Raw genomic sequence first — 40541 nt, forward strand, 5'->3', positions numbered from 1 at the left:
GCGCACATCGCCCCCCGTGCGGGAGGCAGCCTGAGCGAGCTGACCGGGCCGTCGGCGGCCACTGCGTCCCAGCGCCTGCAGCAGCGACGGCTGCTGCCACGGTATCGGTGCCAGTTCGACGACACGGCCTGGCCCCTACCGCCGAACGCGGCGGCCTGCGCGCGTTCGCCAAGTGGGCACCGTTCTGGCAGCCGATCGTGGCTGCCGCAGTACAACGAGGAAGCAACATGAAATTGATGGTCATCGGCGCCAGCAAGGGCCTGGGACGCGCGTTCGTGGAAGGCCTCTGTGCCAAGGGTGACACTGTGATTGGTGTCTCGCGCAACCGCCCGTGCGGCATCGCCTGCGCTGACGGCGTCACCCTGCAATGGATCGAAGCAGACCTGTCCCGGCCGACCGTGGCTGCCGACCACATCGCAGCGCAGGCACCGGCCGATATCGATGTACTGATCCACAACCTGGGTATCTGGGAAGACAAGGCCTTCAGCGGCGAGTACGCCTTCCTCGATGAAAGCGACGCTGCACTCACGAAGCTGGTCGACGTCAACATCACCGCGACCCTTGTACTGCTGCAACGCCTGCTGCCCCGCGTACTGAGCGCAGCGCGCCCGCAGCTGGTGCTGACCGGTTCGACCTCGGCCCTGCCTCGCAGTGGCCGCCCGGAAGTGGCGTTCGGCGCCTCGAAGTTCGCCCTCAACGGCATCGCCGATGCGCTGCGCGAGGGCTTCCGCGATCGCCGGCTGGCGGTGACCAGCCTGCAGTTGGGCTACCTCAACACCGACGACGCCTTGTCGGTGCCGATGGCCGAGGCCGCAGCGCGCGGCGACGGTGAGCAGGTGCCGGTCCACGATGTCGTGGCCATGGTAAGCGCCCTGTTGCAGCTGTCATCCTCCGGCTTCGTGCGCGAACTGGTGCTGCCCGCCATCGCCGACCCGCGCTACTGACCTTGCCGGCCGCCGCAGAGCACCCTCAGTGGCCGCGCGCGCGGTCGTGGTTTACCCTGCTCGTCACTGGCCGTCGGTCACAGGCGGGAACCTGCTATGGATGCGCTTTCACGGGTCTCGGCCCAGGTCCTGGACAGCGCCCTGCCCAGCCTGCCGCTGTATCTGCTGCAGGCCACGGCAGTGATCGGCATGATCGGCGTGCTGCTGATCGCCACCCGTCGCGCCGGGCACGCCATAGAAGGCCGTCGCCTGTATGTCGGCGTAGCGCTGGGCCTGATCTACCTGTTCAATTCCTGGTTCGTGGCCCGTTATTCCCAGGGTGTCGTCAAACTGCACCTGGGCTTCGACATCCTGCTGGTCAGTGGCCTGCTGGGCGGCTGGCGCGGCGGCTTGGCCTGCCTGGCTGCCGCCCTGCTGGCCCGCTACCAGTTCGTCGGTATCCCGTTCTTCCTGCCTGCCAGCCTTGAGGCCGTGTTGCAGATGGTGGCGGGCGTCTGGCTGCGCAGGCACCTGTACCCGCGCATGCTCAACGAACTCTCGCCGCGCATGATCCTGCAGGCATGGTCCGTGCGTATCGGGGTAACCGCTCTGGGTCTGGCGCTGGGTGTGGCGATCATTGGCGCCGATCAACTGCCGGTGGCCGAGCTGGCGATCCAGCGCGTGCTGGCACTGCCGGTCTCGCTGCTCGTGCTCGGCGCCGTGTTCGCGCTGGTCTACAACGATGCCCAGATCGATGCGCAACGCCAGCGCGAACAGGCCTGGCTACGCATCGATCCGATCAGCGGGCTGCCCAACATGCGTGCGCTCGGTGAACGCCTGCAGCAGTACTGGCGGGATAACGACGGCACCGGCAAGGCCTGCCTGATCGTGGCCGAGATGGGCAACCTGCGCGATCTGCGCCTGCGCTACGGGCCGTTGCAGGACAACGGCCTGTGGCAGCGCGACAGCACCGAAGAGGTGCATCGGTTGTTGCCCTCGCTGCCGGCTGCGCAGCTGGAGATCCACCAGTTCGGTGATGCCGCGCTGGCGATCCTGGTGCGCGGCCTGACCTTGTCCACACTGCGCACGCAACCGCAGATCACCGAGCTGGCCAGCAACCTGGCCGATCGGGTCGGCCGCGATTGGCCGGGCTTCCGGCCGCTGTTCCGCTGTGCAGTGGTTGAATTGAAGCCCCCTGCTGATGCCGACGAAGGACATCTTCCGTTCCGCGCCATCACCGTGGCACTGAGCGCAATCGAGTCGGGCGTGGTGTTCTTCGATGACCCGATCCAGCGCGACAGCGAGATCGACGCCCTGATCGAGGTTGCCCTTGAGCACTGGCTGCAGCAGGGCAATGCGCCGCTGTGCTACCAGCCCAAGCATCGCCTGCAGGATCGCCAACTGGTCGGCGCCGAAGCACTGCTGCGCATGCGCGACGGCGAAGGCCGGCCGATTGCCCCGATGCGGGTGATCTCGCTGCTGCGCCGCCAGGGGCGGCTGGCAGACCTGGAATGGGCCACGCTGCGGTCGGCGGTGCACTTCCTGCAGCACTGCCGGCGGGACGGCGCGGCGCTGACCATTGCAGTCAATGTTTCAGCCGAATCGCTGCGCCTGCCCGACTTCGGCCTGCGCCTGCAGGAGCTGCTTCAGCTGCATGACATCCCCGGTGCGATGCTGCGCCTGGAGATCGTCGAATGGACCGAAATCGTCGAGCGCGACGTGGTCGATGCCAACATCGCACAGCTGCTGGCAGCCGGGGTCACCCTGTCGCTGGATGATTTCGGCGCCGGCTATTCAACCCTGATCCTGCTCTCGCAGCTGGCCATCGCCGAGGTCAAGATCGAGCAGGCGCTGATCGCCACGCTGTCCGACGCCAAGTCGCAGTCGATCGTGCGCTTCATCGTCGAGGTCGCGCACCGCTGCGGCGCGATCGTGGTGGCCGAGGGTACCGAGACCCTGGCCCAGGAACAGAAGCTGCGCGCACTCGGGGTGGATGTCGGCCAGGGCTACCTGTACTCGGCGGCGCTGCCGGCCGACGAATTCCGTCGCTTCGCAGCCGGCTAGACCGCGTAGAACCCCAGGAACATCGCCACCGCCGATTCGGCCACGCGCGCACGTTCCTGCGCGGTCAACGGTGGCTGCCCCATCGTGACCTGCGGCCAGAACGCGAAGCTCTTCACCAGCCCATGCAACTGGTGGCCGGCAAAGTCCGGATCCACCTCGCGCAGGCGGCCATCGGCAATTGCTGCGCGGATCCAGGCACTCTCGCCACTTTCCTTCTCGCCCATGCGGCAGACGATGGCCTGCGCGCGCTCCGGTGAATGGATGATCTCGGCCATCGCGACCCGCGCCAGATCGATGAAATTCCCATCGCTGAGCAGGTCCAGCTTCTGGCCCAGCAACTGCAGCAGCTGCGTCTGCAGCGGCTGGTCGGCGCGGTATGGCAGTGCGTCGCTGGCCACGCTGCGCTCCCACAGCTCCTCCAGGATCATCGAGAACAGTGCTTCCTTGCTCGGGAAATGGTTGTAGACGGTGCGCTTGGAGACCCCCGCCGCCTCGGCGATGCGGTCCATGCTGGTCGCCTCGTAGCCCGATGCACGGAACTCCTCCACCGCCGCGCGCACGATGGCGTCACGTTTGCGGTCGGTCAGGCGTTGCAGGGCACGGGACATGGCGGAAACCGGATAACTGAACGGATGCCTCCATTTTACACTCGACAGTGTACTTTTGAAAAACACGAAACTACACTGTGCAGTGTACTCAGCGGACGTCACCCATGAAGCGCCTGCTCCTTGTCCTCCTGCTCGGAATCCTCGCCGTGACCGCCTACACCTTCTGCAAGTCCTGGTCCCTTCCCGACTTCCCCGATTCGCCGCAGTACCGTGATGGCAGGTTCCGCAATGCCCTGCCCCGTCCGGCGATGGGCCTGCGCGACGGCGCGGAGATCTGGTGGACGTTCCTGTTCAACAAGCCCAAGGGCACCGTGCCCGCGCACCCGATTCCGGTGAAGCCGCTGGACCGCGCCACGCTGGACGCCGCACCGGATCGCAGCCTGTTCCGGCTGGGGCACTCCACGATCCTGCTGAAGCTGCGTGGCCAGTACTGGCTGACCGATCCGGTGTTCTCCGAGCGGGCCTCGCCGGTGCAGTGGATGGGGCCCGCACGCTTCCATGCACCGCCGATCAGCATCGACGCGCTGCCGCCGATCGCCGGTGTGATCCTCTCGCACAACCACTATGACCACCTGGACCATGCCGCGGTCATGCAGCTGGCCGGCAAGACCGCGCGCTTCATTGCACCGCTCGGCGTCGGCGACCAGCTGGTCGCGTGGGGGGTGGATGCGCGCAAGGTCGAGCAGCTGGACTGGTGGCAATCCACCGAAGCCAACGGCCTGCGCCTGACCGCGACCCCGGGCCAGCACTTCTCCGGCCGCGGGCTGGGTGACAGCGACCGCAGCCTGTGGGCTTCATGGGTGATCCAGGACGGTGACTTCCGCATTTTCTTCAGCGGCGACACCGGCTACTTCGACGGCTTCAAGGCCATCGGCGAGAAATACGGTCCGTTCGACCTGACCATGATCGAGACCGGCGCCTATGATCCGCGCTGGGCATTCGTGCACATGCAACCGGAACAGACGCTGCAGGCGCACCTGGACCTGCGCGGCAAGTGGCTGCTGCCGATCCACAACGGCACCTTCGATCTGGCACTGCATGCATGGCAGCAGCCGTTCGAGCGCATCACGGCGCTGGCCGCTGCAAACAATGTTCCAGTGGCTACGCCGATGATGGGCGAAGCACTGGACATGCAGGCGCCGCAGGCGGGTACGCGCTGGTGGGAGACGGTGGAGCTGTAATGCGGTCGGCTCCGATTCTGGCCGCCGCTACGTCTTCGGATGAAGCCTGCGCCCTTCCCGGGCCAGATTGATCTGTAGCGCAGCGGCGGCGAGCTCGGTCATTTCCGTCGTGACTTTCCCGCTGCCGCGCGCTCGCAGCCAACCGAGAATGTCGACGAGATGCCAGATCGAGGTCGAGCCGTCATGCACGGGGGACGGAAACGACTGCGGGTTGGCCAGCATGAGCTTCCGCATGTTCTGGCGCGACATTCCGAGCAGGTCTGCGACGTCAGTGAGCCCAACCAGATCGGGGCTCACTTCAACCAGTTCGGCACCGGGCACGGCCCGCTGCACATCGTCCAGCGCCGAACGCAGGGCAGCCCCTGCGCTATCTGCTTCGCGGCAGAACGCCAAGGCCAGCCGTCCCGGCAGCCCAAGGCCCACAAGCGCGTCGTCACAGCCGCCTTCGGCCAGGCGCTGCTCGAGGACGCCGATTTCAATACCTGTGTCCGGCAAGCGGTACTTCAGGGTGAAGTTGAATTCCATGATTGACCCCCTTCGCTTCTGACGAAGCGTGATCTCATTGCTCACGACTGCAGTTCTCGACCACACGCCGCAAGGCTCTTGCATGATGGCTGCCGCTACGTGGTGTGCTCCAGATGCTCACGATGCAGAACTCCCCGCATCGGCAATCGGTGTCGTTGTAAGGGCAATACATCCGGCCCCACGCATGGCCGCCCGCCATACGGAGCCTCCACCCACGATCCTCCGCGAACTGCAACGCCGCTTCGATGTCCTTGTCTGGATGACGCCCTCGAGACATTCCTTGTTCTCCATAGTCTGCACACGGCTCACATTGGTTGTCAAATGACAACCCACTTAAAAGGACTTTCGACGTGACCCTAACCAATTCGAGCTACACGTCCAGAGCCACATCCGTCAGGCCTCCCGTGGTGGCAGCGGCAGGGTCCAGTGGCGCTGCAGTGCGTCATGTAACCGATTACATCCCTTGCTAGCGTAGCGCTCGCCCGATTCCGGTCGAACCTGCGAGGCTGTCCGTAATGACGTTGCGCCCCGAACGCTCCAAGGTCTCCACACCGTTCTTCCCATTACGCTCTGCCGCGGCCCTGCTGTTGGCCGCCCTGGCCTCCAGCGCACAGGCACAGACCCTTCCCCCGCGCAGCCAATGGCAGGCCAGCAGTTCCTCGCAGCAAGTGCCGGCGATGGCGATCAGCCACCTGATCGACGGCAACCCGAAGACCGTTACCGGCGGTGCATTCAGTCCGGGCCACTGGTTCCAGATCGATCTCGGCGCGCCTGCAATGCTGGCCGGCGCGCGCCTCACCTGGGATGTCTCCAATCCGGAAGGCTATTCGCTGCAGACCTCACTGGACGGCAGGCAGTGGCAGACCGCGTACACGATGGCCGATTCGCTTGGCGACGTGGAAACGCTGTACTTCGCGCCACGGCAGGCGCGCTACCTGCGGCTGGCCAGCCCGCAGCGCACTTCCGATTGGGGCGTGTCGATCTTCGAGATGGAGCCGCTGGACAGCACGCTCAGCGCACGCGTCAGCGGTATCGATGCAGCGCAGGCGGCGGCGCTCTGGCAAGGCGGCGGCACCGTCGCGATGCCGGCCGGGGCAAATGGATCCCATACGTTCGAGATCACGCTGCCGCAGGCCCAATCAACGGCTGGCCTGGTGGTCGACTGGGCCGATGGCGCACGAGGCGCTGCCCGACTACAGGCGCAGGATGCACGGGGCCGTTGGCAGGACCTCGCACACGATGCACAGGCGGCCAGTCACCGGCAAAGCTGGCTGACCGCCACTGCAGCACAACCATTGCGTGCTTTCCGCCTGAGCGTGGACGGCGCTGCGCCGCAGATCGCACGCCTGCGCCTGCTCGGTCCGAAAGCCGTGATGACGCCGATGAAGCAGTATCAGATCGTCGCCAGCGGCGCCCAGCGCGCATTGTTCCCGGCCTCGCTGCAGATGCAGCAGACCTACTGGACGGCCGTGGGTGTGCATGCAGGACGACAGAAGTCGATCTTCGACGAGTACGGCAACCTGGAAGCCTTCAAGGGCGCACCGCTGGTGCAGCCCATCTGGCGCAATGCCGATGGCCAAACCGCGGGCGCCGCCGGGCAGGCCATGCAGCATGCCTTGCGCGACGGCTGGAAGCCGATGCCCTCCGCCACCTGGTCACCGCAACCCGGCCTGCAGTTGCGCAGTGAAGTATTCGCCATCGAGCGCGATGGCCAGCCGGTGACCTTCCTGCGGCATCGCCTGCAGAACACGGGAAGCACGAAGATCGAAGGCACGCTCAGCCTGGTCGTGCGCCCGATGCAGATGAATCCGCCATGGCAGAACGGCGGGCTGTCCCCGATCCGCGAGGTGGCCATCGATAGGCAATCCGTGCGCGTCAATGGCCGCACGCTGCTGCAGTCGCTCACGCCGGTGGCTGCGTCGGGTGCGGCGCCATTCGGCAAGGATGGCGCAACGGAGATCACCGCGACCCTCGCTGCCGGCCAGCTGCCTTCCACGCAACAGGTGCGTGATGATCAGGGGCTTGCCTCGGCTGCATTGAACTACCGCGTCTCGTTGGCGCCGGGAACCAGTGATGCCGTCGTGGTCGCGTTCCCGTTGGGCACCGCCGCCGCCGATGCCAATGGCGTGCTGCCCGAAGCGCCTGCGCTGGATCTGGCCACGCTGCCCCACGATGCCAGTGCGGCGTTTGATTCACTGGCCACGCAGGCGTCTGCGGACTGGCAGGCACGGCTGGGCCAGGTCGGCCTGCGCCTGCCCGATCCGTCGCTGGTGGACATGCTGCGCGCGCAGGCCGCCTACATGCTGATCAACCAGACCGGTCCAGCCATGCAGCCCGGCCCGCGCAACTACAACCGTTCCTTCATCCGCGACGGCATGGCCACCTCGGCGGTGCTGCTGCGGATGGGCGAAGCCCGCGTGGCGCGCGACTACCTGGCCTGGTACAGCGAACACGGCGTGCATGCCAACGGCCTGGTCTCACCGATCCTCAACGACGATGGCAGCGTCAACACCGGCTTTGGATCGGACATCGAGTACGACAGTCAGGGCCAGTACGTCGCGCTGGTGGCCGATGTCGCGCGCCTGGACGGCGGCCCCGAATCTGTGCGTGGCTATCTGCCGAAAGTGAAAGCAGCGCTGCGCTTCCTGCAGGAACTGCGCGAGCGCACGCTGGTGCCCGGTTACAAGGCTGACCAGCCTTCGCCGGAACGGTTCGCGGGCATTCTTGCGCCGTCGATCAGCCATGAGGGCTATCCGTCGCCCACCCACAGCTACTGGGACGACTACTGGGGCCTGAAGGGGTGGCACGACGGCGCCTGGCTGGCCGAATCGCTCGGCGACCACCAGACCGCAGCCTGGGCGCGCGAACAATACAAGCTGCTCTACGACGCACTGCATGCATCGATCCGGGCGACGATGGCGTGGAAGGGCATCGACTTCATTCCCTCCTCGGCCGACCTGGGTGATGGCGATCCCACCGGCGTTTCGATCGCACTGGACCCGACCGGTGCGCAGAGCGTGTTGCCTGCAGATGCGTTGCGGACCACCTTCGCCCGCTATCTGGAGGACGTGCGCGAGCGCAGCCAGCCCGGTGCGCTGTATGCGTACACACCGTACGAGATCCGCAACGTGCTGAGTTACGTACACCTGGGCCAGCCGCACGTCGCCGATGAGCTGCTGCAGGGGCTGCTGCATGACCGGCGCCCGCTTCAGTGGCAGGTGCTGGCCGAGGTCGTGCACTCACGCCTGCGCTTTCCTCGCTACCTGGGCGACATGCCGCATACCTGGATCGGTGCCGAATACGGCCGCACGCTGTTCGGCATGCTGATGCGCGAAGACGATGATGCGCTCTCGCTGCTGCCGGGCACGCCCCCCTCGTGGGTGGCGGGCGATGGATTGGCGGTGGAACGCCTGCCCACCGCGTATGGCACGTTGCAGATGCAGGCACGGCAACGCGACGGCACGCTATCGATCACGCTGGGCAAGGGCCTGCGCAACGGGACGGCGGTGAAGGTCTGGTGGCCGGCGCGGACGATGCCGAAGACCGTGCGTGTGGATGGGCGCGACGTTACCGCGTTCGACGCGGAGGGCGTGCGCCTGGCAAGACCATTCAGAACGCTGGAGGCGCGTTGGTAGAGCAGCCGAGCATGGCTCGGCTCTACAGAAGCAGCGGTAGCGCCGGGCCACGCCCGGTGTCATTGCAGCGTCGGCAACCCCGGCGGATTGGTCTGCGATTGCGGCACCGCCTCCTCGGCCACGTTCCAGCGCTTCAATGCCTGCGCATAGGTGCCGCTGCCGATCTGGGTGTTCAACGCCTGCGTCACCGCATCGGCCAGGCCGCTGCCCTTGCGCGTGGCCACCGAGATCGCCGCAGCGTTCGGCCAGCCACCGGGGAACAGGCCCACGCGCCGCACCTTGCCATCGCGTGCCGAGTAGGCGCCGGTGGCATTGGGCTCGAACGAGACATCGGCGCGGCCAGTGATCACCGCCAAGCGGCCGACCACGGCGTCATCGAAGTACTGGTACTCCACCGGTTTCAGGCCGGCCGCAATGTTCCGCCGGTCCCACTGCCGCAGGATCTGGTCCTGGTTGGTGCTGGCGCCCACCACCACCTTCAGCCCGGCCACATCAGCGGGTTTCTCGATCTTCTGGATGGGCCCATCGCTGCGCGTGTAGATGCCCAGAAGATCGTAGCGGTAGCTGGAGAAGTCGAACTTCTTCTTGCGCTCTTCGGTCACCGTCACGTTCGACAGCACAGCATCGTACTTGCCCGATTCCAGCCCCAGCGGCCAGTCCGCCCACGCGACCGGCACGATCACCAGCTTCAGGCCCAACGCATCGGCAATCAGCCGCGCGATGTCGGGCTCGATGCCGACCACGTCCTTGCTGTCGGCGCCGTAGTCGGCCAGCGGTAGCTGCCCCGGATGGGTGGCTACGGTAAACGCACCAGGGGTGACGAACTGATAGCCGGCGGGGATCAACGCCTGCGCCTTCGGGTCAAACGTGCCCTTCAGCACGGCCGTGTTCGCACCGGCCAGGCTGGTCGCGGCCACAGTGGCAGCCTCCGGGGCCTGGCGCACGCGCGAGTAGACGATGCCGGCGATGCCGATGACCAGCACCGCCACGATCAACAGGGTGCTGCGCGAGGGGCGACGCGGCGCTGCAGGGCTCATGGTGTTCCTTCCGGGGTTACAGGGTCTTGGCCAGGAAATCGGCGGTGCGTTGCTGGCGCGGGCGCTCGAACAGAGCCTCGGGCGTGCCCTGCTCGATCACCCGGCCCTGGTCCATCATCACCACGTGGTCGGCCACGCGGCGGGCGAAGCTCAATTCATGGGTGACAATTACCAGCGTGGTGCCGGAGCGGGCCAGCTCTTCGATCACACTGAGCACTTCGGCCACCAGTTCCGGGTCCAGCGCAGAGGTGGGTTCGTCGAACAGCAGCACCTTCGGTTGCAACGCCAGCGCGCGGGCGATCGCGATGCGCTGCTGCTGGCCACCGGACAGCTGGCGCGGGAAGGCATCGGCCTTGTCGGCCAGGCCGACCCGTTCCAGCAGCGTGCGCGCCTGCTGCTCGGCCTGCGCGCGCGGCACACCGCGTACTGCGATCGGCGCTTCGATGATGTTCTCCAGCGCGGTCAGGTGCGGGAACAGGTTGAAGCCCTGGAACACCATGCCCACTTCGGCGCGCCGGCGGCGGATCTCGCGTTCGGGCAGCTCATACAGGTTGTCGCCATCGCGGCGGTAGCCGATCAGCTGGCCGCCAACGGTCACGTAGCCGCTGTCAGCGCGTTCCAGGTGGTTGATCAGCCGCAGCAGCGTGGACTTGCCGGCGCCGGACGGGCCGATCAGCACCGTCACGCTGCCGGCGCGCAGGTCCAGGTGCACATCCTCCAGCACCGGCTGGTCGCCAAACACCTTGCCTACGCCGTGCAGCGATACCGCCGCGCCCTCGCCCGCTTCGACCTGGGTGGCGATGCGCGGTCGGTGGATCACGCGCGGCGCAGCATCACTCTGCACGCGCAGCAGCGATGACACCCGCGACACCGAGCGCTCGCGCTGCAGCTGGCCGCGCGCGAAGCGCTGCTCCACCCGTCGCTGCAGCAGTGAAAGTACGGTCAGGATCACCAGGTACCAGACCGTGGCCACCATCAGCAGCGGCACCACCTCCAGGTTGCGGCGGTAGATCACCTGCACCGTGTAGAACAGCTCAGGCAGCGCCAGCACGTAGACCACCGAAGTGCTCTTGGCCAGGCCGATCACATCGTTGAACGCGGCCGGCAGGATCGAGCGCATCGCCTGCGGCAGGATGATGCGGCGCACCTGGCGGCCACGTGGCAGGCCCAGCGCGGCCGCGGCCTCGTACTGGCCGTGGTCAACCGACAGAATGCCGCCGCGGATCACTTCGGCCGAGAACGCGGCCTGGTTCAGGGTCAGGCCCAGCACCGCAGCAGTGAACACACCGATCAGCTGCGTGGTCGGGTACGAGAACAGGTTGATGCCGGTGAACGGCACGCCCAGCTCGATGGTGCTGTACAGGTAGCCCAGGTTGTTCAGCAGCAGCAACAGCACCAGCAGCGGGATCGAGCGGAACAGCCACACGTAGCCCCACGACACCGCCGACAGCAGCGGCGAGCCGGAGACGCGGGCCAGCGCAAGCAACGTGCCCAAGGCGAAGCCGAGGCCAGTACCGAGCGCGGTCAGCAGCAGCGTGCGGGCCAGTCCCTCAAGCACTGGGCGCGCGAAGAACCATTCGGCGAAGGTGCCCCAGCCCCAGCGCGGATTGCCCAGCACGGACTGCAGCCCGATCAGGATCAGCGCCAGTGCCAGCACCGTGCCGAAGACCTGCAGCGGATGCCGGGCCGGCACGATCTTCAGCGCCGGCGCTGGCGCCGGCCGGGTTGCAATGCCATCCAGCGCGGTCGAAGGCGTGCTCACGCGTGGGCTCCTTGCAGCTGGGTCTGTGCAGGCACGATGGGGGGCGCCGGTGCCCGCAGGTGCTTTTCGAACGGCAGGTGCGAAATGGTTTCGGGATCCGCGTCCAGATCGAACAGCGCGGTGTAACCATGGCTGAGGTACAGGCCAACAGCTTCAGGCTGGCGGAAGCCCGTCGTCAGGAACACCCGCCGATACCCTTGCCGCGCCGCCTGCTCTTCCAGCTCCTGCAGCACGCGCCGCGCAATGCCCTGGCGACGCAGCCCGGGCAGCGTCCAGACGCGCTTGAATTCGGCGGTATCCGGATCACGGTGCGGCATGAACGCACCGCCGGAAATCGCCATCCCGTCGCGCAGCAGCAGCACGAAGGCGCCCACCGGGGCCGCAAAGGCCTGCGCCGGATAGCGCTGCAGCTCCTCGCGGGCGCTGCCACCGATGCGTCGACGCACGTCGGCGTAGCGGCTGTCGTACTCCTGCTCCAGGCCGTCGAACAGCGGCCGCGCCAGTGGGTCATCCACCGAGGTGTAGAGGAAGCGTTCGTTGCTGCTCATGCCACGTCCTTCACCAGATAGTCTTCGGCCAGCCGTGCCCACAGGCTGGCAGCGGATGCAATGGCGGCGTCGTTGAACACATAGCGTGGGCTGTGCAACGGTGCGCTGTCGCCGTTGCCGACGAACACGAAGCTGCCGGGCCGCGCCTGCAGCAGGAAGGCAAAGTCCTCACTGGCGGTGCGCGGTGCGAAGTCGGGCACCACCTGTCCGGCGCCGAAGCCCTGCACCGCCACCTTGCGGACGTAGGCGGTCTGCTGCGGATGGTTGATCACGCTGGGGAAGCCGCGCGGGAATTCAATCTCGGCGCGCGCGCCGAACGCGGCGGCGGCCTGCTCTGCAAGTTCCGTGACCCGGCGTCGCAGCGTGTCGCGCACCTCGGGCAGGTAGGCGCGCACGGTCAGCTTCAGTTCGACCACGTCCGGAATCACATTGGCAGCCTGGCCGCCGTGGATCGAGCCGACGGTGACCACGCCCATCTGCCGCGGATCGACATTGCGCGACACCACGCTCTGCAGCGCGGTGACGATGTGCGCTGCCGCCAGGATCGGGTCGACGCTGCCCTGCGGTTCGGCACCATGTCCGCCCTTGCCGATCACCTTCAGCCGCGCCCAGTCCACCGATGCCATCGCCGGACCATCGACGAAGCCGAAGTGGCCGACCGGTACGCCGGGCCAGTTGTGCAGCCCATAGATCGCATCCACCGGGAAGCGCTCGAACAGGCCATCGGCCATCATCTTCGATGCACCCGAACCGGTTTCTTCCGCAGGCTGGAACACCAGCTGCAAGGTGCCGTCGATATTGCCGTGATGGGCAAGGTAATGCGCGGCGGACAGCAGGATGGCGGTATGGCCATCGTGACCGCAGGCATGCATCAGCCCGTCGGTCTGGCTGGCGTAAGCCAGCCCGGAGTCTTCGTGGATCGGCAAGGCATCGATGTCCGCACGCAGCCCCAGCCGACGAGTGCCCTGCCCGCGTTGCAGCGTGCCGACCACGCCGGTGCCACCGAGGCCGGTGGTCACCTCATAACCCCATTGCTGCAGAAGTTCGGCCACGCGGGCGCTGGTGCGATGCTCTTCGAAGGCCAGCTCCGGGTGCCGGTGCAGGTCATGGCGGATCGCAATGGCGGCCTCGGCGCGTGCTGCGATTTCGGGCAGTACGCCTGTTGTTGGGGAATTCCGCCGGGCCTGGCCCGGTGCTACTGCGGTTTCTCCGCTCATTGCCCTACCCCACCTTCCGCGCCGGTTCGGCGTCGGTCGCATACCGGCTGGCCTTGTATGGCAGGCCCAGATGCTCGCGCAGCGTCTGCCCTTCCAGCGCGCGCTGGTGGTAGCCCCGCGCCTGCAGGATCGGCAATACCTGGGTCACGAAATCGTCCAGGCCCTCGCGCTGCGCGGCAAAGCCGAGAATGAAGCCATCGCTGGCACCGGCATCGAACCAGCGGATCAGCTCAGCGGCCACCTGCTCGGGTGTACCGATGAAGTTTGGTCGCGGGCTCACTGCCTCCAATGCCACCTGGCGCAGGCTCAGGCCCTTCTCACGCGCATCCTGCTTGATGCGGTCGGTGGTGGAGCGGAACGAGTTGCTGCCGATGTCACCCAGCTCCGGGAACGGTGCATCCGGGTCGTACTGGCTGAAATCGTGGTGATCGAAGAACCGGCCGAGATAGGCCAGCGCATCCTCCAGCGTTGCCAGTGCGGCAATCGCCTGGTACTTGGCTTCAGCCTCCTCGGCAGTACGGCCGACGATGGGGCCGATGCCCGGAAAGATCTTCACGTCATTGCCGCTGCGGCCATGCGCGATCGCCGAATTCTTCACCTTCTGGGTGAACGCGCGGGTTTCCTCCAGCGACGGCGAGTGGGTGAACACCGCGTCGGCGTACTTGCCGGCCAGCGCGATGCCGTCGTCGGACGAACCGGCCTGGAAGATCACCGGCTGGCCCTGCGGCGAACGCTGGATGTTGAGCGGCCCTTCCACCTGGAAGAAGCGGCCCTTGTGGTCGAGGCGGCGGAACTTTTCCGGCGCGAAGAACGTACCGCTGTCACGCTCGCGCACGAAGGCGTCGTCGTCCCAGGAATCCCACAGCCCCTGCACCACCTCCAGATACTCGTCGGCGATCTGGTAGCGCAGCGCATGTTCCGGGTGTGGCCGGCCATAGTTGCGGCCCGAACCCTCCAGTGGCGAGGTCACCACGTTCCAGCCGGCACGACCGCCGCTGAGCAGATCCAGCGAGGCGAACTGGCGGGCCACGGTGAACGGATCGCTGTAGGACGTCGACAGCGTGCCGGCCAGGCCGATCTTCTTCGTTGCCGTGGCCAGCGCCGACAGCAGCGAGATCGGCTCGAAGCGGTTGAGGAAATGTGGGATCGACTTCTCGTTGATATACAACCCGTCGGCCACGAAGCCGAAGGCGATACCGTTGTCCTCGGCCGTGCGTGCGATGTCGATGTAGAACTGCAGGTTGACGCTGGCATCAGCCGGATTGGACGGATGCTTCCAGGCATGCATGTGGCTGCCGGGGCCCTGCAGCATGATGCCGAACGGAATGTGGCGCGGGGTTGTGCTCATTGGGAATCGCTCCTGCAGGTCAGGCCACCGCCGCGCGCGGCGCAGGCGACAGCAGTTCGAGGGATGTCAGGCGTGCGTCGAGGTCGGCCACCGGCGCGTCGAGGATGAACTCGCCCACGCCGAAACGCCGGTGCAGCGCGTCCAGTTCGCCGCGCACATGCTGCGCATCACCGGACAGCACGCTGGGGCGCGTTTCCTCGATGCGGAAGTCGGCCACGCCCACCTGGCGCGCGTACTCGGCAGCCGCCTCGGGGCTGGGCAGGTTCACCGCCTGCCCGGGACCGAGGTGCAGCTTGTAAACGCGCAGCGCGCCGATATGACGCGCTGCTGCTTCGGTCGTCGGTGCGGCGAAGGCCACCGTGGCCAGCAACGGCGGCTGCGTGGAGACACTGCGGTAGGCGTCGAACGCGGCCTCGATATGTTTCGGGTCGCCATCGAAGTGCGCGGCGTAGACGAAGCGCCAGCCCAGTTCGGCTGCCTGCCACGCGCTCTGCAGGCTGGCACCGAGCAGGAAGCGCTCCGGTGCCTGCTGCGGGATCGGGCGTGCCGCCGCCTCGGTGTCGGTGCTGGAAAGATAGTCCTCCAGATCGCGCAGCTGCTGGTCGAAATCGGCAAACCCCGGTCGCCCCGCTGCCAATGCCGCCGTAGCAGCCGGCAGGCCACCGGGCGCCTTGCCCACCCCAAGATCCACGCGCCCCGGCGCCAACGCCGCCAGCAGGTTGAAGCTCTCTGCAACCTTGTACGGCGCATAGTGGCGCAGCATCACCCCGCCACTGCCGATGCGGATGCGCCGGGTCTGCGCCAGCACCCAGGCGGCCAGCACTTCCGGCGCCGGGCTGGCAAGCGCCGGGGCAGCATGGTGCTCGGCGAACCAGTACCGGTGGTAACCCAGCTGCTCGGCACGCTGCGCCAGCTGCAGGCTGTTGCGCAGCGCCTGTTCGGGCGAAGCACCTTCGGCCACCGGGCTCTTGTCCAGCACACTGATGAGATAGCTCACGGTCGCGTCCTCGCTCAGGGGTGGGCTACAGGAATGCCAAGCAATCCGTTCAGCGCGGCCAGGATCGGCTCGGCGCCGGAGATGTACTGGCGGTCCTGGTGGGCGCCACTGGCCAGTTCGCTGCGCACGCCCTGCGGCAGCACCAGCTTGGGCAACGACTGGTCCTGCTCGCCGATCTCGGCGATCACCTCGCGGCGTGGCCGCGCGAAGCCAATGCGACGTACGTCCAGCTGCGCGTCGAGGCCGTCGATGCTCGACAGCGCCCCTTCCAGCAACAGGCTTTGCCGGCAGAAGAAGCGCTGGCCGGGAATCTGGCCATCCTCGAACTCGCGGTCGAGCAGGAACAGGATGGGTTTGCTTGCTGCGTCCAACGCCACGGGAGTGTCCTCATCAGGGCCGGCAATGCGATGCCGCTTCGATTTCGATGCTAGGGATGCCGGTGCTTGCGGTGGCGATACCAGGCGACAATCGGCGGTCAGATCCGGCCATGCAGATGCGCCTTGGCCATAAGCAAAGCGCCGTCGGTTATGCCGTCAGGCAATGCGTCGCAGCGGCGCCGGTACCGCCGGCGCCTGCACGACCAGATGCCCGGCCGCACGCTCGGTCGCCAGCGCGATGCGGGCCTGCAACGCTGCACTGTTGATGTGCTCGCCATCAAAGTCGGCAGGCGTGGCATACACCCCGATCGGAAGCGTGTGCGCCTGCAGGAAACTGAACAACGGCCGCAACTGATGGTCGATCACCAGTGCATGGCGCTCGCTGCCCCCGGTCGCCGCCAGCAGCACCGGTGTATCCACCAGCGCCTCCAGCTCGATGAAGTCGACCAGGTGCTTGAACAGCCCCGGATACGACCCCCGATACACCGGCGCGGCCACCACCAGCAGCTCGGCCGCCTCGATCGTCTGCAACGCCTGCTCCACCGCAGGCTCCGCCTCATCGCGAGACAACGACTGCCCCAGCGAGCGCGCGATCGGCGCCAGCTCCACCACCTCCACGCTGGCGTGTACCCGCTGCTGCAACGACGCCAACAGGTGCCGCACCAGCAGCAACGTGCGCGACGTCGCCGAGCTGGTCGGTGACCCTACCACTGCAACCACCTTCAATGCAGAAGACATGAACTGCTCCTCGATGATGCCGAACCCCGTCCGGCCGCCTTTCGCGTTCTGTAGAGCCGAGCCATGCTCGGCTGCTCCACCTCAGAACCGGTAATTGATCCGCCCGTACCAGAACGTCCCGATCCGGCTCAGCACATCGCCCGAATCCCACGTCGTCTCGATGCTGGCCACATCGGCAGCACTGCGCGCGTACTCCGGCACCCTGCGCGTGCGCTTGTCGAACACGTTGTTGACGCCCAGCGCCGCGCTCCAGCCCGCACCCAGCTCCACCGCACCTGAAAGGTTGGTCACCAGCACCGGCGGCTGCCTGTATTCCACGCCGTTGTTCAGGCGCTTGATCGGGCCGTAGTAGGTGAAGTCGACATTCGAGCGCCAGCGTCCGTTCTGCCAGCCCAAGCCCGCCACCTGGGTGTAGCTGGGCGTGCGGAAGCGCAGTGCGTACTCGCTGGATTTGGTCAGCAGGTTGATATTGGGCAGCCCCTGCAGCGCCGGCGGAATATCACTGATCTTCCGGATCGTGGTGCGGCCGACGTTGGCCGCGTAGCTCCAGCGCAGCTTGCCCCACGCGGTTTCCTGGTTCGCTTCCAGGGTCAGCTCGACGCCACGGGTACGGGTATTGCCCACGTTGGTGAAGTAGCTGGCGTAGAACGCATCACCCGGCAGGATGCTGATGCCGGCCGAACCCAGCAAGGCATCGATGGTGTTCTTCTGCGCCGCACTCAGCACCGTGCCGCTGTTGTCGGTAATGCGCGCTGGATCCTGCGCGTTGTAGCCGATCTGGCTGGACTGGCCGAGCTGGCCGCGGATGTCGATCTGGTAGGCATCCACGGCCAGGTGGAACGCCGGGCTCGGGTCCCAGGTCACGCCCAGGCTGTAGTTGGTGGCCTTTTCCGGCTTCAGCGGTGTGGCACCCAACGCAATCGCCGCCGGCGAAGACACCTGTGCCACCAGCGTGGTGCCGCACGGGCAGCTGCCGGTGGCCTGGTAGAACTGCGCGCCCAGGCTGGGCGCATGGAAGCCATTGCTGACCGTCGCGCGTACACCCAACGCGTCGGTGAAGTCGAAGCGCGTGGTCAGTCGGCCCGTGGACACGCTGCCGAAGTCGGAATGATCTTCCCAGCGTGCAGCGGCATCCAGATACCAGCGCGCGGTGATGGTGCTGGCCGCGCCCACATAGACCGCCTTGCTGTTGCGCGTCGCCTTCACCGCATCGGCGGTGGAGTAGCCGACGAACGCGGCGGCACCGAAGCCGGTGTAGGACTCCCACTGCCCTGCCCCGCGCTCATACTGTTCATGCTGGTACTCGGCGCCGGCGCTCACTTCCAGCGGCGAAGCAAATGCCGCCACCTCGAAGCCACGGCGCAGGTCCAGGTTGGCGATGCCCTGCTGGTAGTCCAGCTTGCCATCATAGAAATCGGTGGGCGAACCGGGGTACGGCAGCGAGTAGTTCACCGAGTTGCGGGTATAGGTGCGTACCGTGCTGCGGTTGCCGGTCAGGCTGGCGTCGTAGTCCCAGCCCGCGATCTGCCCTTTCACACCTGCGGTGCCGGTGTACTGCTTCTCCTTGGTTTCCAGCACTGGCAGGAAGCCATCAGGAAACACACTCAGCACGCCAGGTGCCTTGTAGGTGGTGAAGATGGTCGCCGGCAGGCGGAAGTTCTGGATCGCCTGCGCGGTGCGATCACTGGCGGTGGCATTGGCGTAGAACTGGGCGCTCTCGCCCAGGCCATGGCCCACGTTCACCGCAAGAGCCTTCAGCGCATACGATGGCGAACTGAGGATGGTGTTGGCCTCGGCATCGCGGTCGGCCTCGGCCGGGTTCGGCGATGCACCGGCCGGCAACCGGTTGTTCGGTCGCAGCGCGACCAGATTGCCGTTGGCATCTACCGCCGGATAGCTCAGATAGCCATCGATGTAGCGGCGGGTACGGATCGCGTGGTGCTGCCGCGTGGTCTCACCGGACAGGTTGACGAAGCCATCGGCGCCCCACGGCAGGCCCACATTGGCACGCACGCTGGTGCGCGAGCCATCGCCATCAATGCTCTGCCCGCTTTCCACGGAAAGCTCGCCACCGTGCGCCTGCGACTTCAGGATCACGTTGACCACGCCGGTGATTGCGTCCGAGCCATAGATGGCCGACGCACCATCGCGCAGCACTTCCACATGGTCGATGGCCGACACCGGAATCAGCGCCAGGTCGGCCCAGGCGTGGCCCGGGAAGCCGCCGCCGTTGGCACCGCTCACATAGGCACTGGCATTGCGGCGCTTGCCGTTCACCAGCACCAGCGTGTAACCCGGCGAGAGATTGCGCAGCTGGTAGCCACGGATCAGGCTCTCCTGGTCGCTCTGGTAGCCACCGATCTGGCTCAGCGACGGCAGGCTGCGCTGCAACGCTTCCAGCAGGTTGCCCTGGCCAGTCGCAGCAAGGTCCTCTGCGGAAATCACATCGATCGGTGTGGAACTGTTCTTCACCGTACGCGTGCTGGTGCGCGAACCGGTGACCACCACCGCATCCAGCGTGGACGCTGCCACGTTGGCCGTCGCGGCGGTGGCAGCAGGATCTGCATCGGCTTCAGCCGCATGGCTGGGCGAAGCGGCAAGAATGGCTGTGATCAGAACAGCGAGAGTGCTCAGGACAGGGGCGTGGGCGGCAGGCATGGGGGCTCGTGGGGGTGGGCCGGAAACACGCTTCCATTCAAGGGCCTGTTCACCCACCGCGACAGGCGCGATCGCGTCACCCAGCCGTAACATCCGGCCACCCACATGACCGCTGGTAATGACGTTAGGTGGCCGCAACGGTGCGCTGCTGCCTGTAGAGCCGAGCCCACGCTCGGCTGCTCTTCGCGACGGCGTCAGATGCATCCCCCCTGCCGGTATTGAGCCGAGCGTGGGCTCGGCTCTACAAGAGGGGAGCGACCGCTCCATATGCCTGACAGGCATCACCTCATGCCCGCGCACCACGCAGCGCCACGCATCTGCACCCGTAGCATCAAGCCATGCCCAGCCCACCCGCCGATCCCACCGCACCGCTCGTCGCCATCGTTGCCTGCCACGGCCAGGGGCTGTTCGAGTTCGGTTGTGCGGTTGGCCTGTTCGCACCGGTGCGGCCAGAACTGGGCGTGGCCTGGTACCGCACCCAGCTGTGCGCGGGTGAACCCGGCGCACTGCGCATGCTCGGCAATGTACAGGTGCAGCTGCCCTACGATCTCAGCACTGTTGATGACGCCGACATCATCGTCATTCCCGGATGGCGCGAACCCAGCGAGCGTCCGCCACAGGCACTGCTCGATGCACTCATCCGCGCCCACGCACGTGGCGCACGCATCGCCTCGATCTGCTCTGGCGCCTTCGTGCTGGCCTGGGCCGGGCTGCTCGACGGTCGCCCGGCCACAACCCACTGGCGCCTCACCGAAGCGCTGGCGCGCGACTTCCCACGCATCGATGTGCGCGAAGATGTGCTGTACGTCGATACCGGCAACGTCATCACCTCGGCCGGCTCGGCCACCGGCATGGACATGATGCTGCACATGGTGCGCAAGGACTACGGCGCGCGCGTGGCCAACCTGGTGGCCGAACGGCTGGTGCTGGCGCCATGGCGTGATGCCGAACGCAGCCAGCGTGTCAGCCGGGCCATTCCCAATGGCGAGCCCTCGCGTCTGGCAAAACTGATGGAATGGATGCGCCGCAACCTGCGCGAGCCGCACTCGCTGGGCAGTCTTGCCGAGCAGGCCGCGCTCAGCCAGCGCACGCTGCAGCGGCAGTTCCTGGAAGCCACCGGCCTGTCACCCATCGACTGGCTGATCCGCGAGCGCGTGGCATTCGCCCGCGAGCTGCTGGAAACCACTGACCGGCCGCTGCAGTGGATTGCCGAGCAGGCCGGCTTTGGTTCGCAGGAGTCGTTCCGCCGGCACTTCCGCGGCCAGGTGGACGCCAGTCCTACCGAATACCGCAGCCAGCATCGCGGCGGAATTGGCGCGGACCGGCTGGTGGGCTGCTGATCCAACGCATCACTCCCCGGTGATGCGTGAGGAAAGGCTCACGGCAGGCTACGGCGCCCCACGTATAGTGACGGGCGTCACAAGAAGCCCCTTCCATGCTCCACGCATTTGCCTACTCCAGCCACATGTCGGCTGGGCTTTCCGATGAAATGCTCCGGCAGATCGTCTCCCGCTCTGCCACGTTCAACCGTCGCGTGGACGTCACCGGAGCGCTGCTCGTCGACGGGCAGCGGTTTTTCCAGTACGTCGAAGGTCCGCCCGACGGGCTGGAGATGGTCAAGCGCCGCATCCATGACAGTCGCTCGCATGCTGCCGTCGTGCCGGTACTGGACATGGCCATCAGCGCGCGTGCTGTTCCCTATTGGGCCATGACCCGCATCGAGACCGGGCAGGTCGTGGTGTCCGGCCTGGTCAATGCGCGATGGGACGAATTTGGCCATTCCGTTCCGGGCATGGATCAGCTCGTCGGCCTGCTGCGTCCGCACTTTCCGCGCATCGGCCCGCTCGGTATCCACCATGCGCCCGCCGGATCCAGCTGAACCGCCGCCTTGCGCGCGTAGTCCCACGCGGCCGCGTGCTCCCCTGCACACGTCATCATTCAAGCCGCGTTACCCATCGTTCCTGCCAGATCCACAGCATGCCTGTACCTGCTCAACCTTCAACGGAAACACGTGCCTCGCCCGCCGGGTTGTTCGAGGTTGTCGTCCTGCGCGCAGGCACGGCCCTGTTCGCGATCGACGTACAGGTGGCCGTGGAAATACGCGGCCCCGAGACCTTCGGCCCTGCGGACCAGCATGGCAGGCGGAGCCTGGAGGTACGGGGGCAGCCGTTGCCGGTGGCCGACCTGCGCAGGCTCAGCGGGCAACCGGCATTCGATGGCGGCAGCCCAGCCATGCTGTTGATCAGCGCCGGCACCGCAACCCTGGCGCTGGCAGTAGATGAAGTGCTGGAAATCGAAACACCGGACGCATCTCCAGACGCAGCCTCGCCGGCGCAGGGTCGACCGTTCAACTTCTGCAGCCGGCACGTTCGGGTGGATGCCACACGTTCGGCTGCGCTGATCGAACCGCAGTTGCTGCTGGCCGCGCTCGCGGTGCGGGACTAAGGCGCCTCTGCTCAAGGGCGCCTGCGAACCGGTTGAACCCGCATGCGCCAGCACTGCGCGGCAAAGCCGATCACAAACACCACCGCCAATCCCAGCAACGTGTGCAGCACCACCGGCGCCATCGGCGCCGCAGCAATCGGATGCGCTGCCGGCAACCGTGTCAGCGTTTCATTCACCCCTGGCACCAGCGACAGCAGGAAGCTGAAAGACAGCGCAAATGTCGACACGTAAGGTGCGGCGCCACCCAGCCAGCGCAGCCGCGCCGCCAGCACGCCGCCGAAGGCGACCAGCAGCACGATCACCCCGAATGCGTGGCCCGGGTTGATCCCGCCCGTACTGGAGACGGTGAACGACGTTGCCACCGACAGCACCAGCCCGAGCAGGTACAGCTCGCCGGAGCGTGTCGCGGGGTCGATCGCGCGATGGCGAATGAAGGCATACAGGCCGGCGAACACCGGTACAAGGCTGACGGCCGTGTGGATCACGCCCAGCGTGGACAGCGAGTGCGACATGGAACATCTCCAAGGGTTGATTGAACCTACTAGTAGGTAGACTTCTGAATCAAAGAAAAGGCCTACGTTGCCGCAGGCCCACCACACATCTATCAGGCAGCCGCGCTCACCCGCGCGATGGCCAGCCGTGCCAGCGCAGCAAACGTCGCCGCATCGCCGAAACCGCGCGCGGCCAGCATCGCGCCATGCACCGATGACATGAACGCCCTGGCCTCATCGGCCACCGGACCCTGCAGGCGCAGTTGACCCAGCGCCGCGCCCTTTTCCAACGTGAGCGCCAACCAGCCACTCAAATCCTCGAAATGCCCGCGTACTTCTTCGGCAATCTCCGCAGGGATCATCGGCGCCTCTGCCGCCAGCATCGCGCAGATGCAGAACGAAGACGTGCCACCGGCAATACAGCTCGACCAGTAGTCCACATAGGCGTTGAGCTCCTGCAGCGGGTCGTCCAGCTGCCGGTCCAGCAGCGCCAGGCCTTCGCGCGCCTCGGCCCGGTACAGCTCAACCACCGTGCGCACCAGGTCCGCCTTGCTGGGGAAATGGTGATGGATGCTGGCCTTGCTGATGTTCACCCGCGCCGACACGTCGGCGTAGCTGAAGCCGTTGTAGCCACCGGCCTCCAGCAGCGAACGGGCGTGGGCCAGGATCTCCTGGGCCTTGGGCGAGAGCGACTCTTTCATGGCGTCAACCTACTAGTAGGTTGACGCCCTGTCAACTCCGCGCAGCCGGGTGGACAGCATCTGGTAGTGCCGGCCGCTGGCCGGCAACTGCACGCACCCAACTCCACCGGGATGCCGGCCAGCGGCCGGCACTACCACGCCCGGGCATTCGTGGCGGGATTTGACATGCAGGCATTTGCCTGCATATAGTCCACTCAAGGGCGGCGCCTGCCGGCCCATCGCGAGGAACCTGCAATGGTGGATATCGCACACCGGGTCGGCATCAAGGCCCCCGTAAGCCAGGTGTACCAGGCCCTGGCCACCCCCGAAGGCGTGGCGGCCTGGTGGGCTGAAGACACCCACGGCGACCGCAACGTCGGCGGCACCGTCAAGGTGCGTTTCACCAACAACGGCCAGGAAATCGGCGCCATGGAAATGAAGCTGGAACAGCTCATTCCCGGCGAGCTCGTGCTCTGGCAGTTCCTCGCCGGCCCCGCCGAATGGATCGGCACGCATGCGCGTTTCGCACTGAAACAGGAAGGCGACTACTGCATCGTCCTGTTCACCCATGAAGGCTGGAAAGAGCGCGTCGAGTTCACCTCCCACTGCAGCACCAAGTGGGCGGTGTTCCTGATGAGCCTGAAAGCCCTGCTGGAAACCGGCAAGGGCCAGCCCAACCCCCGCGACGTCAGGATCGACAACTGGAACTGAAGACGCCCCGCATGAATGCAGACAAGGTGTTCAAGGCCTTGGCCGACCCCACGCGCCGGACGCTGCTGGACCTGCTCTGCGAAGACAACGGCCAGACGCTGGGCCAGCTGTGCGAGCACCTGGACATGGCCCGGCAATCGGTCACCCAGCACCTGGGCCTGCTGGAAGACGCCAATTTGATCAGCACCGTGCGCCGTGGCCGCGAGAAGCTGCACTTCATCAACCCAGTGCCGCTGCATGAAGTCTACGAGCGCTGGGTACGCAAGTTCGAGCAGCAGCGCCTGAGCCTGCTGCATGACCTTAAACGCGAACTGGAAGGAGAATGACGATGTCCGCAGAGACCACCCGCTTCATCCACGTGATCTACATCGCGTCCACGCCACAGAAGGTGTTCGAGGCCATCACCCGCCCCGAGATCGCCCGCCGCTACTGGGGCCATGAAAACGTCTCGGACTGGAAACCCGGCTCGCGCTGGCAGCACGTGCGCGCCAACGAAACGCGCTCGGTCGAACTGGTCGGCGAAGTGGTGGAAAGCAACCCGCCCTCGCGGCTGGTCATCACCTGGGCCGCCGCCTCGCAGGCCGACAATCCCGATGCCTACAGCCGGGTCACCTTCGAGATCGTGCCCTACCAGGACATGGTGCGGCTGACCGTCACCCACGACGAATTGGAACCCGGCAGCGGCATGGATACCGGCATCCGCCAGGGCTGGCCGATCGTGCTGTCGAGCCTGAAGTCGCTGCTGGAGACCGGCAAGGGATTGGATGTGTTTGCGAAGCCGAGCTGAGTCGTGCCGCTATCGGCGGCGGAGCGCCATCCGCCGCCTGCGCCACCATCCGCTCAATCGCTCACAGTGCGCGCGCGCCCGTATTGTCCGTGCACATCCTGCTTGATCCAATCCGCCAGCAGGCGCAGATAGCCGTCGGTGATCCGCGTCGACACGCGGTTGCCCTCGGCATCGGTGCGGAACTCGACCATGCCATGGTCGGTGTCGGGGAACAGGTAGGTCTCGATCGGCTGTCCTGACGCGCGCAGGCGCGACAGGATCGAACGCGTGGCGGCAATCGGCGCGGCGCGGTCCTGCTCGGCCAGCACCCATAGCAGCGGCACCTTCAGGCGGCGCAGCGCAGCCTCGGCGTCGTAGTCCCAGATCAGCTCCAGGTTATCGAAGCGCGCGCGACCGATCCGGCGCAGGTCAGCATCACTCATGCGCAGCATGTCACCGCTGTATTCGCCACTGATGGTCTTTGCCCACGGCGCGGCACCCACCTGCGCACGCACCTTCGCCAGCGCCTCGAAACCTTCACTGAAATGCGTGCGCATCAGCTGCGCGGTGGCCTCTGACAGCTGCCCGACCCGCGCCAACGCCGCCGCATCCAGCTGCATGCGCCGTGCCTCATCGAACAGCTGCTCGCGGTCCTCCTCGATGGGCGAGACCACCAGCCCGAAACCGATCGCCACGAAATCCGCCTGCGAACGCGTGGCCGCCAGCGGCGCGATCCAACCGCCCTGGCTGCCACCGAAGTACCCGGCACGGCCGAAGCGACCTTTTGCCAGTTCCCGCGCCTTAGCAAGCGCCGCCGCTGCGTCGTCAGCGAGCAGCTCGAAGTTCTGCGTGTACTCGCCTTCCGAATCGCCGGTGCCACGCTTCTGGTAGGCGAACACCGAGATTCCCTGCGCCACCAGCATGCGTTGGTAGATCGCCGCCACCGCCATCGTGCGTTCCGAGCCATGGACCAGCACCACCAGCGGCCGCTTGGGATCGGCCGGACCGGCGGGTTCGATCAACTGCCCGACCAGCTTGGTTCCTGCACTGGTGAAAGTAGCATCGGTATCGCGGGTCGGCAGTCGCTGCCAGCGCTGCGTGGCCTCCGCAGGCGACCTGAAGCTGACCACATCGCCGCTGCAGCTCACCGGCGCGTTGGCATCGCCGGTGGCGCCACGTCGCCCGTCCAGCATCAGATAACGCTGCCCCGTGGCCGGTGCCGCGGCGGGTACGCCCAGCACCACGATGTTGCCCTGCCCGTCACCGTAGGCACTGACCGTGCACAGCTCGGCGGCTGCAACCGGCAGGCCCGAACACACCAGCACCGCGCTCAACAACGAACGACTCTTCCACCCTGCCATGCCCTTCCCCATTACAGTGAACCCGCGTCGCGCAGGCGCCGGGCGCAGCCTAGCGCGTTCGTTCGCCAGATTCATGCTGCACCCGCTCGCCGTCGCCTTCTGCCATAGCCATACTGGAAGCACGATACGGACTTCAGAACGCCATGCACCCACACTTGGAACACATCGGCACCACCCGCATCCTGCGCGTGGAGCCGCAGGGCCCGATGCTCGATGCCGGCGCCCTACGCAACCTGGTCGGCGATGCCCTCGGGCACCAGGCCGAGTGGATCTCCGTGCCGGTGCAACGCCTTTCGGCGGACTTCTTCGAGCTGCGCTCCGGCATGGCCGGGCAATGGCTGCAGATGCTGGTGAACTACCGCCTGCGCTTCGCCGTACTGGGCGAAGTCAGCGCCTACCGCGCCCAAAGCCCGTCGCTGGATGCATGGATCACCGAGTGCAACCGCGGCCGCGACGGCTGCTTTGTCGCCGATTGGGACGCCCTGCTGGCACGTCTTCCCGTGCCGGCCAGCTAACGCGCGGTCCAGCCCCCATCCACCGGCAGCGCCGTGCCGGTGATCTGGGCAGCGGCATCCGAGGCCAGGAACACCACCATCTCGCCCAGCTGCTCGGGCGTCACGAACTGCAATGACGGCTGCTTTTCAGCCAGCAGCGCACGCGCGGCGGTCTCCTGATCCGTGCCTTCCTTCTCCGCCAACGCAGTGATCTGCTGCTCGACCAGCGCCGTTCGCACCCAGCCCGGGCAGATGGCATTGGCGGTGATGCCGGTGCCCGCATTCTCCAGCGCGGTCACCTTGGTGAAGCCCACCACGCCGTGCTTGGCTGCTACATAGGCGGACTTGTTCACTGAGCCGACCAGCCCGTGCACCGACGCGATGTTGATGATGCGGCCAGCGCCCTGCTGCTTCATGTGCGGCAACGCCGCTGCCGTGGCATGGAACACCGCCGACAGGTTCAGCGCGAGGATCGCATCCCACTTCTCGACCGGGAATTCCTCGATCGACGCGGTGCGCTGGATGCCCGCGTTGTTCACCAGGATATCGATGCGGCCCATCTTTGGCACGGCGCGGTCGATCATCGCGCGCACCGCCTCGCCCTTGGAAAGGTCGGCACCGTCATGCGCCACCCGTACACCGAACTCAGTTTCCAGTTGGGTACGGATGCGCTCGATTTCCGCTGCGTCGCCAAAGCCATTCAGCACGATGTCGGCGCCCTTCCGCGCCAGCGCCGTGGCAATGCCGAGACCGATACCACTGGTGGAGCCGGTGACCACCGCAACCTTTCCAGAGAACATGGGCGAGCTTCCATTGGGCGTAGGTCGCCAGTGTACCTACACGGGCCAACCCCCTTTAACTAGCGCCCGATGTCGGCCCACCATTAGAAGCGGATGCCCGCCCGATCAACGGACGCCAGCGGATTGGCCTTCCGTACCGCCTCCAGGAACAGCAGGAAATCCCGATTGAACAGCGTCAGGTTGTTGGTGAACGTCACGCACTTTCTGCCCGAAGCTTTGCTGAAGCACACCTGCCAGACATAGCGCCCGTAGATCCTGTCGGACGTTCGTGTGACTGAGGTGATCTGCGAAAGCGGAACCGCCGTGGGCACCGGCCCGCGCCGCAGGTAAAAGGACGCCGCATCAAAGAAGTAGTGCTCGCGATCCTCTTTCCCATCCACCATCACCAACGTCATGGACCTGCCGGAAATCCGGCGCGGAGTATGCAAACGCAGCCCCGTCTCTACGGACGAGCGAGCAGTTGCTGCCATTCGCCGAAGCGTGAACCAGAGGATCACCAACGGAAGCGCCGCAAGGACAATGAAACCTACGGTCTTCAAAACAGTTTCCAGCGTGCTGGGCACACAGATCTCCAGGATGAACGTTCAGGCGATGCCCAAGTAGATCCACGCCATGCGTGGATGCTCTTCCTCAGCGCCCCATCACTTCCAATGATCCGGCCCCAGGAACGGCAGGCTCAACACAAACACCGGAACCGCCACAGGGATCAACGCCGCCCCCAGCACCTTGCCCGCCGCCGAACCCACACCCGGCTTGTCCTCCCTCTCCGGCAGGATCCGCTGTGCCCGTGCATTGATCGGCTGTGCCAGCTTCCCCTTCTCTGCCAGCGCCGTAGCATCCGGCAACTTCACCCGCTCGCCGTCGCCCTCGAACAGCGCGCTGTAATAGCTGCCGCCCTTTCTTGAAAGATTGCAGGCGCGATCAAACGCCAGCGCATAACGGGTCCGGTCCATCGGCAGGTAGTAGCGCGCCCGCTCCTCCACGGCCTTGGCCTCACGCGGGGTAACCTCAATCCGCTCCAGCTTGAACTGCGCGGCCTGTTCCGGCGTCACCTGCTCCGGCCGCAGCACCAGCGCATAGCTGCCGTGCACCTTGGCCTTGTTGGCCGGGTCGCGCCAGTCTTCATGGAAGTACATCTGCGCGCAGGCCACCGCCTCGCGCAGCGGGCTGTCCATCAGCGCCCGGTACTCGCGGAACGGTGCGGCATTGAAGCGCATCGGCTCGTCATAGCGCGGCAGCAAGTACAGCTGGCCGTCGTCGGCCACGAACGCACTGGTGATCTCGCGGCTTGAGGCGTGCTCCTCCGGGCCACTGGCACAGCCGGACAGCAAGCCAAGGCACAGGGCGGAGAGGATGAAGAAGGACGTTCGCATGTCGTGTTCGAGGGCTTCCCTGAGAAGACGGCCCCTCCCGAAGGGACGAGGCAAGCCCGTCATGGTGCCATGCCGGCCTTGCCATGCCCAATCAGTGCGACTCCACCACACCCACGACACGGTCAAACCTGCAGTTGCGCAGATCCTCACGACTCAACCAGAACGTGGCCTGGCCACAATCACCAAAGACCAGGTCAATCGCCGGATCACACGCCAACTGCAGCAGGCAGACCGCGTCGCCCTCGCCTTCCACGTCGGGCACGATGCCGTGCAAGCGCGGCACGTGCCCCAGCATCTGGTGCACGCGCGCCTCGGCGCAGCGCTTGCGGCCATCAGGCAACATGCCCAGGCTTTCATCAAACGGTAGATGTTCGTCCTGCAAGTGGCGGTACATCAGTGCAGGAATGCGTGCGGCCGCAACGGGTGACCCTGCCGCGTAGGCAACCGCCGCCAGCAGTCCCTTGGTGAACGCCCGGCCCATGCCCAGGTCGGTCAGCGTCATACGCTCGAAGTCGTCGCTGATCTGTCCGATAATCCATTCACGGAATGCCTCCCGCGTTGCATCATCCGGGGCTTCATCCAGACCAATGGCGGCGGCGCGCTTCACCCACGCGCGTACGTCGGCGTAATCGATTTTCCCGCGCTTGCCTGCACGCCGTTCATTACCGATCACCCGCGAAAGGCGGTCAATGATGATGCCTACCTGGGGAAAATCGGTCTGGTAACGCAGCCATTGCACCGGGAACGTCCACGCAGGTGACTGCGGGCGCTCCCATTCCGTGGCGGCGTCCGCGCGCGGAAACAGGCCCGTGGCCGCCACCACCGCACCCAGCCGCATTTCGTCCCGGCGCGAGGGGTAGATCTCGTAATACGGCCGATCCTCCTCACCCGGCGGCAGCTCCAGCTCATCCGGCCAGGTATCCATGTGCCGCGCCACCAAGGGCCATTGAACATGCACGCACGGCCCATCTTCCTCAGGCAGCAGCCATGCAGGATTGCGGTGCGCATGGTCCGAGGGACCTTCATCCAGAATCGGCCGCATGCCGTCCGGCAGCGCACGCACGTGCTGATCGACCGCGACCTCGGGCGCGTACAGCACACGCACGCGTTGCTGCGGTTCGTCCGTGTCCCATATCTGCTCTTCGTCGTTCATGGCGAAGAAGAACAGCATGCCTTGCGAGGGCATATCGGGATCCACGCGTGGCAGCTCGGCGCAATCGATCTGCGCCAGGAAGTGCATCGGCGCCGCTTCGCCGTAACTCTCGCCAACCGGCCAATCCATCCCATCGGGCAATTGCGGCAGACCGCCTAGACGGCTGCGAACCCTGGGGAATGCCGCCGGCGGGTAGAAACGCTGCAGCACCAGGGCCGGGGTTCGGTGCTTGGCGAAGAAGGCCTCAAGCACGGCTTCGGCATGGTGGTCGCGCTGGTCGGCGTGGTACATTGAATCTGCCTGAGCATCCATTTCAGTGACGTCCTTTTGAGTCTGGATCGAGCACCACAGGTATATCACTACCCGGCCTGCCTGTAGCGCCCGGCGATGATCCACTCACCAGCGCGCCAGATTGCTCCTTGGTTGGCGGAATGAGCCAGCAGCTGCGGGCCGTGCACCTTGCCCAAGGGCCAGGTCAGCCACCCGGCAGGCCTTTGAAGAAGCGCCGCGACATAAGCCGCATTTCCAGCATGCCGATTGCGGCATCCGTGGGTCGCCGCCCCCTTCAGCCGTGCCGGCGCAGTCGGCATCGCGATTGCCGCCACGTCTGTCGCAATCGCCAAACACTTTGCCCCGCTACTGGGGAACCGATGAAGAAGAAAGCCCACTCTTGAGAGGAGAGCGCGTAAATGAACGCTGATGATGTGAAGTCAATACCGATGATGGACCCGCTCGCGAACCAGCACACCGGTGGATCGAGTGCATCCAGACGCACCATCTACGTAGATCTTGATGGCGTAATGGCCGACTTCGACGCGGCATTTCCCGCCCTGTTTGGCCTGGACCACCGCGTGCTTGCCGACGATGAAATGTGGGGGAACATCAACAACCACCCGTCATTCTTCCGCGACCTTCCGCCGATGCAGGGTGCAGTGGAGTTCTTCCACAGCATCCACCACTTGAACCCGGTGATTCTCACGGCCTGCCCGAAATCGAACTATCCACTCGCTGCCATGCAGAAGCGGCAGTGGGTTCGCGAACACCTGTCAGCGACCTGTCTGGTGTTGCCTGTGCTCGGCGGCAGGCACAAGCCTCTCTTCATGCACCAGCCGGGCGATGTTCTGATCGACGATTTCGAAGCGAACTGTGATGCCTGGACAGCGGCCGGAGGCGTGGCGATCAGGCACGCCGGCGATTGGACCGCGACGCGTCACTCCCTTTCCCAGATTGAAGATCTGTCAGGAGCAGCGCTCGCGAAGGGCTGATGCCCTCTCTGCCGACCACGTTGAGACTTCCATAGACAGGCCGAGGCGCTGGCCCCTCGGCCCAGAGCTGGCAACCTGCTGTGCAGCCCTACTTCAACCGCTCCACCAACCGCTGCCCCACCTCCAGCGCCGAAGCCGGGTTCTGCCCGGTAATCAGCTCGCGGTCCACCACCACATGCCCGGTCCACGGCGTGGTGTTACTGCTGAACGTCGCACCCGCCCGCTGCAGCGCGGTCTGCGGGTAGAACTTCATCTCACCGCCGCCCAGCAGCGGCTTGGCCTGTTCTTCTTCCTGGTTGCTGATCACCGTCATCTGGTAGCCGCTGTAGATCCACTTCGGCGTGGCCGGCGTGGCACCCGCCTCCAGCTTCGCCACGAAACCTGCCGCATCCGGCAGCGTGGACAGCAGCGCGATCGGCCCGTGGCAGACCAGCGCGGTAGTCTTGTTGCGCTGGTGGAAGTCGGCCAGCAACCGGCCCAGCGCCGGGCTCTTCAGCAGGTCCTGCATCGGCGCGTGGCCACCGGGAATGTAGACCGCATCGAAACGCGCGTAACCCTGCTGCTCGATGCGCGCCAGGCTGACCACCGGCGAGGCCGTCGGCGAGGTCAGCGCCAGCTTCTCCAGCAGCTCCTTGTGCAGCGTCAGCTGCGCCGCATCGTTGCCGAAGTACGCCGGCGTCACCGAGGACGCATCCACCGTCGGCACCCGCCCCTGCGGCGTGGCGAAGGTCACCTGGTGGCCCGCGTCCAGCAGCAGCTTGACCGGCTGCATCAGCTCGTTGAGATAGAAGCCGGTGGACAGCACCTTGCCGTCCTTCAGGTCCAAGTGGTTTTCGTCGGACAGCACCACCAACACGTTGGCGGCATGCGCGCCGCTGGCGGCCAGGGTGAGGGCCAGCGCAGCGGCCAGCCGGGTCATCAGGTTCATGGGGAGCTCCTATCGGGGAATGGCGGCCACTTTATTCATTGCCCCAGCGGCGATAAATTGGCCCCATCGCAAAACATCTGTTCCCCGGAGAACCAAATGAGCCGCAAGTTCGACTACCTGGGCGATGTGGAGGTGTTCCTGGCGGTGGTCGAGCACGGCTCGTTCACGGCCGGCGCGGTGGCGCTGTCCACCACGCCCTCGGTGCTGAGCCGCGCGGTCACCCGTCTGGAAGCGCGGCTGGGCCGGCAGCTGCTGCAGCGGACCACCCGCCGCGTCGGCCTGACCGACGCCGGGCGGCTCTATCTGGAACAGGTGCGCACCGCCTTCGGCCTGCTGGACGACGCCGAGCGCGACGTACTGGCCCAGGACGGTGCGCTGGCCGGCCGCGTGCGCCTGAGCGTGCCCACCACCTATGGCCACTACCGGCTGCCGCCCGTGCTGGCGCGCTTTGCGCAGCAGTACCCGCAGGTGCAGGTGGAACTGAACATCACCAACCGCAACGTCGACCTGGTGGCCGAAGGCTTCGACCTGGCCATCCGCCTGGGCCAGCTGCCGGACAGCGGGCTGGTGGCGCGAAAGCTGGAAGACGCCCCGCTGCTGCTGGTGGCCGCGCCGGACTATCTGCAGCGCCGCGGCACGCCGCAGACGCTGGACGACCTGCAACAGCACCTGTGCCTGCCGTTCGTGATGCCGCGCACCGGTCGGTTGGCGCCGTGGATCTTCTGCGACGGCGGGCACGACGTGGACTGGCTGCCGCGTTCGTCCATCGAGACCTCCGACGATGTGCTGGGCGTGGTGTCGCTGGCCGAACAGGGCATCGGCATCTGCCAAAGCTATGCGTTCATCGTGCGCGAGCGGCTGCAGCGTGGGCAGCTGGTGGAAGTGCTGCCGCAGCTGCGAGGGCGGTCAAGACCGTTCTCGGTGATCTATGCGCCGCACCGGCGGCAGTCGGCGGCGGCGCGGGCGATGATTGAGTTGCTGGTGGGGAATGCGGCTGAGGATGGTGTCGGTTGAAGCCGGGGGCTTGTTAACGGTGTCGGGTTTGAACCGCTTTTCGGGCTATGCGGCTGATCGCGCGCCGTTGCTTGGCGAGGCGGACTAAGAACTGTTGCAAAGAAGGCTGTCGCGCTATTCGCTTGTGGCGTGGGCGATTGCGCCACTTTGAATCGCCATCAGCAGAGCAGCTGCGCGAATGCGTCCGGCGGTGTCGCGTGCCGCACGAATGGAGCGTGCAATAATAGTTCTTCGCTCTCGGATTCCGCGATTCCTTCGCGAATTTCTATTGGCATTCGAAGCGACTGCGTAAACACCATGGCGCGCCACCGAAAAAGGGTGGCACCGGGTCTGCAAACCCGTGATGAGAGATGCACCTGTAGTTTGCGCTTGCCCGTCGGCACCGTCCTTAACCGGTGCCGGCGGGCAATCCGTCGGCCTTTCTGGCGGGCGGTGCGTGGGGGTCTTCGGACCCACCGGTCTATGGTGCTATCTCATCCCGGTTTGCAGCCACGCATCGTCCGCCACCTCTTCACGGTGGCGCTGTTAAGCACAGCCACGGAAGCCGACGCCATGAACGAATCCGACACCTTCTCTTCGTACACCGTTGTTGAGCCCATCAACGACGACACTCCCCTGCCCGACCTGAACTCCCTCCTCGGCATCCTGAAGCGCATGCGCGGCTGCGAGGGTGCAGATGGGCATCCTTGGCCAGAAACCGATGTGTCACCCGGCCGCCGCGTGAGCCTGGCGAGAACCGAGCGAGCGTTGGTGGGACTGCTGACGGTGTTGGAGGTGCTGCACGCGGCAGACCGCTGCCGGGTGGCAGCGGAGCCGGAGCGGCATTTGGATGAGGGGGTTGTGGATGGGTTGTTTCTGGCTTGCCGGGGGTTGGTTGAGTGGGCTTGCCATGAGGTTAGGCCAGAGTAAATATTCAGTAATCCTATCTTACTGAACAGCATTCACTCGAAGCAGTGCTATGCAGAGGGCACGTGATAGGTGACAACGACTTGTAAGTAGGTCAATACTAATACACAGCGCGCGGCGCCAAATTAGTGCACGACTGTGGGCGCACCCAGCCTAAACGTTCAACTTGTACATCCGCGGCCCAGCCGACCGCCCTATACTTCACCCACCATCAAGCACAACCACTCATGAATTTGAAAGAAATTATTTATCCAGAATCTTCTCAAACCCTACCAAGCTACCTGATTGAGAACCGAGGCCAATAACACTCGCCATTGCAATTACAGCGGTATGGCTGGCACTTACCAACCAGCGAACAATGCCACGATCCTGCGCGATTAGCACTAGCTTTCGGTGGAGCACAATGGTCGGCGCCCCCAAAGGCTCCGACACAACCTCCACATCCGTGAACGCAATACCTCCCCCCCAACCGGTACCGAGCGCCTTAAGTACCGCCTCTTTGATAGCGAATCGCGAAGCAAGTCTTTCGAACCGATTACCCCCATCACTCGCAGCCAAAAGTTCTCCAAGTGTAAAATAGCGATCCATGAATTCTCCCGCGTGCTTATTCATCAAGCGGGTGAAATGCACCACATCCACGATATCCAAGCCGTGCACCACCACATTTGAATAAATACCCGACTGATATTCACTGATCATTCCACAGGCCTCCATTCGCTGCTGACTTATGATTATCGATATGGATTTAATTAAGCGACCACATTACCCCTCGCCTGCGGGCGGGCCGAGAAACTTAAGCGCCCTAGCATCCTGATCCACCAGTATCTTTCCCCCGCCACACTTCAAAACCTGCCGCCATACTTCAAAACCATTCAAGATCGCCCGCTGCCACTCGCCAAGCGACCTCTCCCGCACCTCAAGCAACGATGTCACCCCCTTTACCGTTCGCAGCAACTTATAATCCAAATCGTCAACACCCTCAAGCCAGCGATGTTCCTTCGCATAGTCGAAAACTAGCGCCGCAACACCCTCGTCCAGAACTTGCGCTCTGCCGCCGTCCTGAACCTCATCTATGCGGGCATTGCTTCTCCGCTTCCTGCCCAATAATTTCCGAATGACTGGCGACCATCCTAGGACAGCAACGTAACCCAGGTGGAAGACGTCATGGAATCGATAGCCATCGGGATCGTCTGCGTTGTCGGTCAAATCATCACCGATCTGTTTACCATCCACTTGCATTCGAATTTTCTTGGCCCCATTAACGATGACCTCGCTCAGCTCGACTTCAAATCGTCGCGGCAAACGTTCGTGCTCTTCGAAGTCAGCGTCAAAGACGAGAGAACTGGTATCTTGAGGGCCCCATCGATCGCGCGTCTTCCTGAGATTTTGCTGGGCGATGTCTTCAAGCTTTAGATCGAACTTTTCCGCCAAGTTCCCGACGTACCATAGCAAGTCCCCCAACTCTTCCGACACACGCTCCCGAAAGAGGAGATGGGAATCTCCATCTCTGAGATGCTTCTTATACTCACTAAGAAGCTCGCCCGCCTCACCGGCTAGGCCGAGCAACGGAACCACCACATCGCTTCCTGCACCGCCATTCCTCTGCCGCGAAGGCACACGATCAGTACTCTGCGCTTCTCTCTGGTAGGTGTTCAAATCCATTACTAGCCTCCTAAGTTGAAAGTTTTTTGAGCAACAGCCGTGCGCGTATACGCCCATTCCAGAACTAAATCAGCGGCCGGATAAATCCCTATTGACAATTTCGTTAATCCCCCACTTTGGAGGGTACCACGGAGCCTCTAGAGGCCCGGTCGGCGAGAATTTTTGCTTGATCCGCGTGCGACCTGATATACCAGCTACATCAGGGTGGGCGACTCGCGCATACTTGTCCACCTCGCAAAAGAGGTTCTGACAATCAATAAGCTGCAATCTACGCCCCCAGAGATTTCGAAAGCTCAATCCAAGTCGCTCAAACTCCCGCTCCTGGTTGTCGGCCATCAATCGAATTAGCTCGACCTCGTTCAGCCCCGCACTGTCACTGAAGCACTTTCTTAATCCATCTCGCGCCCCAGGGCCCGGAACAACGAAATCCATCTCGGAAAAATTCGTTATCCCGCTGTAATTTATGTCCGTCACAAACTGATATGCCAAGAAGTCGCCTATCGTCGGGTAGCTACGGAGCAATTCAAAAGCGGATTGCATATTATTTGACCGGGATAATTTATCCGCCAAATTATCCGACATCATCCTCTCGAGCAAACGCAAATGATTCTGATGCTTCACTGAGTATCCGAAGACAGAGCCACCAGGGGGCATTATATAAGCAGCGGAATAGATCCGCCCGCCCGCCCCCATTGCCCGACTAAGAACCCTATCGTACGCCTCGAAACTATAGTTCTTAAACGATATTTCCCCGAGCTCATGCTCCAACAACTTCCAAGTCTCAATCTTATTAAAGAGCTTGAATAAAATTATCCGAAACAGAACCTCCTTTGGCGTACTGGAAAGATCTTCGCGATAAATTACATGTTTTATAAGGTACTGACTAACGCGATCCGACGCCCGATACGCATTTGTAAACTTGTGCTCTGATATTATCGAATCAGCACTCCAAGGACCCGGCTCACCATTCAGTCGCTGATAGAAAACACTCTGCCGCTCCACCGCGAACCGCCAATAGCTGTCAAATACGGGTGTCACCTTGATCGGCAACAAATGCTCACTACCACCCGCTCGTGAAGAAGGGACAACGAGCCCTGCCTCATAGAATCTACGGCTCTTGCTACTGCCAATACTCACGCCTTTACCCCGGCATCCTTCGAACCAAGCCCTTCTGCGAGAGATGTGCGGCGCGACAAAACAGCTTCCCGCGCGGCATTTATCAAGGGCTGCAAATCAGAATCCGATTTCGAAATTCGCTCCCATTTCGCCACTCCCACAACCACATTCATTCGCAATAATTTCATTTTCATTTCGTGGGCCATAAACGCCCCCAGCTGAGCAAGCCCCAGGTAGTTCCCATAAGCCTTTACGAAAAGCTGCTGCGTTGCGTAAAATGCATTAATAACAAGGCCATCTTTAGTTGGCTCAAAGCTGACGTGCTGAAGACATGGGAATTGGAGCTGGGCATCAGAGACGTGATCCCTCTCTGGATCGAAAATACTAGCCTGAAACATTGAGCGCCTGACGCCGTCTCGGCTTTCAAATTTAGACAGTATCCACTCAAGCTGATTACCATCGCAGGGCCCTCGACCGTAACTCGTCATCCGTTCGAAGTAGAGACCGCGTCGGTTGCCCCTGGGATTCATGGACTGATAGCGGGGGAATGCGTCCCTGTAGTACTGGAAGAGCTTGGCGCGATCGCCTTGGGCCACCCTCCACAATCGCTGCGGAAAAATCGTGAACGCCACATCTTCGACACTACGATGCCCCCTTGCAGACAGCAACGCGTCAAGAGCCGTACGAATTGCTGTCGTTTCCCGCGCAACACCCAGCTCACTAAAGCCGCTCACACTCAAGACGAGCGGAGATATCTCTGGACCAGCGTGATCGATTGCATGGAGAGCAGCCGCTGCCCAAGCCAGCGAGAGATCTTGCTCATCCACTAGAACCGGTCCAATCGACTGTGGAGACTTAGTCATCTGCAGTTTCCTCAAGATGCCGGAATTTCGCCAAACCAATATACTGACGCCTAGCAATACGAACGTAGGTCGCCCACTTAGTTCCTGGAATTACTACGCGCGTAATACCGCATTTCGTCGCTCGAAAGACCCGCCCTGCAGCTAGATCTCGCTCGGGCGCGAGCATTGACACGTCCACAACGACTCCAGAAGGAAGAAGTAGAAGCATTCCCTGCTCGACGTCCAGCGTAGGCGAGCTCCAGTTCTGGTCAGCTACCGTGAGCTGCGCAGATACAGCCTCCCCCAGAAGTTCTGTGCGAATCATCTTTGGTGTGATTCGGCCGAGGCGATCACGTTGCGCCTGGCTAATTAGATTAACTCCATAGGCAAGGTGATTAACCAGAGTGGCTTGACCAACTCCGAAATTACAGGCTATGGCGTACATATCAAGAGCCGTAGCGCGATTTGGGTCAAGACCACGCCTAGCAAACGCCTCCTTGAGTCCCAACGTCGGCATCAAAACAAAGGAAGCGAAAGCATCGGCGAGGATCTCATTCGGCGGGCGGTTTGAACTGCTGTTCTGATCATCTCTCAACTCGTCTATAGTTGAACCATGACCGAAAAGGTGATGTCCCAGTTCGTGCGCACAGGTGAAAGTTCTCCTCGCAAGTGGCCGCAAGACCGACAAGTGAATCCGAGGCTTCGGCGTCCGATCGTACATACCCTCCATATTGATATCATTGAATCGAACTGTGACATTATTTGCCTCGCATAGACCATAGATGCAAATAGGCGTCTTAAGGTCGACACCGGCCTTGACTCGTGCCGCGATCGACGCTTGCATACCCTGCATCACCAACGCTTTGCGAGCCATATTCAACTGCGCGCCCGAGGATCGAGGGATCATTTACCACCGGCCTCCTGCTCAGAATCTGAGTTCCGCATTGATGCAAGCAATCGAAGGAGCCGATCAAGGTCGTCGGATTTCAGCTTACTTAGTTCACGCGCCGCCAACTGAAGGCGAGGATCACTTGCTTCAAGCGTCTCGGCTGATTCGCCGAGAAGCCACGAAGCCGTAACGTCATAAGTTTCAGAAAATTTGGTCAGCTCATCTGCGGATACACGCCGATTGCCCGCCTCGATCTCAGAGATCGTCGGCCTATGCATTTTCAGTATCTTCGCCACCTGACCCTGCGACAAGCCCGCTGCTTTTCTGGCTTCTCGTAGGCGTTCTGCGAGCGCCAATCTTGGTTCTGTTGCGTCTGTCATTGCGCATTCGCCAGCTTTGGTTCGACCGCGACCTGCCCTTCAATGAGCGCATCAACTTTTGCGACGATCTCGTTAATCGTCAGTGCAATAGTGGAGTCATCCTTGCGAAAGATATTTACGTCACTTGCAATGTCGACCCCGAGCTTTGCCCCAAGCATGCCAATCGCAACCGGCCAAATCTTGCTGTCAAATTCAGGCAGCTCTTCGATGGGCTTGGTGGCTCCACTGATTGCCGGACATTCCAGCTCGCTGGTTGCCTGTATAACCTGCAATACCTCAACCAGAGCCTTCTGAATCGAATCAGTATCCATTGCCTGGAACCTCTGTCATTACGGACGGTAAGAATATCTTACCGCCATCTTACCGGCCATGCAACCACTTCGTGATCCGACCAGTCACTCCAATTCGAGTCCTCCTATCAAGCCCCGCGCCCCGCTCGAACGATAGACCTGCACGGGATCAATCGCATCGGCTTGAGCTGGGCCTTCACTGCTGACTCGCTCGAACTTCTCATGCCGTCCCCGGGGCAATCCGCCAACAAGCTGCGCCATTTGCGGGAGCGCCTGACAAACAAAAAGGGCGCCTTTCGGCGCCCTCATTCTTTCAACTCATTCCCACTCGATCATCAACAGCTCACGCAAGTCCGCGTGGTTAAAGGGATTTGCTTTGATCGACATAGGCCGTTACCGTCGCTTTTACCGTCAGAAAAACAGGTCCTTTGCTGGCGCGGGTTTACGCGGCATCGGCTCATCATCAATCAGCGCTTAGGATACCGCAGCAAGTCGCGTGGCGAGCAAGTCGGCCTGCTCGGCAAACTTCTTCGCATCGGTCTTCTGCAACTGCGCCAGGTTGTGCAGCTTCCAGCGGATGCCCGGCAGTTGTTCGAGGTGTGCGATGTCCAGCAATGACCACTCCGGCGTGCCAGCGGCCAGCGACAGCAGGAAGCGCCGCTCGTCGTCGTCCAAACCCTGCTGGATTTCGCGCACCATGCGTTCTCGCGCGTCGAGCAGCGCATCAAGCGGCACCGGCTCGGTCGTCATGCCTTGGAAGTTGTGCTCGTAGTCGTGCCGGATGTCCCGCAGCGTCGTGAACAGCACTTCGTGGATCGGCCGATTGCTGCTGGCCAGGTAGACCACGAAGGCGCGCCGGATGCCGGGCGTGATGCCCTCGTGCGCAAAGAGCTGCATCACGTCGAACAGATCACGCGGATGCTGCCGATCCAGCGCCGCCACCAGCTTGCCGCCGTACACGTCTTCCAGCGACACCACCGGAATCTCCAGATCGGCCATCAGCACATCGCAGGCCATCGGCGTCAGCGAGGCGCGGTGCACCGGCTGCACCGTGCCACGCATGACGAAGTTGACTTCGACCTTGACCTGAATCGAGCCACGACGCACCAGCAACTTCGTCTCCCCTGCTGCTGCCGCCGGCGCGTGTGTCTGGAACCCTCGCTTCTTCAACCGTTCGGCAGCTTGCCGGACGGCCTCGCTGATGCGCGCCAGCGCCTCATCACGCGGCAATGGACCGGCCAGCCTTTCGTAGACATCCGGTTGCCATAATTGATGGCAATGACCGAGGTGTTTATGGGCAACAGCAAGCAGTACACGGATGAGTTCCGGGCAGAGGCGGTGAAGCAGGTGATCGAGC

41 protein-coding genes are annotated in these 40541 nt (G+C 64.0%); 14 read left to right on the forward strand and 27 right to left on the reverse strand.

Going from position 1 to position 40541, the window contains the following annotated elements; genetic code table 11:
* The first annotated feature begins 227 nt into the window (after positions 1-227).
* Both ACM0PY_RS14980 and ACM0PY_RS14985 read left to right on the forward strand, forming a co-directional pair.
* Positions 228-944, forward strand: coding sequence for an SDR family NAD(P)-dependent oxidoreductase (locus ACM0PY_RS14980; RefSeq protein WP_134970416.1), 717 nt, complete (start codon positions 228-230; stop codon positions 942-944).
* Between the two features lie 96 nt (positions 945-1040).
* Entirely contained in the window at positions 1041-2987 is a 1947-nt protein-coding gene (locus ACM0PY_RS14985; protein WP_180884421.1) for an EAL domain-containing protein, read from the forward strand.
* Here ACM0PY_RS14985 and ACM0PY_RS14990 read toward each other — a convergent pair.
* A complete protein-coding gene (locus ACM0PY_RS14990; protein ID WP_134970420.1) occupies positions 2984-3595 on the reverse strand; it encodes a TetR/AcrR family transcriptional regulator in 612 nt (203 codons plus the stop codon). The genes ACM0PY_RS14985 and ACM0PY_RS14990 overlap by 4 nt on opposite strands.
* Before the next feature lie 104 nt (positions 3596-3699).
* Between ACM0PY_RS14990 and ACM0PY_RS14995 the strand changes: the two genes are divergently transcribed.
* Entirely contained in the window at positions 3700-4776 is a 1077-nt protein-coding gene (locus ACM0PY_RS14995) for an MBL fold metallo-hydrolase (RefSeq protein ID WP_180884423.1), read from the forward strand.
* 27 nt (positions 4777-4803) lie between these two features.
* Here the strand turns inward: ACM0PY_RS14995 and ACM0PY_RS15000 are convergent, their stop codons facing one another.
* Positions 4804-5301, reverse strand: coding sequence for a helix-turn-helix transcriptional regulator (locus tag ACM0PY_RS15000; RefSeq protein WP_005416285.1), 498 nt, complete (start codon positions 5299-5301; stop codon positions 4804-4806).
* A 515-nt stretch (positions 5302-5816) separates the two neighbouring features.
* Here ACM0PY_RS15000 and ACM0PY_RS15005 point away from each other — a divergent pair.
* Positions 5817-8936 (forward strand): discoidin domain-containing protein, encoded by a 3120-nt coding sequence (locus ACM0PY_RS15005; protein ID WP_180884425.1) that lies wholly within the window; start codon positions 5817-5819, stop codon positions 8934-8936.
* Between the two features lie 59 nt (positions 8937-8995).
* Here the strand turns inward: ACM0PY_RS15005 and ACM0PY_RS15010 are convergent, their stop codons facing one another.
* From ACM0PY_RS15010 to ACM0PY_RS15050, 9 genes are all read right to left on the reverse strand, one after another.
* Positions 8996-9973: an ABC transporter substrate-binding protein gene (locus ACM0PY_RS15010; protein WP_180884427.1), complete on the reverse strand. Its 978-nt coding sequence runs from the start codon at positions 9971-9973 to the stop codon at positions 8996-8998.
* A gap of 16 nt (positions 9974-9989) precedes the next feature.
* Complete coding sequence (locus tag ACM0PY_RS15015; protein ID WP_180884429.1) at positions 9990-11735, reverse strand: ABC transporter permease subunit; 1746 nt, start codon at positions 11733-11735, stop codon at positions 9990-9992.
* Complete coding sequence (locus ACM0PY_RS15020; protein ID WP_134970432.1) at positions 11732-12283, reverse strand: GNAT family N-acetyltransferase; 552 nt, start codon at positions 12281-12283, stop codon at positions 11732-11734. The genes ACM0PY_RS15015 and ACM0PY_RS15020 overlap by 4 nt, the downstream gene beginning before the upstream one ends.
* Positions 12280-13500, reverse strand: coding sequence for a M20 aminoacylase family protein (locus tag ACM0PY_RS15025; protein WP_180884431.1), 1221 nt, complete (start codon positions 13498-13500; stop codon positions 12280-12282). Before ACM0PY_RS15025 ends, ACM0PY_RS15020 begins: the two co-directional genes overlap by 4 nt.
* A 4-nt stretch (positions 13501-13504) precedes the next feature.
* Positions 13505-14848 carry an LLM class flavin-dependent oxidoreductase gene (locus ACM0PY_RS15030; RefSeq protein WP_180884432.1) on the reverse strand — a complete coding sequence of 448 codons (1344 nt, stop codon included), beginning with the start codon at positions 14846-14848 and terminating at the stop codon, positions 13505-13507.
* 19 nt (positions 14849-14867) lie between these two features.
* On the reverse strand, positions 14868-15845 hold the full coding sequence (locus ACM0PY_RS15035; protein WP_180884434.1) for an MsnO8 family LLM class oxidoreductase: 978 nt from the start codon (positions 15843-15845) through the stop codon (positions 14868-14870).
* A 14-nt stretch (positions 15846-15859) separates the two neighbouring features.
* Positions 15860-16222 carry a DUF3088 family protein gene (locus ACM0PY_RS15040; protein ID WP_134970440.1) on the reverse strand — a complete coding sequence of 121 codons (363 nt, stop codon included), beginning with the start codon at positions 16220-16222 and terminating at the stop codon, positions 15860-15862.
* A 156-nt stretch (positions 16223-16378) separates the two neighbouring features.
* Positions 16379-16960, reverse strand: coding sequence for an FMN reductase (gene msuE, locus ACM0PY_RS15045; protein WP_111201757.1), 582 nt, complete (start codon positions 16958-16960; stop codon positions 16379-16381).
* 81 nt (positions 16961-17041) lie between these two features.
* On the reverse strand, positions 17042-19618 hold the full coding sequence (locus ACM0PY_RS15050) for a TonB-dependent receptor plug domain-containing protein (protein ID WP_414609376.1): 2577 nt from the start codon (positions 19616-19618) through the stop codon (positions 17042-17044).
* 338 nt (positions 19619-19956) lie between these two features.
* On the opposite strand from ACM0PY_RS15050, the gene ftrA reads away from it, so the two are divergent.
* The 3 genes from ftrA (at position 19957) to ACM0PY_RS15065 (ending at position 22063) form a co-directional block, all read left to right on the forward strand.
* The gene (gene ftrA, locus ACM0PY_RS15055; protein WP_180884438.1) at positions 19957-20958 is read left to right on the forward strand and encodes a transcriptional regulator FtrA; all 1002 of its coding nucleotides are present in this window, start codon (positions 19957-19959) and stop codon (positions 20956-20958) included.
* Positions 20959-21053: 95 nt separating this feature from the next.
* On the forward strand, positions 21054-21497 hold the full coding sequence (locus ACM0PY_RS15060) for a BLUF domain-containing protein (protein ID WP_134970448.1): 444 nt from the start codon (positions 21054-21056) through the stop codon (positions 21495-21497).
* Positions 21498-21595: 98 nt separating this feature from the next.
* Positions 21596-22063 (forward strand): chemotaxis protein CheW, encoded by a 468-nt coding sequence (locus tag ACM0PY_RS15065; RefSeq protein WP_134970450.1) that lies wholly within the window; start codon positions 21596-21598, stop codon positions 22061-22063.
* Between the two features lie 11 nt (positions 22064-22074).
* Here ACM0PY_RS15065 and ACM0PY_RS15070 read toward each other — a convergent pair whose 3' ends face one another.
* Together ACM0PY_RS15070 and ACM0PY_RS15075 are read right to left on the reverse strand one after the other, a co-directional pair.
* Positions 22075-22575, reverse strand: coding sequence for a hypothetical protein (locus ACM0PY_RS15070; RefSeq protein ID WP_134970452.1), 501 nt, complete (start codon positions 22573-22575; stop codon positions 22075-22077).
* A 92-nt stretch (positions 22576-22667) separates the two neighbouring features.
* On the reverse strand, positions 22668-23255 hold the full coding sequence (locus ACM0PY_RS15075; RefSeq protein ID WP_065195952.1) for a TetR/AcrR family transcriptional regulator: 588 nt from the start codon (positions 23253-23255) through the stop codon (positions 22668-22670).
* 234 nt (positions 23256-23489) lie between these two features.
* Here ACM0PY_RS15075 and ACM0PY_RS15080 point away from each other — a divergent pair, with 234 nt between their 5' ends.
* From ACM0PY_RS15080 to ACM0PY_RS15090, 3 genes are read left to right on the forward strand one after another with little or no spacing between them, the layout of a single operon-like run.
* Entirely contained in the window at positions 23490-23945 is a 456-nt protein-coding gene (locus ACM0PY_RS15080; RefSeq protein WP_134970454.1) for an SRPBCC family protein, read from the forward strand.
* An 11-nt stretch (positions 23946-23956) separates the two neighbouring features.
* Positions 23957-24271: an ArsR/SmtB family transcription factor gene (locus ACM0PY_RS15085; protein WP_005416268.1), complete on the forward strand. Its 315-nt coding sequence runs from the start codon at positions 23957-23959 to the stop codon at positions 24269-24271.
* 2 nt (positions 24272-24273) lie between these two features.
* Positions 24274-24732 (forward strand): SRPBCC family protein, encoded by a 459-nt coding sequence (locus ACM0PY_RS15090; RefSeq protein WP_111201337.1) that lies wholly within the window; start codon positions 24274-24276, stop codon positions 24730-24732.
* Between the two features lie 53 nt (positions 24733-24785).
* Here the strand turns inward: ACM0PY_RS15090 and ACM0PY_RS15095 are convergent, their stop codons facing one another.
* Positions 24786-26072: an alpha/beta hydrolase family protein gene (locus ACM0PY_RS15095; RefSeq protein WP_180884441.1), complete on the reverse strand. Its 1287-nt coding sequence runs from the start codon at positions 26070-26072 to the stop codon at positions 24786-24788.
* Between the two features lie 143 nt (positions 26073-26215).
* Here ACM0PY_RS15095 and ACM0PY_RS15100 point away from each other — a divergent pair, with 143 nt between their 5' ends.
* Positions 26216-26587: a DUF4180 domain-containing protein gene (locus ACM0PY_RS15100; protein ID WP_134970456.1), complete on the forward strand. Its 372-nt coding sequence runs from the start codon at positions 26216-26218 to the stop codon at positions 26585-26587.
* Here the strand turns inward: ACM0PY_RS15100 and ACM0PY_RS15105 are convergent.
* From ACM0PY_RS15105 to ACM0PY_RS15120, 4 genes are all read right to left on the reverse strand, one after another.
* A complete protein-coding gene (locus ACM0PY_RS15105) occupies positions 26584-27366 on the reverse strand; it encodes a 3-hydroxybutyrate dehydrogenase (protein ID WP_180884443.1) in 783 nt (260 codons plus the stop codon). The two genes, ACM0PY_RS15100 and ACM0PY_RS15105, sit on opposite strands and share 4 nt — an antisense overlap.
* A gap of 83 nt (positions 27367-27449) precedes the next feature.
* Positions 27450-27929, reverse strand: a complete 480-nt coding sequence (locus ACM0PY_RS15110) for a hypothetical protein (RefSeq protein WP_235646669.1) — start codon at positions 27927-27929, stop codon at positions 27450-27452.
* A gap of 78 nt (positions 27930-28007) precedes the next feature.
* Entirely contained in the window at positions 28008-28739 is a 732-nt protein-coding gene (locus tag ACM0PY_RS15115) for a hypothetical protein (protein ID WP_180884445.1), read from the reverse strand.
* A 91-nt stretch (positions 28740-28830) separates the two neighbouring features.
* Entirely contained in the window at positions 28831-30183 is a 1353-nt protein-coding gene (locus ACM0PY_RS15120) for a DUF1963 domain-containing protein (protein ID WP_180884447.1), read from the reverse strand.
* A 398-nt stretch (positions 30184-30581) separates the two neighbouring features.
* Between ACM0PY_RS15120 and ACM0PY_RS15125 the strand changes: the two genes are divergently transcribed.
* Positions 30582-31157 carry a 5' nucleotidase, NT5C type gene (locus tag ACM0PY_RS15125; RefSeq protein WP_072168961.1) on the forward strand — a complete coding sequence of 192 codons (576 nt, stop codon included), beginning with the start codon at positions 30582-30584 and terminating at the stop codon, positions 31155-31157.
* A gap of 88 nt (positions 31158-31245) precedes the next feature.
* Here ACM0PY_RS15125 and ACM0PY_RS15130 read toward each other — a convergent pair whose 3' ends face one another.
* Complete coding sequence (locus ACM0PY_RS15130; protein ID WP_180884449.1) at positions 31246-32085, reverse strand: type 1 glutamine amidotransferase domain-containing protein; 840 nt, start codon at positions 32083-32085, stop codon at positions 31246-31248.
* A gap of 96 nt (positions 32086-32181) precedes the next feature.
* Here ACM0PY_RS15130 and ACM0PY_RS15135 point away from each other — a divergent pair, with 96 nt between their 5' ends.
* Together ACM0PY_RS15135 and ACM0PY_RS15140 are read left to right on the forward strand one after the other, a co-directional pair.
* On the forward strand, positions 32182-33099 hold the full coding sequence (locus ACM0PY_RS15135; RefSeq protein ID WP_414609375.1) for a LysR family transcriptional regulator: 918 nt from the start codon (positions 32182-32184) through the stop codon (positions 33097-33099).
* A 552-nt stretch (positions 33100-33651) separates the two neighbouring features.
* Positions 33652-34008: a hypothetical protein gene (locus ACM0PY_RS15140; protein ID WP_180884453.1), complete on the forward strand. Its 357-nt coding sequence runs from the start codon at positions 33652-33654 to the stop codon at positions 34006-34008.
* Positions 34009-34248: 240 nt separating this feature from the next.
* Here ACM0PY_RS15140 and acpS read toward each other — a convergent pair whose 3' ends face one another.
* From acpS to ACM0PY_RS15180, 8 genes are all read right to left on the reverse strand, one after another.
* Positions 34249-34704 carry a holo-ACP synthase gene (gene acpS / locus ACM0PY_RS15145; protein ID WP_180835759.1) on the reverse strand — a complete coding sequence of 152 codons (456 nt, stop codon included), beginning with the start codon at positions 34702-34704 and terminating at the stop codon, positions 34249-34251.
* 63 nt (positions 34705-34767) lie between these two features.
* Positions 34768-35667 (reverse strand): nucleoside triphosphate pyrophosphohydrolase family protein, encoded by a 900-nt coding sequence (locus ACM0PY_RS15150; protein WP_180884455.1) that lies wholly within the window; start codon positions 35665-35667, stop codon positions 34768-34770.
* A 69-nt stretch (positions 35668-35736) separates the two neighbouring features.
* Entirely contained in the window at positions 35737-36717 is a 981-nt protein-coding gene (locus tag ACM0PY_RS15155) for a nucleotide kinase domain-containing protein (RefSeq protein ID WP_219633516.1), read from the reverse strand.
* Positions 36718-36800: 83 nt separating this feature from the next.
* Entirely contained in the window at positions 36801-37646 is an 846-nt protein-coding gene (locus ACM0PY_RS15160; RefSeq protein ID WP_180895448.1) for a thymidylate synthase family protein, read from the reverse strand.
* The gene (locus tag ACM0PY_RS15165; RefSeq protein ID WP_180835763.1) at positions 37639-38532 is read right to left on the reverse strand and encodes an ImmA/IrrE family metallo-endopeptidase; all 894 of its coding nucleotides are present in this window, start codon (positions 38530-38532) and stop codon (positions 37639-37641) included. The genes ACM0PY_RS15160 and ACM0PY_RS15165 overlap by 8 nt, the downstream gene beginning before the upstream one ends.
* On the reverse strand, positions 38529-38894 hold the full coding sequence (locus ACM0PY_RS15170) for a helix-turn-helix domain-containing protein (RefSeq protein WP_180835764.1): 366 nt from the start codon (positions 38892-38894) through the stop codon (positions 38529-38531). The genes ACM0PY_RS15165 and ACM0PY_RS15170 overlap by 4 nt, the downstream gene beginning before the upstream one ends.
* Positions 38891-39205, reverse strand: coding sequence for a hypothetical protein (locus ACM0PY_RS15175; RefSeq protein WP_180884461.1), 315 nt, complete (start codon positions 39203-39205; stop codon positions 38891-38893). Before ACM0PY_RS15175 ends, ACM0PY_RS15170 begins: the two co-directional genes overlap by 4 nt.
* Before the next feature lie 453 nt (positions 39206-39658).
* Positions 39659-40541 (reverse strand): nucleotidyl transferase AbiEii/AbiGii toxin family protein (locus tag ACM0PY_RS15180; RefSeq protein ID WP_495493271.1); only part of this gene is annotated, 883 nt, incomplete at its 5' end.

It is taken from the genome of Stenotrophomonas sp. BR163 (assembly GCF_047520985.2).
GTDB lineage: Bacteria > Pseudomonadota > Gammaproteobacteria > Xanthomonadales > Xanthomonadaceae > Stenotrophomonas > Stenotrophomonas sepilia.

Coding starts and splice junctions, on each gene's coding strand:
- ACM0PY_RS14980 (WP_134970416.1), top strand. CDS start 228: ATGAAATTGATGGTCATCGGCGCCAGCAAGGGCCTGGGACGCGCGTTC.
- ACM0PY_RS14985 (WP_180884421.1), top strand. CDS start 1,041: ATGGATGCGCTTTCACGGGTCTCGGCCCAGGTCCTGGACAGCGCCCTG.
- ACM0PY_RS14990 (WP_134970420.1), bottom strand. CDS start 3,595: ATGTCCCGTGCCCTGCAACGCCTGACCGACCGCAAACGTGACGCCATC.
- ACM0PY_RS14995 (WP_180884423.1), top strand. CDS start 3,700: ATGAAGCGCCTGCTCCTTGTCCTCCTGCTCGGAATCCTCGCCGTGACC.
- ACM0PY_RS15000 (WP_005416285.1), bottom strand. CDS start 5,301: ATGGAATTCAACTTCACCCTGAAGTACCGCTTGCCGGACACAGGTATT.
- ACM0PY_RS15005 (WP_180884425.1), top strand. CDS start 5,817: ATGACGTTGCGCCCCGAACGCTCCAAGGTCTCCACACCGTTCTTCCCA.
- ACM0PY_RS15010 (WP_180884427.1), bottom strand. CDS start 9,973: ATGAGCCCTGCAGCGCCGCGTCGCCCCTCGCGCAGCACCCTGTTGATC.
- ACM0PY_RS15020 (WP_134970432.1), bottom strand. CDS start 12,283: ATGAGCAGCAACGAACGCTTCCTCTACACCTCGGTGGATGACCCACTG.
- ACM0PY_RS15025 (WP_180884431.1), bottom strand. CDS start 13,500: ATGAGCGGAGAAACCGCAGTAGCACCGGGCCAGGCCCGGCGGAATTCC.
- ACM0PY_RS15030 (WP_180884432.1), bottom strand. CDS start 14,848: ATGAGCACAACCCCGCGCCACATTCCGTTCGGCATCATGCTGCAGGGC.
- msuE (WP_111201757.1), bottom strand. CDS start 16,960: ATGTCTTCTGCATTGAAGGTGGTTGCAGTGGTAGGGTCACCGACCAGC.
- ACM0PY_RS15050 (WP_414609376.1), bottom strand. CDS start 19,618: ATGCCTGCCGCCCACGCCCCTGTCCTGAGCACTCTCGCTGTTCTGATC.
- ftrA (WP_180884438.1), top strand. CDS start 19,957: ATGCCCAGCCCACCCGCCGATCCCACCGCACCGCTCGTCGCCATCGTT.
- ACM0PY_RS15060 (WP_134970448.1), top strand. CDS start 21,054: ATGCTCCACGCATTTGCCTACTCCAGCCACATGTCGGCTGGGCTTTCC.
- ACM0PY_RS15065 (WP_134970450.1), top strand. CDS start 21,596: ATGCCTGTACCTGCTCAACCTTCAACGGAAACACGTGCCTCGCCCGCC.
- ACM0PY_RS15070 (WP_134970452.1), bottom strand. CDS start 22,575: ATGTCGCACTCGCTGTCCACGCTGGGCGTGATCCACACGGCCGTCAGC.
- ACM0PY_RS15075 (WP_065195952.1), bottom strand. CDS start 23,255: ATGAAAGAGTCGCTCTCGCCCAAGGCCCAGGAGATCCTGGCCCACGCC.
- ACM0PY_RS15080 (WP_134970454.1), top strand. CDS start 23,490: ATGGTGGATATCGCACACCGGGTCGGCATCAAGGCCCCCGTAAGCCAG.
- ACM0PY_RS15085 (WP_005416268.1), top strand. CDS start 23,957: ATGAATGCAGACAAGGTGTTCAAGGCCTTGGCCGACCCCACGCGCCGG.
- ACM0PY_RS15090 (WP_111201337.1), top strand. CDS start 24,274: ATGTCCGCAGAGACCACCCGCTTCATCCACGTGATCTACATCGCGTCC.
- ACM0PY_RS15095 (WP_180884441.1), bottom strand. CDS start 26,072: ATGGCAGGGTGGAAGAGTCGTTCGTTGTTGAGCGCGGTGCTGGTGTGT.
- ACM0PY_RS15100 (WP_134970456.1), top strand. CDS start 26,216: ATGCACCCACACTTGGAACACATCGGCACCACCCGCATCCTGCGCGTG.
- ACM0PY_RS15105 (WP_180884443.1), bottom strand. CDS start 27,366: ATGTTCTCTGGAAAGGTTGCGGTGGTCACCGGCTCCACCAGTGGTATC.
- ACM0PY_RS15115 (WP_180884445.1), bottom strand. CDS start 28,739: ATGCGAACGTCCTTCTTCATCCTCTCCGCCCTGTGCCTTGGCTTGCTG.
- ACM0PY_RS15120 (WP_180884447.1), bottom strand. CDS start 30,183: ATGTACCACGCCGACCAGCGCGACCACCATGCCGAAGCCGTGCTTGAG.
- ACM0PY_RS15125 (WP_072168961.1), top strand. CDS start 30,582: ATGAACGCTGATGATGTGAAGTCAATACCGATGATGGACCCGCTCGCG.
- ACM0PY_RS15130 (WP_180884449.1), bottom strand. CDS start 32,085: ATGAACCTGATGACCCGGCTGGCCGCTGCGCTGGCCCTCACCCTGGCC.
- ACM0PY_RS15135 (WP_414609375.1), top strand. CDS start 32,182: ATGAGCCGCAAGTTCGACTACCTGGGCGATGTGGAGGTGTTCCTGGCG.
- ACM0PY_RS15140 (WP_180884453.1), top strand. CDS start 33,652: ATGAACGAATCCGACACCTTCTCTTCGTACACCGTTGTTGAGCCCATC.
- acpS (WP_180835759.1), bottom strand. CDS start 34,704: ATGATCAGTGAATATCAGTCGGGTATTTATTCAAATGTGGTGGTGCAC.
- ACM0PY_RS15150 (WP_180884455.1), bottom strand. CDS start 35,667: ATGGATTTGAACACCTACCAGAGAGAAGCGCAGAGTACTGATCGTGTG.
- ACM0PY_RS15160 (WP_180895448.1), bottom strand. CDS start 37,646: ATGACTAAGTCTCCACAGTCGATTGGACCGGTTCTAGTGGATGAGCAA.
- ACM0PY_RS15165 (WP_180835763.1), bottom strand. CDS start 38,532: ATGATCCCTCGATCCTCGGGCGCGCAGTTGAATATGGCTCGCAAAGCG.
- ACM0PY_RS15170 (WP_180835764.1), bottom strand. CDS start 38,894: ATGACAGACGCAACAGAACCAAGATTGGCGCTCGCAGAACGCCTACGA.
- ACM0PY_RS15175 (WP_180884461.1), bottom strand. CDS start 39,205: ATGGATACTGATTCGATTCAGAAGGCTCTGGTTGAGGTATTGCAGGTT.